We start from the raw sequence: 55167 nt of genomic DNA on the forward strand, positions 1-55167 counted from the left end.
TGCCGCAATGGTGCTCATTATTGCAGACCTCACGCGCATTGGATGTATTCAATCCACGACGGGTGAGGCGGCTCCTGACGGAACTCATTTTTTGCGCGGAAGCACAGCCCCCAACACCTGTTTGGCGGTTTGCACGACAATCCCCGCCTCGTCCGGATCCCCCTTGAGCAACGTGGTGGCGAACTTCTTCGCTTGTTCGAGCTTGATATGCGGAGGAAGCGGTGGAACGTTGGGGTCGGTCTTGAATTCGATCAGCACGGGGACATCCGAAGCCAGCGCCTGCTCCCACGCGGCGGCCACGTCGTCTTCGCGGTCGACGAATATGCCTTTCAGCCCAATGGAGATGGCGAACAGGTGATAAGGAACATCGGGAATGCTCTGCGACGCTTCGAACTTCGGATCCCCCTCCATGACCCGTTGCTCCCAAGTCACCTGATTGAGGTCTTCATTGTTGAAGACGGCGCAGATCCATTTGGGGCTTGCCCACTGCCGCCAATATTTGGCCACGGTGATCAACTCCGCCATATTGCTCATCTGCATCGCGCCATCGCCCACCAGCGCGATCACGGGACGCTCCGGGAACGCGAATTTGGCCGCAATCGCATAAGGCACAGCGGCGCCCATCGAGGCCAGGCCGCCAGACAGGGAACACTTCATGCCGCGCCGCACTTTCAGATCGCGGGCGTACCAGTTGGCGCAAGAGCCGGAATCGCTGGTGATGATCGAAAGTTCCGGCAGACGTGGCGACAGTTCGAACACCACCCGTTGCGGATTGACGGGATCGGCCTTGGCCATGGCGCGTTTTTCCAGGGTTTTCTCCCAGGAAGCACGCCAGCCTTCGACCTTTTTGCGCCATTTGCGTGACGTTTTGTGCTCAAGCAATGGCAACAGTGCAGCGAGGGTTTCCCCGGCGTCACCTACCAGATTGACCTCCATGGGGTAGCGCAAGCTAAGCATGTCGGGTTGCAAATCGATCTGCACCCCGCGTGCCTGACCTTCCTTTGGCAGAAATTCAGAATACGGAAACCCAGAGCCGATCATCAGCAAGGTGTCGCATTCGGTCATCAACTTGTAGCTGGGTTCGGTGCCCAGCAAACCGATGCTGCCCGTGACCCAGGGCAGTTCGTCCGGCAGTACCGCTTTACCGAGAAGCGCCTTGGCGACACCGGCGCCAAGCTTTTCCGCCACGGCGATGACCTGGTCGGTTGCCTGCAACGCACCGGCCCCCACCAGGATCGCCACTTTTTCGCCTGCATTCAGAACCTCGGCGGCACGTTGCAGATCCGCGTCATAAGGCACGACTTTCGGTTTGGTATAGCCCACCCCGGAATGCACAGTGCCATGGGTTCGTCCCGGAGCTTCATATTCGATGTCCTGCAAGTCGTTGGGCAGGATGATTGCCGTGACGCGCCGCTCACCGACAGCCGTGCGTACCGCCCTGTCGATCAAGTGGCGAACCTGCGCCGGGGCTGACGCCTGTTGCACGAAGGCACCGGCGACATCCTTGAACATCGACAGCAGGTCGAGCTCCTGCTGATAGTGACCACCGAGTGCCGCGCGGGCCTGTTGCCCCACAATCGCCAGCACGGGTACGTGATCCATGCGCGCGTCGTAGAGTCCCGTGATCAGATGTGAGGCACCAGGGCCTGACGTGGCGATGCATACCCCCAGCTCGCCGGTGAACTTGGCATGCGCCGAGGCCATGAACGCGGCCATCTCTTCGTGCCGCGCTTGAATGAATTCGATCTTTCCCCGCGCCCGGCTCAGTGCGCCGAAAACGCCGTTGATGCCGTCGCCCGGATACCCAAAAATCCGCGTCACGCCCCACTCGCTCAGTCGCTCGACCAGAAAATCGCCTACAGTCATTGTCATGTCGTTTTCGCCTTCACCCAGTGCATGTAAAGGACTGGACAGTCCGGCGGACGGCGAAGTTCGTGTGGATGTCGAGCCCCTCCATCAAGTGACGCATGGGCTGATTGCAATCCTGCTTGAGGTTGCTCCGGGCATCAGCAGTTATCTGTAGCTGTCACAAATTCCATTTCTGCTGACACAAAGGCGAATTTTTGCCGCCCCTTGGATATTGGCGTGAAGTCCGCTGGCTGCGCTTTCGGCGCTAGAGCACGCCATTGAGCAGCAAACTACACTTCATTCTGAATTAGTGATTTAACTAGGTAGTTACCTAACTATATAATGCCCCCCTCATTTCAACGGGACATTCAACGTGAAGCAGAGTCAACGCCTCTCGGGCATATCAACATTCATTCTGGTCGGGCTGGGCGTGATCATCGCCCTGCTCGGCCTGGCACTGGCCGCTGGCGGTATGAAATTGGTCAGCCTGGGAGGCTCTTGGTACTTCCTGGTCGGCGGTCTGGCGATGGCCGTTTCCGGTCTGCTGATCGCCCGCCGCAAGCCTGCCGGCGCCTGGCTGTTTGCGGCGTTCCTGCTGGGGACGGCGATCTGGGCAGTGATCGATGCAGGGCTGGTGTTCTGGCCGGTGTTCTCGCGTCTGTTCATGTTCAGCGCCGTGGGCCTGGTGGTCGCGCTGGTCTACCCGATGCTCAAACGCGCCGATGGCGGCGTCGCGGGTCGCGGTGCTTACGGTGTTGCGGCTGTTCTGGCGGTTGGACTGGCGGTGGCCGCGGGCAACATGTTCGTTGCGCACCCGACCGTCGCGCCTACCGGTACTGGCCCGGGCCTGACGCCAGTGGAGCCGGAAAAGGCGCAGAAAGACTGGGCGCACTACGGTAATACCGAGGGCGGCAGTCGCTTCGCTGCGCTGGACCAGATCAATCGCAGCAACGTCGACAAATTGAAAGTCGCGTGGACCTACCACACCGGCGACATCGCCGAGAGCGACGGCAACGGGGCCGAAGACCAGCTGACCCCACTGCAGATCGGCAACAAAGTCTTCATCTGCACCCCGCACAACAACTTGATCGCGCTGGATGCCGACACCGGTAAAGAACTCTGGAAAAACGCGATCAACGCTCAGTCCAAAGTCTGGCAGCGTTGCCGTGGCATGGCCTACTTCGATGCCAGCGCAGCCGTCGCCAAACCGGCCGGTTCGCCTGTCACCGAGACCCCGGCCGCTCCTGCTGCCAACTGCACCCGTCGTTTGCTGACCAACACCATCGACGCCCGCCTGATCGCAGTCGATGCCGACACCGGCGAGTTCTGCCAGGGTTTCGGCAACAACGGCCAGGTTGATCTGAAGGCCGGTCTGGGCGATGTGCCCGACAGCTACTATCAATTGTCATCCGCGCCGCTGATGGCCGGCACCACCGTGGTGGTTGGCGGTCGTGTGGCCGACAACGTGCAGACCGACATGCCGGGCGGCGTGATCCGTGGTTTCGACGTGATGACCGGTGCCATGCGCTGGGCGTTCGACCCGGGCAATCCGCAGGATAAAAAGGCACCGGCCGATGGCAAAACCTATGTTCGCAGCACGCCGAACAGCTGGGCGCCGATGTCCTATGACCCGGCAACCAACACAATCTTCCTGCCAATGGGCAGTTCGTCCACCGACATCTATGGGGTCGAGCGCAGCAAACTGGATCACACCTACGGCGCCTCGATCCTGGCGCTGGATGCCAACAGCGGCGAAGAAAAGTGGGTCTACCAGACCGTGCACAACGATCTCTGGGACTTCGACCTGCCGATGCAGCCAAGCCTGATCGACTTCACCAAGGACGGCAAAACCGTGCCCGCGGTGGTGATCGGCACCAAGGCCGGACAGATTTACGTGCTCGACCGTGCCACCGGCAAACCGCTGACCGACGTTAAAGAAGTACCGGTCAAGGCGTCGAACATTCCAAACGAACCCTACTCGCCAACCCAGCCGAAATCGGTAGGCATGCCGCAGATCGGTGCCCAGCACCTGACCGAGTCGGACATGTGGGGCGCAACCCCGTACGACCAGTTGCTGTGCCGGATCGATTTCAAGTCGATGCGCTACGACGGTCTGTACACCGCGCCAGGCACTGACAAATCCCTGAGCTTCCCGGGCTCGCTGGGCGGCATGAACTGGGGCAGCATCTCGACTGACCCGGTGCACGGCTTCATCTTCGTCAACGACATGCGCCTGGGGCTGTGGATTCAGATGATCCCGTCGCAGAACAAGGGCCAGGCAACTTCCGGTGGCGAAGCGCTGAACACCGGCATGGGCGCTGTGCCGCTGAAAGGTACGCCGTACGCGGTCAACAAGAACCGCTTCCTGTCGGTCGCCGGCATTCCTTGCCAGGCCCCGCCGTTCGGCACCCTGACCGCCATCGACATGAAAACCCAAAAAGTCGCCTGGCAAGTTCCGGTCGGTACCGTTGAAGACACCGGCCCGCTGGGCATCCGCATGCACCTGCCGATCAAGATCGGTCTGCCAACCCTCGGCGGCACCCTGTCGACCCAGGGCGGCCTGATCTTTATCGCCGGCACCCAGGACTTCTACCTGCGCGCGTACAACAGCGGCAACGGTGAAGAAATCTGGAAAGCCCGTCTGCCGGTCGGCAGCCAGGGCGGCCCGATGACGTATGTGTCGCCGAAAACCGGCAAGCAATACGTGGTCATCACCGCCGGTGGCGCTCGTCAGTCCACCGATCGCGGCGACTACGTGATGGCGTACGCCCTGCCGTAAACCGCAGCGCCCTCCTTTATTTCACTTGTGCGCGGCGCCTTCGGGTGCCGCGTCGTTTTATGTCCTTCGCTCTGGATTTGCGCAATGTCATTGGCTGTTCGCTTTTCTCACGCCGGCGTATTCACCGGCATGCTGTTCGGTCTCACCTGCGGCGCTGCCCTGCCCGCTTTCGCCGATACCGATTCGAGCGTTTTTACCCGCAACACCCTGACCGGCGACTGGGGCGGACTGCGGCACCAGTTCGACGAAGACGGCATCAAGTTCACCGGCGACTACACCGGCGAAACCGCCTACAACGCCGACGGCGGCCTGCATCGCTCGGCGCGCTACTCGCAAAACATCAAGCTCGGCGCGCAGTTCGACCTGAGCAAACTGTACGGCGTCGAAAACGCCGGCAAGATCCAGCTGAGCATCAACGACCGACGCGGCAACAGTGCCTCCGAAGATCTGGTCGGCAACCGTCTGCCCATTCAGGAAAACTACGGTGGCCTCTACACGCGCCTGACCGAACTCAGTTACGAACGCAGCCTGTTTACCTCGGCGCTGAACGTCAAACTCGGCTACATGGCCATGGGCAACGACCTCGGCGGTCTCGACAGTGGCATTCTCTGCAACTTCATGAACGCCGGTTTCTGCGGCCATCCGCTAAACATGTCCGGTGGCAGCGGCTGGACCAACTACCCCAACGCCCACCTGGGTGTGCGGGTGAAATACGACCTCTCCCCGGCCTGGCAACTGCGGGTGGCCGCGTTCAATGTCGACCCGCAAAGCAACGGCAATTCCAGCCGTGCCTGGCACCTGGGCCCGAAACACACCACCGGCACCGTGGTGCCGATCGAACTGGTCTACAAGCAGGCGGGCAAACTGCCGGGCGAGTACAAGGTCGGTTATTACTACGACAGCTCCGACGTCAAACGCATCGGCAGTGACAAGGAAGTGTCCGGACGCGGCGGCCATTACGTCCTGATCGACCAGGCCGTCTGGGCCTCGGACGCCTCCGAAGGCCGCAGCCTGCACGCTTTCGGCCAATACTCGGCGGCCAGCGAAGCCGCGTCGCCATTCAGCAAGTGGTACGGCACCGGGCTGGTTCTGTACAAACCGTTCGAAGGCCGCCCGCGTGACACCGTGGCCCTGGGCTATGGCCGCGCAGTGCCTAATCCGCGCAGCCGCGATGTGCAGCAGGACGCCGCAATCGCCAATGGCGCTGCGTTCCCCAATCTCGACAGTGCCGAGCAATTGATCGAACTCGGTTACGGCTATCAAGCCACTCCATGGCTGACGCTGCGCCCGAATGTGCAGTACATCATCGAGCCGGGCGCGTTTTCCGGGCAGGACATCGACAATGCACTGGTGTTTGGATTGCAGGTGAAAGCCGCGCTCTGATACCGACGTTTAGCGACCACAAAAAAAGCACCCGAACAGACTGTGTGAAAACGCACTGAAGGCCAGTGCAACAAACGCCCCGACTTGGTTGGGGCGTTTGTTTTCGTGCGAGCAACAGACGAAAAAGGCCGTTCAACCGATCAAAGTCATCAGTTGGCGCGCGCCGCGTGCAATTTCTTGTAGCTCTCGATCAGGCGCAGGTGCCGATCCAGCCCTTCCAGCTTCATGCTGGTCGGCGTCAGGCCGTAGAAGCGCACGCTGCCATTGACCGAGCCGATCGCCGCATCCATGCGCTCGTCGCCGAACATGCGGCGGAAGTTGGCTTCGTAGTCTTCCAGCTCCAGATCCTCGTCCAGCTCCATTTCCAGCACGACGTTGACCGCTTGATAGAACAAGCCGCGCTCGACGGTGTTGTCGTTGTATTGCAGGAAGGCTTCGACCAGATCCTTGGCCTGCTCGTACTTCTGCAAGGCGAGGTAGATCAGCAGGCGCAGTTCGAGAATGGTCAACTTGCCCCATGGCGTGTTGTCGTCGAACTCGATGCCGATCAGCGTGGTGATGTCGGTGTAATCGTCCAGCTCGCTGTGTTCCAGGCCTTTGACAAGGTTGCGCAGGCCGACCTTGCTCAAGTTGTGCAGGTTGAGGATGTCGGCACGGAATTGCAGCGCTTTGTTGGTGTTGTCCCAGATCAGGTCCTCTACCGGATAGATCTCCGAGTAGTCCGGCACCAGAATGCGGCAAGCCTTGGCGCCGATGTGCTCGTAGACCGCCATGTAGACTTCCTTGCCCATGTCTTCAAGGATGCCGAACAGCGTCGCGGCCTCTTCGGCGTTGGAGTTTTCGCCATTGCCGGAGAAGTCCCACTCGACGAATTCGAAATCGGCCTTGGCGCTGAAGAAACGCCACGACACCACGCCGCTGGAATCGATGAAGTGCTCGACGAAGTTGTTCGGTTCGGTCACGGCCTGGCCCGAGAAGGTCGGCTGCGGCAGATCGTTGAGGCCTTCAAAGCTGCGGCCCTGCAGCAATTCGGTGAGGCTGCGTTCCAGCGCCACTTCGAAGCTCGGGTGCGCGCCGAACGAGGCGAACACGCCGCCGGTGCGCGGGTTCATCAGCGTCACGCACATCACCGGGAATTCACCACCCAGCGACGCGTCCTTGACCAGCACCGGGAAGCCCTGCTCTTCCAGCGCCTTGATCCCGGCGAGGATGCCCGGATATTTCGCCAGTACCTCTTGCGGTACATCCGGCAGGGCCATTTCCCCTTCGAGGATTTCGCGCTTGACCGCTCGCTCGAAGATTTCCGACAGGCACTGCACCTGCGCTTCGGCCAGGGTGTTGCCGGCGCTCATGCCGTTGCTGAGAAACAGGTTTTCGATCAGGTTGGACGGGAAATACACGACCTCGTTGTCCGACTGACGCACGAACGGCAGCGAGCAAATACCACGCTGGGTATTGCCGGAGTTGGTGTCGTACAGGTGCGAGCCGCGCAGTTCGCCGTCGCGGTTGTAAATACCCAGGCAGTACTCGTCGAGAATTTCTGCAGGCAACTCGTCTTTCGAGCCAGGCTTGAACCAGCGCTCGTCCGGGTAATGCACGAACTCGGCATTGGCGATCTCTTCGCCCCAGAACTGATCGTTGTAGAAGAAGTTGCAATTCAGCCGCTCGATGAACTCGCCCAGCGCCGAGGCCAGCGCGCTTTCTTTGGTCGCGCCCTTGCCGTTGGTGAAGCACATCGGCGACTGCGCATCGCGGATGTGCAGCGACCAGACGTTGGGCACGATGTTGCGCCACGAAGCAATTTCGATCTTCATGCCCAGGTCGGCCAGAATCCCCGACATATTGGCGATGGTTTGCTCCAGCGGCAGGTCCTTGCCGGCAATGCGGGTGCCCGCGCCGGACGTTGCAACCGGCATCAACAAGGCCTGGGCATCGGCGTCGAGGTTCTCGACTTCCTCGATCACAAACTCTGGCCCGGCCTGCACAACCTTTTTAACCGTGCAACGGTCGATCGAGCGCAGGATGCCCTGGCGATCCTTCTCGGAGATGTCCGCCGGCAGCTCGACCTGGATCTTGAAGATCTGGTTGTAGCGGTTTTCCGGATCGACAATGTTGTTCTGCGACAGACGAATGTTTTCGGTCGGGATATTGCGGGTGCTGCAGTACAACTTTACGAAGTAAGCCGCGCACAAGGCCGACGACGCCAGGAAATAGTCGAACGGACCCGGTGCAGAGCCATCGCCCTTGTAACGGATCGGTTGATCGGCCACCACCGTGAAGTCATCGAACTTGGCTTCGAGTCGGAGGTTGTCGAGAAAATTGACCTTGATTTCCATGCGGGTTACCAGAATAGCGAGCTAAACAAATTGGCCGCCATTATCCGGTTTTTGAGCGTGAAGTCTTGTGCTTTCGGGTCAAGGACGTCCGAGCGGTCAGACACGACTGGCACAACTTCTGAACATCCCCAGGCTGAAGATGTTCTAGATTGAACAGACACCGGATCAAGGACGAGCAGATGGATATCTCCAGCCATTCGACGCCACTCCCCAACCTTCAGGGCCCTGTCACCCGGCGTCTGGCTGTGGCGGTGGGTGCTCTGTTCATTGCCGGGGTGATGGCGGCAACTGCCGCGTTGCTCGGTATTGCCACTCATCTGGATGAGGAGGACGTCGACGACGTGCGGTTCTATTCGGCGCGAGCGCTGGAAAACCGGATCACCGCATCGAAAAACTACATCAGCAGTTACGCCTACTGGACGACAGCGTATGAACGTTTGGGCGGCACAGTCGACACGAATTGGGCGTACACCGAGCAGAACATGGGCAAGACCCTGTTTACCAACGACGGCTATGACGGTCTGTTCGTGCTGGATCGGGACCGCACCAAATACACCGTCGTTCGCGGGCAATTGCTCGATGCGCAAATGCGCCAGTATCTTGAGGTTCCGGCGCTCAGCCTGGTGGAACAAGTGCAGAACCAGCCGGACCTGACCAGGCCTGTCAGTACTTATTCATTGTTCGAAGGCTGGCCGGCGCTGGTAACCGCTGCGGCGATCCTTCCCAACGATGAGCGTCCGGTGGGCGATCCACAAAAAACCTCCGTGCTGGTCTTCGTCGACAAGCTGACGCCCACCAAGTTGCGCAAGATCGGCAGCGGGTACGGGCTGAACAATCTGAAGCTGGCACCGGATGGCACCATCGACCCTGGCCAGCCCCGCGTCCCGCTGGACAGTACCGGCTACAGCCTCGTTGCTGATCTGGAGCGACCGGGCCAGCATCTGCTGTGGTCGTTGTTGCCAACCCTCGGCCCCGCTTTGATCGTGTTGATGGCCCTGACCGCGTGGTTCTTTCGCCATGCGTTGCGTTCCTCGCGCTACGTCGACGACAGTTTTGAAGCGATGCAGGCCTCGAATCAGGCACTGCTGGCGTCCAACCGCGCCCTTGAAGCCAGCGAAGAGCGCTTCCGGGCGGTGGCCGAAGCGGCTTCCGACTGGATCTGGGAAGTGGATGAAGCGTTGGCCATCACCTATCTGTCGGCCCGGTTCAGCGCAGTCACCGGCTATGAGCAGGCCCAGTGGATCGGCAAACACATCGGGCACTTGCTGGTCTGCGACACCACGCCACTGGATCTGTGGCTGAAAAAACTCGATGACGGGAGCAACGCCAGCGACCTGCGCTGCACCTACCGTGACCGCAAGGAACAACAGCGCCACTGCCGCCTCTCGGCCAGGCCCATCGTGGAGGGTGCGGCAGTCGTCGGTTATCGCGGCACGGCCAGCGACATCACCGATGAAGTCGCCGCCCATGCGCAGATCCAGCACTTGTCCCTGCATGACGCGCTGACGGGCCTGCCCAACCGCAACAAGCTGTCGCGCTATCTGGACGACGCCCTGTTACTCAAGGAGCACGCCCCGCCTTTGTCGCTGCTGATGATTGACCTGGATAACTTCAAGCCGATCAACGATTCGCTCGGGCATCCGGCAGGCGATGCTGTGTTGCAAGAAGTCGCCAGCCGCTTGCGCGAATGCACGCGCGACCACGATATCGTCGCCCGTCTGGGCGGTGACGAGTTCGTCGTGGTGCTCTGCGGCATGGACACGCATCAGGAGATCGACAAATTCTGCACACGCCTGATCGGCAGCCTGCATCAGCCCATCCTCTTCGAACAGCAACCGTTGCACATCGGCGCCAGTGTCGGAATCGCCCTGAGCCGGCGTCACGGGTACGTTGCCAGCGAGCTGATCCGTTGCGCGGACATTGCGCTGTACCAGGCCAAATCCGAAGGCAAGAACACCTGGTGCTATTTCGAAGCGCACATGAGCGATCAGATCCAGACGCGCCGGCAGATGGAGGATGAACTGCGCCGTGCCCTGACGAACAATCAGTTTGTGCTGCACTACCAGCCCCGATACACGGTCGATGGCAAGAAAATCGTCTCGGTCGAGGCATTGGTGCGCTGGCAGCACCCTGTCAAAGGGTTGCTAGGGCCGGATGTCTTCATTCCGCTGGCCGAGCAGACCGACCTGATTGTCCCCCTGGGCCGCTGGGTCCTGCGTGAGGCGTGTGAAACGGCACTGACCTGGCCGGCGGACATTCTGCTGTCGGTCAACCTGTCCCCCGCGCAGTTTGCGATCAGCGATGTGGTCGAAGATGTACGCGAGGTGCTGGTCGGCACTCGCTTGCCGGCCAGCCGACTGGAACTGGAAATCACCGAGAACGTCATGCTCAACGACACCGACGGCGCGTTGACCACCATGAACGCGCTCAAGGAACTGGGCGTGCGCCTGAACATGGATGACTTCGGCACCGGTTATTCCTCCCTTGGCTATCTGCGCGCCTACCCGTTCGACGGCATCAAGATCGACAAACGTTTCATTGCTTCCATCAGCACCGGCGCCAATGATCGGGCGGTGGTCCAGGCCATCATTGGCCTGGGTAAAGCGATGGGGCTGACCGTGACTGCCGAAGGCGTTGAAACCGAGGAACAACTGGACATCCTGGGCAAGGATCAATGCAACGAAGTGCAGGGTTATTTCATGAGTCGCCCGATCGACAAGGCGGCCTTCGCCAGTCTTCTGCAGGCATCAAGAGCCACCCCTGTCGAGCCTGCCAGACAGCGAAAAGGCCGGGTGAACTGAGGACGCTGACTCAGCACATCCGCTCAATCGCAGCACGACGGTTTGCTTCAGTATCCGGCGACTTCCCTCACGGCCGGTCACTGACACATGAAAGCTTTCATGCAACCGCGTTTTGCCCTGGCACTCTTGTATTGCGCAATGGCCGACTCGGCATTTGCCAGCGGATTTCTCGACGACGCCAAGGCCGAAGTGCTCAGCCGCAACTTCTACCTGAGCAACGACTACCGCTCGCCCTCACCCGCCGGCAAAAACTACAAACAGGAATGGGCTCAAGGGTTTATCGGCACTTTTGCATCCGGTTTCACGGACGGAACCGTCGGATTTGGCCTCGATGCTCACGCTTTTTACGGACTGAAACTCGATGGCGGTAAAGGGCACTCCGGCACGGGGCTGTTGCCGGTGGACAGTGACGGCCGTAGCGCAAGCGACTACTCCAGCGCCGGCGGTGCGCTGAAGCTCAAGGCCTCGAAGACTACCCTCGCCTTCGGTGAAATGACCGTGGAAACGCCGGTGTTCGACACCTCGGACAAACGGCTGCAACCGGAATACGCCACGGGGTTTCTGCTCGACAGCCACGAGATCGAAAACGCGCGCCTTGTCGCCGGGCGCTTCACGGCATTCAAGAACCAGGACAGCTCTTCCGGCAAAGGCGATTTTCAGGGCTACGGCGCCAGCACCCGAGGCGAAAGCATCAGTTTCGTCGGCACCGACCTGTTCAGCGACAGCCCGGTGGGTGGCGCGCTGTATGCGTCCGATCTGAGCGACACCTGGCGCCAGTACTACGCCAACCTGCATTTCAAACAGTCCGGTCTGTTGCTCGACGCCAACGTCTACCACACCCGCGATACCGGTCAGGCGCTGGCCGGCGATATCGACAACACCGCGTTCAGTTTCTCGGGCAAATACACCTTTGGCGCCCATGCGGTGATGCTCGGCTGGCAACGCATCAATGGCGACACGCCGTTCGATTTCGTCGGTGGCGACTCGATCTACCTGGCCAACTCGATCAAATACGCCGACTTCAACGGTGCCCACGAACGCTCCTGGCAAGCGCGTTACGACCTCGATCTCGGCGCCTTTGGCATTCCGGGGCTGAACTTCATGACCCGTTATGTTTCCGGCAGCCACATCGACGGCACCCACGCACCCAAGGGCGGCGCTTATAACCCGTTCGACGCGGACAGCGGGCAATACCAGCCACAGCAAGGGGACGGCGGCAAACACTGGGAGCGCGATATCGATCTGCGCTACATCGTCCAGTCCGGCGCGGCCAAGGATTTGTCAGTGCAGCTGTCCCACGTTTCACACCGGGCCAACAGCGCCCAGGCGGGTGATGACATTGACCGGATCTACGTGGTGATCCAGTACCCGCTGGGTTTTTGAAGGGAAAATGGCGGAAGGCAGCCGGAGTCGAACCTGCCCGGGAACGGATGCCGTCCCCAACCGGGTTTGAAGCCCGGCCGCGCCACCGGGCGCGATTGCCTTCCTTGAACTCAGCTGGCGCCAGAGTTGGCCAGCGCACTGTCGAAGCGGATCTGCCGGCCTTCGCCGACGCGTCGGGTCAGGCCCAGCCGATCGAAGTATTCAAGGATCTGAATACTGCGTTTGCGTCCCAAGCCTAGCGCATCACGGAATGCCGTGACTTCGATTTGCGGATTTTCTTCAGCCAGGCGCAGCAACACCGCCGCCATTTGCCGCAACGTGATGTCGGTGACAAACAGGTCGCGCACCACTTGATGCGTCACGCCAAGGCGCGCCAGTTTGCGCAGCAGCAAACGCACGGTCGCGTCTTCCTGGTCGACGACTTTCGCCATGTCGCGTACCCACGGCGGATCGAAACCGTTCTGTTCGAACAATGGCTGGAGCGCCTGCCACAGGGTTTCGTCGTCGGCACTCAGGCGTACCTGGTGGTCGGGCAAATGCAGCCACGGGCCGCTGGCGACCAGTGAACCGGCGCCGAGCAGTTCTTCCAGCAGGCTGATGAACGTTGCACGTTCGACACTCAAACCGCTGAAGCGCCGCAGACGGTCGCGATCCGGCCCCATTTGATCAGGCTCCAGCTCATGAAAGCGTGCCAGTTGCTCCAGCAAGGTGAACTTGAGCATGCCCCAGCGCTGCGCATTGAACAGCATCGGCCCTTGCCGGGTTTCGATCAGGCGGACGTTATCCGGCAATGACCAACGCTCACGCGGACGATTGAACTGACGCTCCAGGCGCTGCGGATCAAGGCCGCTTTCGCTGTATTCCAGCAACGTCGGCAAGGCCTGTTCCAGCTCGGAGTTGATCGCCAGTGCGCGCAGTTGCGCCAGCCGTTCCGGGCTGCGCCGTTGACGGGCTGGCGCGAAGGGATCGAGCACGCGTCCACCGCCGAGCGTTCGCTGGGCACTGGCGTCACGCAGGATCAGCGGGTCACCGTGGACGCCGTGCACCGGGACGTTCGTCAGCAGTTGCGCAAACATGCGCTCGCCGGGCGCCAGGCTCGAGCCTTCCAGCAAGGCGACCCGGGCGATCACGTCCTGCGTGCCCAGATGCAGGTGCACTGGCTGGAAATGCTGGAAAACCCGTTCGCCCGGCAACAACCGGAATTCGATGTCCAGCCGCTGGGTCGGTGCGTACAGCCATTCGGCGAGCAACCATTGGCCGCGATGAATCTGCCCAAGTTCCAGACGATCCGCGCTGATGTTCAGGGCTACGCGCTGGCCGGCGAATGCCTGCTCGGCGGCCTGATTCTGCGCGTGCAGTCCCCTGACCCGCACGGTTTTGCCCGCCGGGCCGAGGCTGAGTTTGTCACCCACGGCGACCGCGCCTGAAAGCGCCGTCCCCGTCACCACGATGCCGGTGCCGGCGACACTGAACGCCCGGTCGATCGCCAGACGAAATCCACCGTCGCGACTGCGTTCTTCGCTTTCTATCTGCAGCAACGTCTGGCGCAACGCGTCAACACCCTCGCCCGTCACGCTGGAAACCGTCAACAGCGGCGCCCCGGCATAGGGGCCAGACGCCAGAAGGCTTCCAACCTGTCGGCGGACTTCTTCCACCCTGCCCGCCTCGACCCGATCGCACTTGGTGATCGCCACCAGCGCCCGGGGGATGCCCAGCAGCTCGACAATCGCCAGATGCTCGCGGGTCTGCGGCATCACTCCGTCATCCGCCGCCACCACCAGCAACACCAAATCGATGCCTTGCGCGCCAGCGAGCATGTTGTGGGTGAATTTCTCGTGACCCGGTACGTCGATGAAACCCGTCAGCCCGGCGCCCGGTGCCAGTTCTGCGTACAGATAACCGAGGTCAATGGTCATCCCGCGTTCGCGTTCCTGCGGGCGGCGGTCGCCGGTTTGCCCGGTGAGCGCTTGCAGCAATGACGTCTTGCCGTGGTCGATGTGCCCTGCCGTGCCGATGATCACGTTTGCAATTGCCCGAGTTGCGCCTGCCACGCCGGTTCATCGTCGAGTTGCCGCAGATCCAGCCACAACGCGTCGTCATCGATGCGCCCGAGCACCGGGATCGGCAAGGCGCGCAACCCGGCTTCCAGGTTCAGCAGGCTACGTCCGCGCAGGCGTTTCGATACCTGCGGGCGCAGGCACAGCGCTGCGCTCGGCAGGCGTGCCACCGGTTGGCTTCCGCTGCCGATCATGCCCAGCGCAAGTTCTGCGGTGACGGTCCAGCCCTCGCCCAACAATTCGGACATGGCCGGTTGCAGGCGTTCGGCCTGGGCCAGAATCTCGGCTTGCGGGCGGGTCAGCAGGCGCAGGCTCGGTAAACGTTCGGCCAGACGATCCGGGTCGCGATAGAGACCGAGCACCGCTTCCAGTGCGGCCAGGGTCAGTTTGTCGACCCGCAACGCGCGTTTCAGCGGATTCTTCTTGATCTTCGCGATCAACTCCTTGCGCCCGACGATCACCCCCGCCTGCGGGCCGCCGAGCAATTTGTCACCGCTGAAGGTGACGATGTCGGCGCCATCGAGCAGCGCCTGGCGCACCGTCGGTTCCGCCGGCAGGCCCCAGCGAGTCAGATCCAGCAGACTGCCGCTGCCAAGATCTTCCAGCAGTGGCAGATCATGCCGATGGGCCAAAGCGGCCAGTTCGGCGGTCGGGACCCGGGCGGTGAAGCCTTCGATGCTGTAGTTGCTTGCGTGCACGCGCATGATCAGGCCGCTGCGTGGGCTGATGGCGGCTTCGTAGTCTCGGGCATGGGTGCGGTTGGTGGTGCCGACTTCGTGCAGACGCACGCCGGCGCGGCTCATGATGTCGGGGATGCGGAACGCGCCGCCGATTTCGATCAGCTCGCCCCGGGAAATGATGCCTTCCTTGCGCGCGCCGAGGCTGTTGAGGGTCAGCAGTACGGCAGCGGCATTGTTGTTGACCACGGTCACGGCTTCGGCGCCGGTCAGTTCGCGGATCAGGCCTTCGATCAGGTCATCGCGGTCGCCACGCTTGCCGCTGGCCAGGTCGAACTCCAGATTCAACGGATAGCGCGCCGCGAGTTGCACCGCGTCAATGGCTTCTTCGGGCAACAAGGCGCGCCCGAGGTTGGTGTGCAGCACGGTGCCGGTCAGGTTGAACACCCGGCGCACCTGGCTGCGCTGCTTCAACGCCAGTCGTTCGGCCACCCTTCCGGCCAGGGCTTCGGGGCTGATTTCAACGGCGGTCAATTGCCCCGCCAGCACGGCTTCGCGCAAGTCATCCAACAACTGGCGAAACCCCGTCAACAGCGCCTCGCGCCCGTAACGCTCGGCCAATGGCTGACACGCGGGATGGCGCAACAGGCTGTCGATGGAAGGTAAACGCAAGGCAAAGACACTGACGGACATCAGGCACTCCGGAAAAAACCGATGCGCCTGAGTGTAGACCCTTGCGTCATTCGTCTCCTGGCGCCAGCAGCAGATTCGGCGCCAGCCGCTGATAACCGTCCTGAGCCAGGCGCATGTCGAGCAGCAGACTGCCCAGATCTGCCGACAGCGCCTCGCCCTCCCCGTCGTTTTCCAGATACAGCAGCTTCAGATAGCTGTTGCAGCCCGGACAGACTTCAGCGCGCAACGGCGCCTGATTGGCGGCGTGGCGGTCATCCTCAAGACTCAGGTATTCAAGCCCTTTGCTCTGTTCGCAATACACGCACTTGACCCGCACCACATGCCATTCGCAGGCACACAGCGAGCACACCAGATAACGCAGTCCGTTGTGCTTGCCGCGATGGCGGATCACCCCGGCCATGGCCGGCGAACCACAGGCCGGGCACTGGCTGAGGCTGTCGCCGGGTGTCAGTTGCAGATTCGCTGCGCTGAGCAGCCAATGACTCCACGCCGCTTGCAGCGCCGCGCCGAGAAACGGCACCAGCGCCGCGGGCACCAGCGAATATTGGCCGCTGACCAGCGCCACGGCCCAGGCGCGCAACTGGCCGGGGCTGGCAAGGCGCAGCTTGGTCACGGCCTCGACCACAGCAGGTTGCTCGGGGGCGACATAACGCTGCAGCAAGGCTTCGAGATAAAGCTGCCAGGTGTCCTCGCGAATCAATGTGTCGGCGGCGAACGGCGGCATGCCGTGTTGCCGGCAGACTTCCAGCCGCTGTTCATCAAGCGACGCGGTCGAGGGCGGATCATCGAGGATCTGCTGCTGGACTTGGCACAGCCCGGCAATCAAATGCAGGTAGTCGGCCAGCGGATGACCTTCGGCCAAACGTTCAAGACGCCGGGCCCGCAACATGAACAGGTTGTGCGGTGGCAAGTGCAGAAACGGCGGCGAACTGGCCGCCGCTTCGATTTCTCCGGGTTCAAGGATGGTTGGCAACTGTCAGCCCTTTTTCGTGACCGGTCGCTCTGGCGGATCCTGGCTTTCCACCTCGCGATACCAGAGTGCATGGTGTTTCCTGGCCCAGGCGCGACTGACCCAGCCGTGCATCATCGCGTCCACCGAACCCTTGATCCAGATCCCGGCGTAGATGTGCACGATGATGCTCAGGATCAGCACAAGCCCCGCCAGTGCGTGCAGCAACATCGCCCAGCGAATTGTGGTGATGCCGAAGTAATGACTGAAATAAGCGCGCCAGATCACCAGTCCCGTGAACAGCAATGCGAGCATGCACAGCAGTAAAGTCCAGAACAGCAGTTTTTGCCCGGCGTTGTACTTGCCCACCGGCGGCACGGTTTCTTCGTCGTTGACCATTACCCGGTCAATTCGCCGCAGCCACTTCCAGTCGTTGTCGATGAAGAAGTTCGAGCGCCAGAAGCGAAACACCAGGCCGAGGAAAAACACGAACATCAGCACGCCCATGAACGGATGCAGGATCCGCGTCCAAGGCCCGCCTCCGAACAGGTGGGTCAGCCAGAACATCGACGGATGAAACAAAGCCAGCCCCGACAGTCCGGCCATGAAGAACAGAATCGCCACCAGCCAGTGATTGGTGCGCTGATTGGCGGTGTAGCGCAGGATCGTCTTGTTGCTCATGGCCGGCCCTCCCCGCGTGGGTCGAAGGTGTGCACTGCCGGATCGACGACGTGCACCGAGGTGTCGGGCGGATCGGGATGTTCATCTTCTTCGACCCGGTTCGGGCCGATCCGCACGTAATGGAAGAACCCGGCCAGCACCGCGGCGCCCATGGCCAAAAGGCCCAGCGGTTTGCTGATGCCTTTCCACAAGCCCACCAGCGGACTGATCTCGGGGTTGTCCGGCAGGCCGGCGTAGATTTTCGGCGTGTCGGCGTGGTGCAACACGTACATGACGTGGGTGCCGCCGACGCCTTCCGGGTCATACAGGCCGGCATTGTCGAAGCCACGGCTTTTCAGGTCGACGATGCGCTCGGCGGCGTGGGTCTTCATGTCGTCCTTGGTGCCGAACACGATGGCACCGGTCGGGCAGGTTTTCACACAGGCCGGCTCAAGCCCCACCGCCACCCGGTCCGAACACAGCGTGCATTTGTAGGCCTTGTGATCTTTCTGCGAAATGCGCGGGATGTTGAACGGGCAACCGGTGATGCAATAACCGCAGCCGATGCAGTGGTCCTGGTCGAAATCGACGATGCCGTTGGCGTGCTTGATGATCGCGCCGGGGCTGGGGCACGCCGCCAGGCAACCGGGCTCGGCGCAGTGCATGCAGCCGTCCTTGCGGATCAGCCATTCGAGATTGCCGGCGTCGGTTTCATGCTCGGTGAAGCGCATCAGCGTCCATGAGTCGGCGCTCAGGTCCTGCGGGTTGTCGTAGGTGCCGTGGTTGTGGCCGACCTCGTCGCGCAACTCGTTCCATTCCGAGCACGCGACCTGACAGGCCTTGCAACCGATGCATTTGGTGGTGTCGATCAGTTTGGCCACCTGTTCCTGGTCGCGTATCGACGGCGCCGGTGTGGTGGTGGCCGAGCGGGCAATGATGTCTTGGCTGGCCATCTAAAGATTCTCCATCAGAGCTTCTCCACGTTGACCAGGAATGACTTGGATTCCGGGGTCTGTGTATTGCCATCGCCGAGGAACGGCACCAGGGTGTTGGTCAGGTAACCGTGACGCGTCAGGCCGGTGAAGCCCCAGTGCAGCGGAATGCCGATCTGGTGCACCACCTGGTTGTTGACCTGCAACGGCCGGATCCTTTTGGTCACCACCGCTACCGCTTCAATGAACCCGCGCTTGCAGGTGACCTGCACCCGGTCGCCGGCAGCGATGCCTTTCTCCTTGGCCAGCACTTCGCCGATTTCCACGAACTGCTCGGGTTGGGCAATCGCGTTCAACTTGCAGTGCTTGCTCCAGAAGTGGAAATGCTCGGTCAGCCGGTAGCTGGTGGCGGCGTACGGGTAATCCTTGGCGACGCCAAGGCTGTCCCACACCGAATCGAAAATCCGTGCCGCAGGGTTGCTGATGGCTTTCTTGTTTTCCGGGTGCAGCGGGTTGATGCCGATCGGGGTTTCGAACGGCTCGTAGTGCTCGGGGAATGGCCCTTCGTTCATCTTGTCGACGGCGAAGAACCGCGCCACGCCTTCGGGGTTCATGATGAACGGGTTCATCCCGGCCTCCGGCGGCACGTCGGCCTTGTAATCCGGCACGTCGGTGCCGCCCCAGGCCTTGCCGTTCCACCACACCAGGCGTTTTTTCGGATCCCACGGTTTGCCGGCGACGTCCGCAGAAGCGCGGTTGTACAGAATCCGCCGGTTGGCCGGCCAGGCCCACGCCCAACCCTGATGCTGATGCATGCCGTAAGGGTCGTTATTGTCACGGCGGGCCATCTGATTGCCGGCTTCGGTCCAGCTCCCGCAGAAGATCCAGCAGCCGGACGCGGTGCTGCCGTCATCCTTGAGCTGGGCGAACCCGGCCAGTTGCGAATTGCCCTTGATCGTCGCGCCGGTGGCGTCGGTGAAATCCGTGGTGGCGTAGCCGTTGATCTCTTTGGCGATCTCTTCCGGCGAGGGTTCTTCGGCGATCTTGTACGGCCACGACAGCTTCAACAGCGGATCGGCGAATTTGCCGCCCTGGGCCTGATAACGCTCACGCAGGCGCAGGAACAGCGCACTCATGATCTGCACGTCAGTGCGCGCCTCGCCGGGGCCGTCGGCACCTTTCCAGTGCCATTGCAGCCAGCGGCTGCTGTTGACCAGCGAACCGTCCTCTTCAGCAAAACAGGTGGTCGGCAGACGGATCACTTCGGTCTGGATGTCGGCGCTCTTCACATCATTGAACGGCCCGACATGTTCCCAGAACTGCGAGGTTTCAGTGGCCAGCGGGTCCATGACCACCAGCCATTTCAGCTTGGCCAATGCGGCCATCACCCGGTTCTTGTCCGGCAACGCGGCAATCGGGTTGAAGCCCTGACACATGTAGCCGTTGACCTTGCCCTGCCCCATCAGGTCGAACACCTTGAGGATGTCGTAGTTGGGGATGTCGAGTTTCGGCAGGTAGTGGTAGGCCCACTGATTCTCGGCGGTGGCATTGGCGCCGTACCAGGCTTTCATCAGGCTGACGTGGAACTTGCTGTAATTCTGCCAGTAGGACAATTGCCCCGGCCGCAGCGGTACTTGCGTGCGTTTCTTGATGTAGGCGTTGTAGTCCTGCTCCATGTCGGTGGGCAGGGTCAGGTAACCCGGCAGCGCGTTGGACAGCAGGCCGAGGTCGGTCAGGCCCTGAATGTTCGAGTGCCCGCGCAACGCGTTGACCCCGCCGCCGGGCATGCCGACGTTGCCCAGCAACAGTTGCACCATGGCTGCGCTGCGGATGATCTGCGAGCCGATCGAGTGCTGGGTCCAGCCCAACGCATAGAGGATGGTCATGGTCTTGCCCGGTTGCGAGCAAGTGGCGATTTCCTCCCAGATCTTTTTCATCGCGTCGACCGGCATGCCACAGATCTGGCTCGCGAGGTCGATGTTGTAGCGGCTGTAATGCTGCTTCATCAATTGATAGACGCAGCGCGGGTCCTGCAGGGTCGGATCGACTTTGACGAAGCCGTCGTCACCCAGCTCGTAACCCCAGGTGGATTTGTCGGTGTAGCTGCGTTTGGCTGCGTCGTAACCGGTGAACAGTCCGTCTTCGAAGCCGAACCCGGCTTTGACGATGAACGACACGTCGGTGTAGTTGCGCACGTATTCGTGCTGGATCTTGTCCTCGGTCAGCAGGTAATTGATCAGCCCGCCCATGAACGCGATGTCGCTGCCGGTGCGAATCGGCGCGTAGTAATCGGCCACGGACGCGGTCCGGGTAAACCTCGGATCGACCACAATCAGCCGCGCGGCGTTGTGCGCCTTGGCTTCGGTCACCCATTTGAAGCCGCAAGGATGGGCTTCTGCTGCGTTGCCGCCCATCACCAGGATCAGATTCGCGTTGGCGATATCGGTCCAGGTGTTGGTCATGGCTCCACGGCCGTACGTCGGGGCAAGACTTGCCACCGTCGGGCCGTGTCAGACACGCGCCTGGTTATCGAACCCCAGCATGCCGAGACTGCGAATCACCTTGTGGGTGATGTAGCCCGCTTCGTTGGACGCCGCCGACGCCGCGAGGAAACCGGTAGTCAGCCAGCGATTCACCGTCTGCCCCTGGGCGTTCTGCTCGACGAAATTGGCGTCGCGGTCGGCCTTCATCAGGTCGGCGACGCGGTCGAGGGCTTCGTCCCAGGTGATCCGGGTCCATTCGCTGCTGCCGGGCTTGCGCACCTGCGGGTACTGCAGGCGGCCGGGGCTGTGAATGAAGTCCAGAAGGCCCGCGCCTTTCGGGCACAGGGTGCCGCGGTTGACCGGGTGGTCGGCGTCGCCCTCGATATGGATGATGTTTTGCGCAACGTTCTTCGCGGCATCGCCCTGGCTGTACATGATCAACCCGCAACCGACCGAGCAATACGGGCAGGTGTTGCGGGTTTCATGGGTGTGGGCAAGCTTGAAGTGGCGCACCTGCTCGGCGAAGGCCAGCGTCGGGGCCATGCCCAACGCGCCCAGGCTAGAGCCTGCAAGGCCGATACCGGCGACCTTGAAGAACTGACGACGGCTGAGATCCATCGTGCACTCCTGATCAGGTGGAACCCGGTACTGGTGCCGGGTCTGTTCTGGACAATCACGGTTGCGGCACTTGAGTGCCGACTTTTTCACTGTAGACAACGTGCGGTTGGCCAGTGTGAAAACCGACCGTCGGCCGTTTGTCGGATCACCACCTCCCTGTGGGAGCGAGCTTGCTCGCGAAAAGCGGTGTGTCATTCAACATTGATGCTGCCTGACCAGACGCATTCGCGAGCAAGCTCGCTCCCACAGGTTTTGTGTGCTCCTTCAGGAGCATGGGCTTATCATGGCGGGCACGACCCATCTCCGCCTTCAGAGACCGCGCATGACTTTCGATTTTGATCAGGTATTCGACCGCCACGACACCGGCAGCACCAAGTGGAGCCGCTATCCGGCCGACGTGTTGCCGATGTGGGTCGCTGACATGGATTTCGCTGCGCCGCCAGTGGTCATCGAGGCGCTGCAACAGCGCCTGCTGCACCCGTTGGTGGGTTACAGCGTGGCCCAGGACAACCTGCGCGAGGCCATCGTTGCCGACCTCTGGAACAAATTTGCCTGGCGGGTCAAACCGCAGGAGCTGATTTTCCTGCCGGGTGTTGAATCGGGTTTCAACATGGCGCTCAAGGCGCTGGTGCAGCCCCAGCAGAACGTCGTGGTGCAAACCCCGAACTACCCGCCACTGCGCCATGCGCCGGGCCATTGGGGCCTGAACAAGGTCGAACTGGAATTCAACGCTCTGGCCGACGGCACCTACGCCACGCCACTGGATGCCTTGCGTGAATCCCTGAAAGGTGGCGGCGCCCTGCTGCTGAGCAACCCGCACAACCCGATCGGCAAGGTCTTCGGCCGTGAAGAACTGCAAGCGGTGGCCGACATCTGCATGGCGCAGGACGCCTGGATCATCTCCGACGAGATCCACGCCGAGCTGTGCTACGACGGCCGCGTGCACATCCCGACCGCCTCCCTGAGCCCGGAGATCGCCCGTCGCACCATCACCCTGATGTCGGCGAGCAAGGCCTACAACATCGCCGGTCTCAAGACCTCGTTCATGATCATCCAGGACGCCGCCCTGTGCGAACGCGTCAACCACGCCCGTTGCGGCATGGTCGACAGCGTCAACCCGTTGGGCATGGAAGCCACCCGCGTGGCCTACAGCGAGGCCGGTCCGTGGCTGAAGGAACTCAAGCAATACCTGCAAGCCAACCGTGACTGGCTGGTAGAAGCGGTTCGCAGCCGTCTGCCCGGCGTAACGATCAACGTTCCACAAGGCACTTATCTGGCGTGGCTCGACTGCTCGGCGCTGGATCTGGACGACCCACAGAAATTCTTCCTGGAACACGCCCGTGTCGGCCTCAGCCCTGGCCTGGATTTTGGCGATCTCAGCCAACAGTTCGTGCGCCTGAACTTCGGCTGCCCGCGTTCGATGCTGGCAGAAGGGATTTCGCGGATGGAGCGAGCCTTGAAGTCCCGGTAATCACGTCAGGACAAACCCAAGCGTCAATCCGATCGAACTCACTCAAAACAGGCCGGGTCAACCGGCCTACCTGACATGAGACCCGGAGATTGACGATGACGCACTATCCAAAACCCCCATTCCCGAAACAGGCACAACCGGTTCCTGGCTCCCAGCGCAAGATGGAGCCCTACCCCGATTGCGGCGAGCAAAGCTACACCGGCTCCGGTCGGCTGGCCGGCAAGATTGCGCTGATTACCGGCGCCGACAGCGGCATCGGCCGGGCGGTGGCTATCGCCTTCGCCCGTGAAGGTGCAGATGTAGCGGTCGCCTATCTCAACGAACACGAAGATGCCAAGGAAACCGCGCGCTGGGTCGAACAGGCCGGCCGCCAGTGCCTGCTGCTGCCCGGCGACATTGCCCAGAAGGCCCAGTGCCAGGCGTTGGTGGACCAAACTGTCGAGCGCTTCGGCCGCATCGACGTGCTGGTCAACAATGCAGCCTTCCAGATGACTCATGAAACCTTCGAGGAGATTCCCGACGATGAATGGGTGATGACCTTCGACGTCAACATCACCGCGATTTTCCGTCTGTGCCAGGCCGCCATCAAACACATGGGCCCCGGCGCTTCGATCATCAACACCAGTTCGGTCAACTCGGACATGCCCAAACCCACCCTGCTCGCCTACGCCACCACCAAAGGCGCCATCGCCAATTTCACCGGTGGTCTGGCCCAGATACTCGGGCCGAGGGAGATTCGCGTGAACTGCGTCGCACCGGGGCCGATCTGGACGCCGCTGATCGTCTCGACCATGCCGGATGAAGAAGTGCAGAACTTCGGCGAGCAGACACCACTCGGCCGGCCCGGCCAGCCAGTGGAAGTCGCGCCGATTTATGTGCTGCTGGCGTCGGACGAAGCCAGCTACATCACCGGTCAGCGCTATGGCGTGACCGGTGGCAAACCCATGCTCTGATCCGCCCGCCGAAAAAAAGTGAACCGCTGGACAAGGCGACCTCTCCATACCTTCATGGCCCGTTCGGGTTGCAAGAGATCAGGAGGTCGTCATGTCCGCACCTATCGTCAAACTCTTCACCCAGCCGAACTTCGCCTGGACCGATATCCGCCGCGAAGAAGAAGCGCATCCGCGTCATTACCTCGCCCATCTGCTGTTACTGGCACTTGTTCCGGCGGTGTGCCTGTTCATCGGCACGACTTATGTCGGCTGGAGCCTGGCGGCGGGTGAAACCGTCAGGCTCAGCAGTGCCAGTGCTTTGCAACTGAGTGTCATGCTCTACCTCACCATCGTCGTCGGTGTGGCAATCATCGGCGGTTTCATCCGCTGGATGTCGCGCACCTTCGATGCGCGGCCGACGCTCAATCAGTGCATAGGGTTCGCGGCGTACACCGTCAGCCCGTTTTTCCTCGCCGGGATCGCCGGCCTGTACCCGAGCCGCTGGCTGGCGGTACTGGTGCTGGGTGCGGCGTCGATTTATTCGACGTTTCTGCTGTTCGTTGGCCTGCCGACCTTCATGCACGAGCGCAAGGAACAGGGCTTGCTGTATTCGGCGAGCGTCTGGGGCGTTGCGCTGCTGGTGCTGGTGACGTTGCTGGTATCGATGATTCTGCTGTGGTTCAACGTGCTGACGCCGGAATACCTGCGCACGACCGCGGGTTAGGTCGGGCATGTTGCGGCGACATCGAATCGGCGCGGCGGGCCTCCCGTCGTGAGCTTCATCGTTTGGGTCGCGGTGCTCGGCGCCGTGCTGCTCATGCTTGCACTGACGTCCTCCTATCTGCGATGGATGCCGGTGACGACATCCGCGGTATGCCTGCTGTTGGGCGTCGGCATCGGGCCGGTCGGGCTTGATTTGCTGAAATTGCCGCTGGACGAAGCCTCTTTGTGGATGGAGCACCTGACCGAAGTCGCGGTGCTGTTTTCTCTGTTTGTCTGCGGTTTGAAACTGCGATTGCCGCTGCGCGACAAACGTTGGCGGATCGCATTCGGCCTGGCAGGTCCGGTGATGGTGCTGACGATCATTGGGGTCTGCCTGCTGCTGCATTTCGGCCTGAACCTGAATTGGGGCCCTTCGTTGCTGATCGGGGCGATTCTGGCGCCGACCGATCCGGTACTCGCTGCGCTGGTACAGGTCAACGATGCACGGGACGTCGACAGCGTGCGGTTCGGCCTTTCCGGCGAGGCCGGGCTTAATGACGGGATTGCCTTTCCTTTCGTGATCCTCGGGCTGTTGCTGCTGCACGGTGAAGGTTTTGCCGCCGAGTGGCCCGACTGGGTGCTACGCAGCGTGCTCTGGGCCGTGCCCGCCGGCTTGCTTTGCGGTTACTGGATGGGCCGTGGCATCGGCCGCCTGACTTTGTCACTGCGTATCCGCAACGATGACAGCACCCTCAGCCCCAACGACTATCTGGCGCTGGCATTGATCGCACTGGCTTACGTGGCGGCGGAATCCATTGGTGGCTACGGCTTTCTGTCAGTGTTTGCCGCCGGCCTGGGGTTGCGGCAGGAGGAAGTCAAATTCACCGGTGCCCATCAACCACCCGCCGAGCATCTGGTGCAACCGGTGGTCGGCCATCAGAACGTCGAACCGCAGCAGGCGGTCCATGGCGATACCGAACGACTGGAAGACAGCCAGGTGGCCGCCGGCATCATGATGGGCGACATGCTGTCTTTCGGAGGTCTGGTCGAGCGGGCGATGGAAGTGTTTCTGGTGACCCTGCTGGGCGTGGTGCTGGTCAGTCACTGGGACTGGCGGGCGTTGCTGGTCGGCGGCGTACTGTTTTGTGTGATTCGCCCCGTTTGCGTGGCGTTGATGCCATGGGGATCGCTACTCGCGGGGCGCCAACGGTTGTTGATCGGCTGGTTCGGCATTCGAGGCATCGGCAGTCTGTTCTACCTTTTCTATGCGCTGAACCATGGACTGGACAGCAGCGTGGGCACGCTGTGTACCGACCTGACCCTGTCGGTGGTGGCGCTGAGCATTCTGCTGCACGGCGTCAGCACCCAGCCGATCCTCGCCCGCTACGAGCAGCGTAAACAACCGGACAAGTCGACAGGCCGCCCTTGAGCGCGGTGCCGCTTCAGCTTCCCGGGTTGGTCACCTGAATGTAGATGGCATACGTGCCGAGCAACATCCAGAACGTGGCAAAGATCCACGGCGTTCGAATGGAAAACAGCAGTGACTTGCGATAGCCCTTGTGGCTCGATTCCATCTCGCTGAACAAAGGCGATTCGTCATAAGCCAGCCCCATCAGGGGTTCGCTGCGCAGCAATTCACTCTGTTTGAAATGCCAATGATCGATGATGTCGTAAGCGGCACGAATCCCCGGCCAGGCATTGAGCGAACTGAGCATGCCAAGCAAGGCCAGAAACGGTGGCACCACCAGCGTGAACAACTTGCCCCACTCGGGGTTGAGGTTGGCCATGCAGGACGCGAAGGCAATCACCAGAAACGATTGCGCCGCCAGGTAGGCGTCGGTTCGATTAGCCAGGATGCTGGTTTCGTACTGGATCTCCCGTCGGTAGAAATCCAGCCGCTCCTTGGGTGAGCCGAACATTTTGGCGTTATGTTCGTTCAGGGTTTCTTCGGCGGTCGGCTCGGTCAATATGCGTGGCACGGTAGAGCGCTCCAGGACAAAGCGTTTGGAGGCGCCACGTCCCGGACAAGTTCAGCTCGATTGCCCCGATTCACTTCATCGACCGGGCAATGATCTCCATCAGATTCAGTTGATTGAACGGTTTCGACAGTCGTGGCAACCCGGCTGCAAAGCCTTCGAGGCGCTCGGCATAACCGGTGGCGAGGATGATCGGCAGATCCGGCTTGAGCATGCGCACGGCGTGAGCCAGTTGTGCGCCGCTCATCTGTGGCATGGCCATGTCGGTGATCATCAGGTCGATCACCTGGCCCTGATCGAACAGTTCCAGCGCCTCGGCGCCGGAAGTGGCGCCGATTACCCGATGGCCAAGGTCTTCCAGCAACAGGACGGTGCTGGTGAGCACCAGACTGTCATCATCCACTACCAGCACGCTGAGGCGTGGCACCGTGTCGGTGGACAAAACCGGGGCATGCGGTGTGGCGGCGACGCTGTCGATCGCCACCGGCAACCACAGCTCAGCGGTCGTACCCTGCCCCTTGGTACTTTTCAGAATGAATCGCCCGCCCAGTTGTTCGATGAAGCCGTGGACCATCGACAACCCAAGCCCGGTGCCTTTGCCCAGGCCTTTGGTGGTGAAAAACGGATCGGTCGCCGATGCCAGCGTGTCAGCGTCCATGCCTTCACCGGTATCGATCACCCTCAGGCAGACGTAACGCCCGGCCGTCATGGTCGAGTCGTTTTGTTCGAGCACCACTTCTGGCTCGGCACGGATGATGACGCTTCCGCCATCGGGCATGGCGTCGCGGGCGTTGGTCGCCAGGTTGAGCACCGCCAGTTCGAGCTGGTTGCTGTCAGCCAACACGGCTTGCAGATCATCGGGGAATTGCGTTTCGATGCGGATCCCCGGCCCCAGCGAACTGCGCAACAGCCCGGTGATGCCCTGCACCAGTTTCGGGATTTCGATCGGTTCGGTCTTGAGCTCCTGACGCCGGGCGAAAGCCAGCATGCGTTGGGTCAGCGAAACGCCGCGCAATGCGCCCTGCGTGGCGTTTTCCAGCAGACGGCTGACTTTAGGGTCGTCGCCCAGGCGTTTGCGCACGATTTCCAGGTTGCCGAGAATCACCGTCAGCAAATTGTTGAAGTCATGGGCAATGCCGCCGCTGAGTTGGCCGATGGCCTGCATTTTCTGCGCCTGGAACAGCGCTTCACGGGTTTTCTCCAGGGCCTGCTGCGCTTCGGTAGCTTCGGTGACGTCGCGGGTAATCTTGGCAAAGCCGAGCAAGGTGCCAGTGTCGCCGCGAATCGCATCGACCACCACATGCGCCAGAAACCGCGTGCCGTCCTTGCGCAGGCGCCAGCTCCTGTTCTCGAAACGGCCTTCGCTTACCGCGGTTTCCAGGGCGCGCTGGGGTTCACCCGCCTCACGGTCTTGCGGGGTGTAGAACATCGAGAAATGCTTGCCGATCACTTCATCCGGCTTGTATCCCTTGATTCGCTGGGCACCGGGGTTCCAGTTGGTCACCCGGCCTTCGGGGCTGAGCATGTAGATCGCATAGTCGGTGACGCCCTGCACCAACAGGCGGAACTGTTGTTCGCTCTGCTTGAGGGTTTCTTCGGCCATCTTGCGGTCGGTCAGGTCGCGGGTGATCTTGGCGAACCCGAGCAGTTGCCCGCCCGGGCTGAAAATCGGATCGATCACTACGTGGCACCAGAAGTGCGTGCCATCCTTGCGGACCCGCCAGCCTTCACCCTCGAACCGGCCTTCGCGGATCGCCGTGTCCAGCGCTCGCTGCGGCAAACCTTTTGCGCGGTCTTCATCGGTGTAGAAACGGGAAAAGTGTTCGCCGAGGATTTCCGATTCTTCGTATCCCTTGAAGCGTTTGGCGCCGGAGTTCCAGCTGGTGATGATGCCATCGGGGTCGATCATGTAGATCGCATAATCGACCACCGCATCGATCAGCAAACGAAAGCGCATGTCTTCAATTGCAGCGGACTTCTTGTTCTCGCTCATCAGGCTTGGCTCAAAACAGTTTTTCAATCACCGGAGTATGCGGCAAACCGGCGGATTGGAAAGGTGCTTCTGCGAGATCGAGGTGCCACCAGCGTGGCAGCAATTGGCGGATGCGACTTTCGGCAAAGCGATCATCGATCAGCATCACCACGCCGCGATCCTGCTGGGTACGGATCACCCGCCCGGCGGCCTGCACCACTTTCTGCACGCCGGGGAACAGGTAGGTGTAGTCGTAACCGGCACCGAAGATCGCGGCCATGCGCCGCTTCATCTGTTCATTGACCGGATTGAGCTGGGCCAGTCCGAGGGTGGCGATGAACGCGCCGATCAGCCGTGCGCCGGGCAGATCGATGCCTTCACCGAACGCGCCGCCGAGCACGGCAAAACCGACGCCTTGGCTGTCGGCGGTGAATTGATCGAGAAAGTCCTGCCGCGCGCCTTCGGTCATGCCCCGGGATTGCTGCCAGCGGGTGATGTGCGGGTGCCGCTCGGCGAGCAACTGCGCGACCTGCTGCAGGTAATCGAAACTGCTGAAGAACGCCAGGTAGTTGCCCGGACGCTCACTGAACTGGCGGGCGATCAGCTCGACAATCGGCTCCAGCGATGCCTGACGGTGCGTGAAACGGGTGGAAATCCGGCTGACGATCTGCACCTGCAATTGTTCGGCGCTGAACGGCGACTCGACATCGATCCAGACCGTGTCGGCCGGCGTGCCGAGCAAGTCGGCGTAATAGTGGCGCGGGCTGAGGGTTGCGGAAAACAGCACGCTGCTGCGCGCTGCACTCAGGCGCGGGCCGATGAACGCCGCCGGCACCACGTTGCGCAGGCACAGCTGCGATAACGGTCTCTTGCGCTCGAGGTCGCGCTTGCTGATGTCGAACAGGTAATGCGCGTCGAACAGCTCTGCCACCCGGCCGAACTGCAGCATCTCGAAATAGAAGTTCTGCAACGCGCTGTCGAGCCCTTGCGGGTGATCGTTGAGGTAGTCGCCGATACTCGCCGTGCAGGAAGAAAGCGCCTGCAGCAGTTTTTCCGGCGCCTTGTCGTAGGCCTGATACGGCGCCAACTGGTCGTTGTGCAGGGCGTTCCATTCACGGTTGACCCGCTGCAGCGACTTCTTCAAGGCCTCGGGCGCGGTTTTGCGCACGCTGCCCAGTGTCGCCTGATCGAGAGTGGCGCTGTACATCTGCCGACCGCGTTCGACCAGGTTGTGCGACTCGTCCACCAGCACGGCGACGTTCCATTGATTGAACTGGGCCAGGCCGAACAGCAGCGCGCTGAAGTCAAAGTAGTAGTTGTAGTCGGCCACCACCACGTCGGCCCAGCGGGCCATTTCCTGGCTCAGGTAGTAAGGACACACCGCGTGCTGCGCGGCGACGTCCCGCAGTGCAGCCTGATCCAGCAGGCGCAATTGGCTGGCGGCTTCGCGGGCAGCGGGCAAACGGTCGTAAAAACCCTGGGCCAACGGGCAGGATTCGCCGTGGCAAGCCTTGTCCGGGTGTTCGCAGGCCTTGTCCCGGGCGACCATTTCCAGCACCCGCAGGGGCAGGGTTGCGCTGTGATCGAACAGCACTTGCGCCGCATCCAGCGCCAGTTTGCGTCCGGGTGTCTTGGCGGTGAGGAAGTAAACCTTGTCCAGTTGCCGCGGCGCCAACGCCTTGAGCATCGGAAACAGGGTACCGAGTGTCTTGCCGATCCCGGTCGGCGCCTGAGCCATCAGACAGCGGCCGGTGCTGACAGCCTTGAACACCGATTCGGCGAGGTGACGCTGGCCGGGGCGAAAGGCGGCATGGGGAAAACCCAACTGCTGCGCCGCATGGTTGCGCGCTTCGCGGTGGGCCATTTCCTGTTCGGCCCACGCCAGAAACAAACCGCACTGTCGTTCGAAGAACTGCCGCAGCGCTTCGGCGCTGAACGCCTCGACCAGACAGGTTTCCTTTTCCGTGACGATGTCGAAATACACCAGCGCCAGATTGATCTGCTCAAGCTGCAATCGACAGCACATCAACCAGCCATAGATTTTCGCCTGGGCCCAATGCAGTGAACGATGATTGGCCGGTTGTTTACTCAAGTCGCCGCGATAGGTTTTGACTTCTTCCAGGCAGTTCTGCGTCGGGTCGTAGCCGTCCGCCCTGCCCTTGACCTTCAATGGCCCGAATGCGCCCTCCAGCGCCACTTCGCTCTGGTAGGCGTCGTTGCGCCGGGACGCCACCGTACGATGCCCGGCAATCCCCTCCAGCGCGGTCGGTGACGGGGTGAAGCGCAAGTCGAGGTCACCGGTTTTGGCGGTGAATTCGCACAACGCCCGCACCGCGATGCTGTAGCTCAAGCGCCCTGCTCCGCCCATTGCACGTAACACACGGCGACCGGCATCCGGTGCGTATGGCAGAACTCCAGCCAGCGCAATTGGTTGTCCTGCAAGCGATCGCCCGGGCCTTTGACTTCAATCATCCGGTAGGTCTTGTGCTGCGGCCAGAACTGGATCAGGTCGGGCATGCCGGCGCGATTGGCCTTGATGTCCAGCAGCAGACGGCTGAACCAGTGCTTGAGGTGTTCGGCCGGCAGACAGGCCAGCGCCTGCTCCAGCAGCTCTTCATTGAGCGCGCCCCAGAATACGAACGGCGACTGCACGCCCCATTTGGCGGCGAACCGCGCGCGGATGGTGTCGGCATAGCGGCCATCGTCGAGTTCGGCCAGACAGGCCTGAAACAGCTGCGCACGACGCAGCTGGAAGTCCTCGTTGAGCAGATCCACCGGCCCGCGCTGAAACGGGTGAAAGAACGCGCCCGGCAATGGCGCGAAGATCGCCGGCCAGCACAGTAGGCCGAACAATGAATTGATCAGGCTGTTTTCCACGTAATGCACCGGGCCCGTTTCTTCGTGCAGGTGCGCCTGAACGTGATATTCCACCGACAACGCCGGATCCAGACGCGGCAGGTGCAGATCCAGCCGTTCCACCAGACCGGGCGCTGTGCGTTTGATCGGTGGCCCGCCGAGCTTGCGCCGCAAGCGCGGCAACAGCCGTTGCAGGCCCTGCTGTTCGGTAGCGGTTTCCGGCGCCTGCTCGGCAATCACCGCCAGTTCCAGCGCCAACGCATATTCGGCGCTGCGCTCCAGCACGCGGATCATCCGCAATCGGGCGCCGGGATAGGCGCAATCACGATAGATCTTCAGGGCCAGGGCGAATTCGCCGATGCGCTCGCAGTATTGGCCGATCTGGAACAACAGCTTGCCGCGTCGGCGTTGCAGCCACGGGTTGTCGAAATGCAGTGCCAGGACCTGTTCGACGATCGGCTCCAGCGGCTCGCCGGCCTCGAAATACAACTGGCAGTCATGCAGAAACAGACAGGCATCGACGTCGGCACGACTACGCAGGCCCCGGGAGTCGGCGCTGAATTCAACTTTTTCGTAGGTGAAGATGCCAAGGTCGGCGAGCACGAACTCCGACCAGTCCTGATACAGGTTGCCGAAAAACATCAGGCGAAAACGGTCGCACAGCTGCATCAGCGTCAGGCTGAACAGCCGATCCGCCAGCGTCGGGCACCACTGCTTGAAACTGCGGGGTTCGGGGAATTGTTCGTGCAGCAGCGGCAGCCAGTCGACTTTCTTGCCTCGTGGCTGGTCGATGGCCGGGCCGAAGGCTTGCAGGATCTCGGCCTTGAGCAACACCTCGAACAGATCCGCCATCGCCAACGGCGCCTGCTCATCGAGCCAGCCATGCTCCAGCAGCGGTTGCGCCGCCTCGGCGATGTCGCCTATTTCCGGATAATTCAGCTTGCCGGCGCGAAAATGCACGCCCTTGCGCATGACCATCCGCACCAGCAACCCCTGGGATCCGCGCGGCAGTGCCTTGAAGTCGTGGATGAAGGCGTGCTCGGCTTCGTTCATGACGTCGGCGTAGCGAAGCTCAAGCCAATCAAGCACCTGGCGGAAGTTGTTGAGGTAATAGAACGGGTCGTCGAGGGGATTGGCAGTCACGGTGAATTCAGGGCCATGGCAAGCGAGTACTGGTTATGCGTACAGATACCAGCCAGCCCTCGCAGGTGCAAACGGAAAAAGATCAGTGGCACCTTCGGTGTGGTTTTTTTCAGGTGGCCATCGAACTTTTCCGGGCGCAATGGCACCAACCGCGTTAGAGGCCGACATTGGTCGAAATGAACAGGAATGCTGCTTATGAAAATCAAGACTCTCGGGATCCCCTTGGCTGTTGCGGCGCTGTTGGCACTGGCCGGCTGCTCTACCCAGACGGTGGTTACCTTGCAGAACGGCACCCAATACCTGACCGAAGACATGCCCGACACCAAAACCGAGGATGGCTTCTATGAGTTCAAGGATATTTCCGGCGCCAAGGTGCGTGTACGTGCAGACGAAGTAGCCACGGTGCGCAAGGAAGACTGACCGCGACCCCATCAAAAAAGGCTGCGTTCCTGTTGGAGCGCAGCCTTTTTTGCATTTGTCAGCGGGGTAACGCCATGCCCGGGATGGAGCCATCGCAGTTCAACGCTCGCTCGCCGCGCCGGACCATTTCTTCCTGCAAGCGCTGGCAACGTTGGCGTTCCTGCTGCGCCATGCGGTCGATGCTCAGGTTACCGGTCATTTCCGGTTCATGGTCTTCGCCGATGCGAATCGTCACGAACGGTTGTTCGGGCTGGATGTAAAAGCGGCTTTTCTCTTCAACGGGTTTGACGTCGTCACTGTCGGCCGGTTTTGGCAGTTGATCGGTGGTGACGCCATAGCGGCTCAGAATCGAGCTGTGAGGCAGATCGGCCCAGGCATTGGCCGACAGCAGCGCCAGTCCCGTCATACCGATAAACCTCTTGAAACCTTTCACGTGTGAATCTCCTGTACTCGTTGGCGGCCTTTGGATGACGAACGTTGCCGTCATGACTTTAGGCCGCATTTCCTGTTGGTGCAGGGATTGGAGTCAGGGAATGGCGGGTGAGTCACTTTCGATATAGGAAGGTTTGATGGGGAGAGAGCTTGCTCCCTCCCCACGCTTGCCGTCAGGCGATCACAATCCCGTCGGCACTCAAGCTGTTCAATGCAACCCCGACCAGCGTCACCGAATCAGCGCCGAATTTCAGCACCGTATCCTGTCCCACCGCCGTGGCATGGGCGCGGAAGTCGTCGCCCGGCAGCACCCCCTGCACGCCGAGGAACACCAGTTTGTCATTGGCGGTGTAACCCAACACGCGATCCTGACCGAACGCGCCGCTGAACAGGAAGGTATCCGCCCCGCCGCCCGACTCCATCAGGTCATTGCCGGCGCCGCCGACGAACACGTCGTTGCCCGCTCCGCCAATCAAGTGATCGTTGCCGTCAAGGCCGAACAGCCAGTCACCGCTGGCCTTGGCCTTGAGGGTGTCGGCGCCGCCGGTGCCTTTCACGCTCGACTCGTACTGAGTGACATTGTTGCCGACCTTCAAACCGGTCGCGGTGACGCTGTGGGTCACGTCATCCTTGAACAGGCCCCAGAGAAAACCCGGCTCCTTGGTGACGATGCTGCCGATATCGCGGGTGATGCTGATGCCGCCGTTGGCATCGCGGATGTACAGGTTGCCGACGCCGTCGTTGGCGAAGTCGTAGGTATTGACCGACTTCTGCAACTCCAGAGTGTTGTTGCCCGAGCCGCCGAGCAGAATGTTGTAGCCCCCGCCATCGCGGAACGTGTCGTTGCCGGCGCGGCCTTCCAGATAATCGTTGCCGCTGCCGCCCTGGATCAGGTCGTTGCCGTCGCTGCCGATGATGAACGTGCTGCCCTTGTGGGTTTCGGCGTTGCGGTTCAGGTCCTGTACCCAAGTGCTGGCCCGCGCCGGGTCCGACAGGTTGGCGACGATGATCGTCGAGTCCTTGCTGGTCAGGTCGTAGAACTTCGACTCGATCACCCGGTTCATGCCATCCCCATAAGCGGTCGGCAGGTGCGAGATCCAGGTCGGAATGTTGATGATCGAGAACGGCAGCACGTTCCACGCCGCCGAGGCGTAGTGGTCGTTGAAGCTGACGATGTTATCGGTCGCCGACTCCTTGGGCGCGTCGTGCACGCCGAGGGATGCACCGGTGAAGGTCGAGCCGTCGAGGGCGCGGAACACCGGGTCGTTTTCGTAGCCGACGTTGAGCACCTTGTCGGTGCTGCTTTGGGTCGGCGAGGCGTAGGCGATGTAGTTGGAATCCTGGAAGAACCCGCCCCATTTGCTGGTGCTCAAATCCGCCATGCTGTTGACCGCCAGCCCGCCCAGGCTGTGACCGCTGACCAGCACGTCCTTGCCGGTCAGGCCATGGGCCTTGGCGAACGCCACCACATCGTTCATCAGGTTGCCGAAAGCTTCGCCGACGTAGTTTCTGGCGTAATCCTTGGGCCCGAATGCGGCGAGCAAGTCGTTGATCACGTCACCGATCGAGTCACCGATCAGGATTTCCCGTGGGCCGCTGGTGCCGCGAAAGGCGATGCCGATCTCGGTGAGATGGCCCTGAGCGTCGTATTTGCCGAGGATTTCCACTTGGGCGCTGGTGTAGCCGGCCTTTTCGCCGAAGAAGGTGCCGCGGGCATCGGTCTTGCCCTCGTAACCCAGTTGCGAGGCGGTGATCGGGGTCCAACCGGCTTTTTTCACCGCATCAAGCGCGGCTTTTTCCGAGTCGGGGTTCCACGGAATGCCAGGGATCACCCCCTGGGAATCCGTACCGCCGATCAGCGCGGTCACCAGCGTGGCCGGCAAACCGAGGCCGAAGCCGTTGTGCTGATAACCGACGGCAAAGCCGTTATCGAGGTTGTGGTAGGAATACAGCGTGATGGCCATGGCGTCGCTGAACAGCGCCTTGGAGTCCGCCGTACCGAAATTCTTGTAGTCATACACACCCATTGCTGTTGCCTCTCTTTTTGTTGGAATTGTTCAGAGATAGCTCACAACCAGAACGCCCCTCCCGAGGCGCCCCGGAGCATTTACTACACAGTCACAATGTGGGAGCGACGGTGCGACGATTCGACTTGCTCGCGATCGCAGTCTGTCAGTTACCGGTTGGGTGACTGACACGCCCTCTTCGCTCCCACAAGGTTTGTCAGGCGAAGACGAAACTCGAATCCGACAGATTAGCCACACCGACCCCGACCAGCGTCACGGCAAAATCGCCAATCTTCAGCACGGTATCGCTTCCGGACTGCGACGCGTGTTGCTTGTAGTCGTAGCCCTGCCCTGCGCCTTCGACGCCCATGAACACCAGTTTGTCGCTGCCCTGGTAGCCATTGATCGCGTCGAAGCCAAACGCGCCGCTGAACAGGAAGGTATTGTTGCCACCCACCGCGCTCATCACGTCATTGCCGGCGCCGCCGACGAAGGTCACGTGGGCCTTGTCGCTTTGCAGGTGATCGTTGCCGCCCAAGCCGAACAGCCAGTCGCCGTCAGCGGTGGCTTTGAGGGTGTCGCCCATCGCGCCGCCGCTGAGCGAGTGGTTGTACTGAGTCAGTTCGGCACCGTTGGCCAGGCCTTTGGCAGTGACGGTCCAGGTGATGTCCTTGCTGCCCCACCACGCCCCCGACTCCTTGCTCACCAGCGCGCCGATGTCGCGGGTCATGCTGATGCCGCCGTAGGCGTCACGCACGTACAGCGTGCCGTCGCCGTCGTTGGCGAAGCTGAAGTTCTGCAACGGCTTTTGCAGTTCGAAGGTGTTGTGACCCTGACCACCGAGAAGGATGTTGAAACCGCCATCGTCACGGAAACGGTCATCGCCACCCCGGCCTTCCAGAAAGTCGTTGCCCGCCCCGCCCTTTAGCCAGTCGCCGCTGTCGGTGCCGATGATGAAGGTACTGCCGGTGTGCGGCTCGCCGCTGCGGCCCAGATCCTCGACCCAGGTCTTGCCCCGCGACGCTTCCTCAAGGTTGGAGACGATGATCGTCGAATCCTTGTGCGTCAGGCCGTAGAACTTCGACGCGATCACCCGATTCAGGCCGTCGGCATACCCCAGCGAGCTGTGGGCCGACCAGTTCAGCGGATTGGCGATGCTGAACGGCACCAGGTTCTGCGCGGTGGACGCGTAGTTGTCATTGAAGTTGACGATGTTGTCGGTGGTCGAATCGTGCGGTTTGTCGTGCTTGCCCATCGACGCGGTACTGAACGTGGTGCCGTCGAGCACGCGGAACACCGGATCATTCTCATAACCGATGTTCAGCACATTGGTGCCGGTGCTGCTCTGGGTCGGCGAGGCGAACGAAATGAAGTTGGCGTCCTTGAAGAACCCGCCCCAGTGACTGGCGCTCAACTCCGCCACGCTGTTGACCCCGAGACCGCCGAGGCTGTGGCCGCTGATCAACACGTCCCTGGCCGCGATGCCATGGGCGACGGCGAAAGCAGCCACCGATTTGAGCAGATTGTCGAAGGCGTTTTTCGCGTACTGGGTGGCGTAATCCGTCGGGCCGATGGCGGCCAGCAGATTGTTTTTCATGTCGCCAAAAGTGTCGCTGTAACCCAGCCCGCCGGTGCCCCGGAAGGCCACACCGATGCCGATCAGCTTGCCCGCGGCGTCGTACTTGCCGAGCACTTCGGCTTCGGCACTGGTGAAGCCGTCCTTCTCGCCGAAGAACGTGCCCTGCGCCCCGACCTTGCCCTGATAGCCCAGCGCCGTGGCGCCGATCGGCTTCCAGCCGGTGCCGGGCAAAGCCTGCCCGGTCGGCGTGTAGGCATACAGCGTCAGGGCGATGGCATCGCTGTACAGCGCTTTGCCGTCGGCATTTTTGTAATTGAACAGTCCCATGTTGTGCTCTCTCTTCCTTTCAAAAACGGCAGTTCTCTGAAGAACTGCCGTTACACCCTAGAACTGCCAGTCCAGCGTCAGGCCCACACCGTGATCCTTTTCGTTGGAGCCGATCAGCCCGTTGTAGTCCAGGTTGACCCGGACATCGCGATTGAGCGCCAGCCCGGCGCGCACCCCGACCACCGCTGCATCCCGATCCATCGACACACTTTGCACGGTGAACGCACTGTTGCCATTGACGAAAGCCAAGTGACTGTCGGAATCCACGCTGCTCAAGTTGTGCTGCCAGCCCAGGCTTGCGCCCAGTTCCAGCTGGTGTTTCTCCGACAGGGCAAAGGTACGTTTGGCCCGCACACCGAGGGTCGACAACACCACGTCGCGGTTGTCTTCACCGCCTTTCAGTGCGGCGGCATCACCCTTCTCGGTGAAGCTGTCGCTGTTGAGGTGCACGTAGGCCAGATTGGCGAACGGCTCCAGGTTCATCGGTTGCAGGCCCAGGTCGTAGGCCGCTTCGGTGAACACTTGCGCGGTGGTCGCATCGCGCTTGGTTTTCTGTTTGCCGCTGACGCCGCCGAACTGCAGGTCACGTTTGACGTCAATGCGATGCCAGCTGTAGGCCGCACCGGCGGTCAGACGCAGCGCATCGATCTGATGTCCCAGGTATGCACCCAAGTAATAGCTATCGACCGACGCGGACGAATGCGTCCCCTCGCCCATGCTCAACGAGCTGTCGCTATAACCGGTAACGAAACCCAGACGGGTATCTTCAGCGATCAAGCCGTCGACGCCGGCCAGCAGGCCGCCGATGGAGCTGGTGGAATCGGCGTATTTCGATCCGCCATCGCTCTTGCCCCATGAACCCAGCACTTTGACCCAGGCATTGCTGCGGTCATCGGTCGGTGCATTGGCATCAAACACATCCCGCTCACGCAAACGTTCGCCCACGGCATCGCGCAGGTAGCGGCTGTCGTTGATCAGCAGCGTGCCGATGGCCGGATGAATCTCGCCGGACAGTTGCTGGAAGGCATCCTGCGCAGCGGCCGCCGACGGCGACAGCAACAGGGTTTCAAACAACGCATTGCCTGCGCCGAGGCGCTCGGCGGCAGCACCGACCGCGCGCTGGTTCGGGGTCAGGCCAACGCTGGCGAACGAGGCGCCGTTACGTCCGACGTCCAGTTGCACACCGCTCGCCGAGTAAGCCAGGGTGCCGCCAAGGAACGCGTAGTCGGGCAACACTTGTCCGAACTGCCCTTCAATCCCGCCCGCTGCCTGCAAGATGTTGAACCGGGTGCCGAGCAGGCTTTTCACTTCGCCCGTGGTCAACAGCGTCGGGCTGTTTTCCAGCGACATGGTCACGGTTGCGCCTTCGATCACAGCTTTGCCGCCGGCGACGATGCGGTCGCTGCTGGTCGGCGACACTTCCACCGCATAGGTCGAACCCGGCGCGAAGGTCACATCACCGGCCACGTTCAGGGTGCCGATGGAATTGCCCGGCGCCACGGTGCCGCCGCGGTTGGCGGTCAGCGCGGCGATCCGGCCGTTACCGCCGAGAATACCGCCGTCATTGACCGTCACCGCCGATTGCAGCGAGCCATTGATTGCCAGTCGACCCTGATTGACCAGAGTCGGGCCGCTGTAGGTGTTGTTGCCGGTCAGCACCAGAGTGCCGATGCCTTGCTTGGTCAGACCGCCATGGCCGGAGATGTCGTTGCGCCAGGTGTCGAGCCCGCAGGTGATGTCGTTGCACACGCGCTCGGTGGGCTTGCCCGCATCGATGATCGCGCCGATGCCCGGCAGATCGGCCACGAACTGGCCGGAACCGTAAGCGCCCTGGATGCGGAACTCTTCGGGAATGTCCTGCTCGGTGACGAACATCGCCGGGCCGTCGATGCCCTTGCGCAAGTTGATCATGCCCCAGCCATACAGGGCGTCGATGCCCGGTGCGCCGAGGTCGGTCGCAGTGGTGCGCAATACGCTGGCGACCTGATCGCCGGACATGTACGGGAAGCGCTCCATCAGCACGGCGATGGAGCCGGCTACGTGCGGCGCGGCCATCGAGGTGCCGTTGTAGTTCTTGTAGCCGGTGGTCAGGTTATCGGCGTTGGTGCCTTCGATGATCGAGCTGAAGATTTTCGTACCCGGTGCCGAGACGCAGAAACTCGCGGTGTAGCCGCAGCGCGAAGAGAACGTACTCATGATGTACGGATTGGCACTGGCCAGATCCGGGTTCTTTTGCAGGGCGGCGACGGTGATCCAGTTCGGCGCGATATCCGGCACGAAGTAGCCGAGGCCGGCAATGGCGTCCGGGTTGTTCAGGTTGTAGTCGTTGCCCGCTGCGAAAATCGTCACGATTCCGCTGCGTGCGGCAGCGATTGCGCCGTCGTAGGCGCCGCCGGGTCTGGTGCCCAGCAGTGTGCGGATTTCGTTGAACTGCACTTGCGCGTCGTTGACGGTGAAATGCGGATACGCCGGATCACGGCCGCCGAGGTCGAAGCGGTCGGTGATGCCGATGCCCCAGCTGTTGTTGATGATCCGTGCGCCGCTGGCGATCAGCGCATCCCAGCCGGCCTTGTACACCGCGCCGTCATTGCCGCGCACGATGCCGTCTTCCGGGCCCGGGTCGCCGTTGTCGGCGCTGATGATCTGCGCGCCGAACGCCACGCCATGCATCGGCCCGCCGTCACGGCTGCCGGCGGCAATACCGCCGACGTGGGTGCCGTGGGCGCCAAGCTTGCCGTCGGAACCGACCGAGGGCGAACCGTCATAGCGGAACGCGTCCCCGGCTTTGACCGGGATGTACGGGTCGGTGTATTCGCGGATCCCCGAGGTGACCAGGGTGATGACCTTGTTGCTGCCGGAAAACTCCGGGTGCGCGGCGTAGACCGGCTGGTCGAAAATTCCCAGTTTCACGCCTTTGCCGGTGTAGCCGGCGGCGTAGGCGAAATCCGCACCGATGGCGCCCAGGCCCCAGTCGGCCTGGAATTCGGCGCTGCGCCAACTGCCCGGATCCCCTGCCCGGCCGTTTTCCACGTAGGGCGCGGCGTGTGCGCTGCCCCAGGTGGCCAGCGCGCAGAGCAAAGCGAAATTGAGAGTTTTCAGGCGAAAGCATCCACCCGATTGCGCGGGTGTGTTGTTGTTTTTCATCCAGCGACCTTCCTTAGTGATGTTGCGAAAAATCCGTCTATTGAAGTGATCGTTGATCGTTCTCACGCTCCCGCGTGGGAATGCAGCCCGTGACGCTCCGCGTCACTGGACGCAGAGCGTCCCTAGAGGCATTCCCACGCAGAGCGTGGGAACGATCAATCAGTCACGATCAGTTGCGATCAGTCAGAACTGCCAGTTCAGGCTCAGGCCCACACCGTGCTGCTTCTCGCGGCTGGCCAGTTGTCCGGTGTAATCAAGGTTGATCCGCACGTCGCGGGTCAGCGCCAGGCTGGCCTGCACGCCGACCTGCGCAGCGTCGCGCACCAGTGGCGAGCTTTCGACCGTGTACGGCGTACTGCCGCTGGCGAAGCGCAGATGCTGTTCGGAGTCGATGTCGGTCAGGCTGTGCTGCCAGCCCAGATGGCCGCTCACTTCCAGTTTCTGCGCAGACGTCAGGTCAAAGGTCTTGATCACCCGCACGCCGAGTGTGCTCAACACTGCGTCGCGCTGATCGTCGCCGCTGTGCAGCGCGGCAGCGTCGCCCTTCTCGGTGAAGCCGTCGGTGTCGAGGTGTATGTAGGCCAGGTTGGCGAACGGCTCCAGGGCCAGCGGTTGCAGGTTCAGCCGATAAGCTGCCTCGCCGAACACTTGAGTAGTGGCGGCATCGACCTTGGCTTTCTGCCTGGCGCTGAAGTCGCCGTACTGCAAATCACGTTTCACATCGGCGCGATGCCAGCTGTAAGCGGCGCCGGTGCTCAGACGCCAGGCACCGATGTCGTGTCCGGCGTAGGCGCCGAGGTGGTAGCTGTCGATCTTGGCCGAGGAATGCGTGCCCGAGCCCATGCTCAGCGAACTGTCGCTGTAACCGGTGACCAGACCGATGCGTGTTTGCTCGTCCAGCGCGCCGTCGACACCGGCCAGCAAGCCACCAATGGAGGTGCTGTAACTGGCGGTGTCCTGGCGCGAATCGGTGCTGCCCCACGCGCCCAACGCCTTGATCCAGCCGTTGTTTTGCGTGGCTTGGGCATCGTGCAGGCGTTCGCCGATGGCGTCGCGCAGTTGCCGACTGTCGTTGATCAGCACCGAGCCAAGGGCCGGGTAGATTTCACCGCTCAACTGTTGAAAGGCTTGTTGGGCGTCACTGGCGGTGGCCGACAAAAGAAGGCTTTCGTACACGGAATTGCCCGCCCCCATGCCTTCCACGGCGGCGCCCACGGCGCGCTGATTCGGGGTCTGGCCGACACTGGCAAAGGATGTCCCGTTGCGCTCGATATTCAAGCCAATACCGTTGTCGCTGTAGGCCAGGCGGCCACCGATAAACAGGTAATCCGGCAGCACCGCACCGAACCGACCCTGAATGCCGCCGGCTGCTTGCAGAATGTCGTACTGCTGGCCGAGCAGGCTTCTGGCCTCGGTGGTGCTGAGCAAGGTCGGGCTGTTTTCCAGCGATAGGCTCACGGTGGCGCCGTTGATGGACGCGGTGCCGCCGGCGACGATGCGGTCGCTGCCGGTGGGAGACAACTCCACGGCGTAGGTCGAACCCGGCGCAAAGCTCACGTCACCGGCCACGTTCAACGTGCCGATGGAATTGCCCGGCGCCACGCGGCCGCCACTGTTGGCGGTCAACGCGCCGATTCGCCCGGAACCACCGAGGGCGCCGCCGTCATTGACGGTCACGGCCGAGGTCAGCGAACCGTTCACCGTCAGCAGGCCGCCATTGACCGTGGTCGGCCCGCGATAGCTGTTGTTACCGGTCAGAATCAGTCGCCCGTCGCCGGACTTGATCAAACTGCCTTGATAAACCCGAGTGGAAGCCGCTGCATCACGGGCCATGCCCACGGCGTAATCGGTCTGATCCTGCTGAGTGGCCCCTGCCGGCAGGCCGTTCTGCCAGCCTTTGCTTTGCAGTGTCTGCTGCCAGGCACTGTGCTCGGCGAGGTCTTCGCTCTGGCGCTGGATCAGTGCTTTGTCGCTGATGTCGTTGCTCCAGACATCGCTCTGCCCGGCCGCCAGATTAGCGTCGAACGCCCCAAGCAACTGCCCTGGCCCGCGCATCGCCCGGTACAGGTTGGCCACGCCCCAGCCGACTCGCTCGGTGGGCGCGTCGGTCACCGAACCGTCGAGTTGGGTGGCGGTAGTCAGCAGCACTTCGAGCGCCTGCTGATTGTTCATGTACGGATAACGTTCCATCACCAGCGCCAGCGCCCCGGTGGCATGCGGCGCGGCCATCGACGTGCCGGACTTGATCGCATAACCGCCGTCGGGAATGGTGCTGTCGATTTTCGCCCCCGGCGTGGTGATGCACCAATACTTGGCGATCCCGCACTGGTTGTACTTCTGCTGATTGCTTTGATCGAGCCCCGAGACTGCCAGCCAGTGGCCTTCCAGATCCGGCTGAAAGTACGGCAGCGCCGAACGGACGCTGGCGTTCGGATAGCCACTGTTGCCGGCGCTGAACACGTTGATCACGCCGCGACGGGAAACGTCCGCCGCCGCATCGAGCCAGGTGCCTTTGTTCCAGTGCTGGGCGTACGCGGCGTGCAGGTCCGCGAGGGTTCGGTAGCTGACATCCGGCGGCTGGCTGCCCCAACTGTTGTTGATCGCCCGCACGCCGGCATCGGCCAGGGCGTCGTACACCGCTTTGAAGTAGCGCGGATCAGGATTGGGGCCGAACAGAAAACTGTCGTTCTTGTTGGTGTTGCCGACGTAGATTTGCGCGTTGTACGCCACGCCATGCATGCCGGTGCCATCGCGGGACGCGCCCATGGTGCCGACCACGTGGGTGCCGTGGGAGTCGTTGTTCGGGTTGAGGGTGCCGTTGACGTTGAACAGCGAGCCGTCAAGGTAGCTGCCGCTGGCCAGCACCGGGTGATAACGGTCGCTGGCGAATTCGGGATGGGCGGCGTCGAAACCGGAGTCCAGCGCGCCGATCTTCACGCCCTTGCCGGTAATGCCGACGGCGTAGGCCTGATCGGCCTGCATCCGGCCCAGGCCCCAGTCACGCAGAAATTCGGCGCTGCGCCAACTGGCGGGATCGCCGGGCTTGCCGGCGTCGAGGTATTGAGCCTGGGCCGGGTTTGCAGAAATCACAAGCAGCAGGGTGCCGACCGAAATCGGCTTGATGCGTACGTCCATGTTCACCACTCTTTTTGTTGTTTTGGGTTGAAGCTTTTGCGTAAACGCTACAGCGTCATTGTGTTCGTGGGCCCTGTCCGAAGGCCTCATCCACCCGCGCCAGATCCTGTTCGCTCAAGGTGCCCGCGTAGTAATGCAATTTGGTCCAGGCCATGAGGTAGTCATAGCGTGCCTGGGCCAGGTCGCGGCGGGTGGTAAACAGTTGTTGCTCGGCGTTCAGCGCGTCGAGGTTGGTCCGCTCGCCGCCGAGAATGCTTTGCCTGGTCGACACCACCAGCGCTTCGGCCGAGGTCAGGGCCTTTTGATAGGCGCGCAATTTGCTGACTCCGGAAAGGCAGGCACTGAACTGGCGGCGCAATTCGATCAGCGTCTCGCGGGTCTTGCCGTCCAGTTCGTACTCGGCCTGCTCCATGGTGCGGCTGGCCTGACGGGTCGAGGCTGATACCCCGCCGCCGGCATACAACGGCACGCTGACTTCGAAACCGATGGTGTTGGTTTCGTAACGCTGGTTATAGGTGTTGCCGCTTTCCGACTCGTTCTGGCGCATCGTGGCGTAGGCACTGACTTTCGGCAGATGCCCGGCGCGATTGCGCTCGACTTCGTAACGCGCCACTTCCACGGCCTGACGCTGGGACGCAAGGTTCGGGTTGTTGCTGATCGCCAGTTCGTGCCAGGTGTCGTAGTTGGCCGGCATCAGGGCGAAGGTCTGGAAGTTCTGATCCAGCGGCGCCAGATCACTGATGTCCACCGCCGGCACCCCGACGAGTGCGCCCAGTTCCCGCAACGCAGCGTCCTGCTCGTTGCGCGCCTCGATTTCCTCGGCGGTCGCCAGTTCGTAACGCGACTCGGCTTCGAGGATGTCGGTGCGGGTGCCCTCGCCCTGCTTGAACATGTGCTCGTTTTGCTGGAACTGCTGCTCGTACGCCTTCTTCTTGGCCTGCGCGATGTCGATCTGATCCTGGGCAAACAAGGCCTTGGTGTAGTTATCCAGTACGCGAACCAGCAGTTCCTGGCTCTTGCCGCGAAAGTTCTCATCGGCAAACAGCGACTGGGCCACGCCCTTGCGATACGCCGCGTAGGCTTCGTAGTCGAGCAACGGCTGCTGCAGGGTCAGGCTCGAGCCGTAACTGCTGTAGTTGCGGTCATCGGTGCGGTTGCGCGCGCGTTCGTCAAGGGACGTGGCCTTGGACGAGTTGCGACCCTTGTTGTAGTTGTAACCCAGTTTCGGCAACAGGCCGGCGCGGCCGATGGCACGGTTTTCGAGGCCTGCGTCGCGTTCCTTGATCGCCCCGAGGAACACCGGGTCATTGCGCAACGCCTGTTCGTAGATTTCGAACGGCCCCATGGCCGCCACTGCGCTGTTGCCCGCGAGCAGCGCGAACGCTGCCGCCAGCATGGAAAGCTTATTCATACAGCCGAACATCCTTATTCTTCGGTCAACGCGGAACCGGCGCGGTCGAGCAGCGGCTTGAACAGGTAGTTGAGGAGTGAACGTTCGCCAGTGCGCACGAACATTTCCGCCGGCATGCCGGGTTTGATCACCAGACCGTTGAGTTTCTCCATGGCCTGATCGCTGACGCTGCTGCGCAACACGTAGTACGGCACACCGGTTTTCTCGTCGACCATCTGGTCGGCGGAAATCAGGCTGACTTCGCCGGGCACTCGTGGCGTCTTGCTCTGGTTGAACGCGGTGAACAGGATGTCGACCGGCAGGTGGGTGCCGACCTTGTCGATCAGGTTGATCGGCAGGTGCCCCTCGACTTCCAGGCGTGTACCTTGCGGGACGATTTCCAGCAGGGTCTCGCCCTGACGCACCACGGCGCCTTCGGTGTGCACGCCGAGGTTGACCGCCACGCCGTCGGCGGTGGCGAGGATTTCGCTGTGTTGCAGGTCGAAACCGGCGGAGGTCAGTTGCTCGGACAGCGTGACGCTTTTCAGTTGCGCGTCGGCCAGTTGGGTGCGGACTTCCTTCTGGTATTCCTCGCCGTGCTGTTGCAGTTTCAATCGTGATTCAAGGATGCCCTGCTCCACCCGGCCACTTTCGCCAGTGTTCTCGGCCAGTTGCTGCTGCACCTGCGACAGTTGGCGCTGGTATTCCATCAAGCGGTTACGCGGGATGTAGCCGTTGTCGGCCAGCGGTTGCAGGTTGCTCAACTGTTGTTGCAGCGAGTCGGCCTGGGCGTTGAGATCAGTACGGGCGCGGCGCATGCCCGCCAGTTGTGCAGTGGCGCCTTCAATACTGGCGCGTAGAGCGGCCTGCTCACGGGCGAACGCTTCGCGACGGCTGCTGAACAGTTGCCGTTGACCTTCGAGCACCAGTGCCAGGCGCGGATCGGCGTTGTCGCTCAGTTCTGCCGGAAAGGTCACTTGCTTGAGGTTGTCACGCTCGGCCTGCCAGCGCGCCAGGCTGGCCCAGGCCATGCGGTATTGCGCCTGCAACGACTGCACGTCGGCGGCGACCTGGGTCTGGTCGAGGCGAAACAGCGGCTGGCCCTGCTTCACGATCTCGCCTTCGCGTACCAGAATCCGGCTGACCACGCCGCTGCTCATCGACTGCACTGCTTTGCGCTTGCCCGACACCACCACGGTGCCTTGCACCGGAATGCCTTGATCCAGTGGCGCCAACGCCGCCCAGGTAAAGAAACTGCCGGCGCCGACCAGTGCCAGAATCCAGCCCATGCGGGCGAAGAACTTCGCATCGCGCTCCGGCCGCTCGGTGATGTACGCGTGCTCCATCGTCGCTTCGTTTTGCGTGTTCATGTTCGCGCTGCTCATACACCCGAATTCCTTGTCGTCGGCTGATACTGTCGGCTCATGCTGAGCCCGGCCGGTGCCTGTGCAGGTTTTTCGCTTTGTTGTGGCGAGTTGCCGGGCGGATTGCCGGACAACGCTTTGAGCACATCGTGGCTCGGGCCGAAGGCTTGCAGGCGACCGTCGTTGAGCACCAACAGCTTGTCGGCCTGGGCCAGTACCGAAGAACGGTGAGTCACCAGCACCACGGTGGTGCCTTGGGCCTTGAGTTGCACGATCGCGCTGGACAATGCGGCTTCGCCGACGGTGTCGAGGTTGGAGTTCGGCTCGTCCAGCACCACCAGGCTCGGGTTGCCGTATAGCGCACGGGCCAGTGCCACGCGCTGTTTCTGGCCGCCGGACAAACCGCTGCCGTCCTCGCCCAGTTGCGTGTCGTAGCCTTGCGGCATGCGCAGGATCAGTTCGTGTACGCCGGCCTGTTGCGCGGCCGCCACGACCTTTTGCGGATCAGCTTCACTGAAGCGGGCGATGTTCTCGGCGATGCTGCCGCTGAACAATTCGATGTCTTGCGGCAGATAGCCGATATATGGGCCGAGCTGATCGCGGTTCCAGCGATGGATATCGGCGCCGTCCAGGCGCACTGTGCCGCCGAGGGCCGGCCATACGCCGACCAGCACCCGTGCCAGGGTCGATTTGCCTGAGCCGGAGGCACCGAGCACGCCCAGCACTTCACCGGCCACCAGGTTGAAATTGACCATGTGCAGGGTCGCGGCACGCTGTCCCGGAGGACCGGCGCTGACTTGTTCGAAGGTGATCTGGCCTTTCGGTGCCGGCAGCGCCATGGCGTCATCGCTCGGCGGGAAGGCTTGCAGCAGCGCATCGAGGCGGCGGTAAGCCAGCTTCGCCCCGCTCCACTGTTTCCATACGGCGATCAACTGGTCGATCGGGCTCAGTACCCGGCCCATCAGGATGGAGCCGGCGATCATCATGCCGGCGGTCATGTCGCCCTTGATCACCAGCAATGCGCCGAGGCCCAGCACCAGCGATTGCAGGCACAGACGCAAGGTCTTGCTCAACGAGCTGATGACTGCGCCAGTGTCGCTGGCCTGGTTTTGCAGGCCAAGGAAGCGCGAATGCACCTGGAACCAACGCTTGCGCAAGGCGCCGAGCATGCCCATGGCTTGAATGGTTTCAGCGTTGTGCAGATGGCTGGTGGCCAACTGGCTGGATTTCTGCGAGTAACCGGCAGCTTCGCCCAGCGGCTTTTTGGTCATGTATTCGTTCAGGCACGCCAGCGCGATCAGCAGCAGCGCCCCCGCCGTGGCCAGCACGCCGAGCCAGACGTTGAACAGGTAAATCACGAACAGATAGACCGGAAACCACGGCGCATCGAAGAACGCGAACAGCGCGGGCCCGGTGACGAATTGGCGAATGTGGGTGAGGTCGCCCAGCGACTGCCCGGCGTTGCCCTCGCCCTTGAACAGGTTGCGCTCGAACGCCGCCTGATAGACCCGTAGATTGAAACGGCGCTCCAACTGGCTGCCGATGCGGATCACGATAAAGCTGCGCACCACTTCCAGCAGCCCGATGAAGGCAAAGAAACCCACGACCATCAGCGACAGCATCGCCAGAGTAGTCTCGTTTTGCGAAGACAACACCCGGTCATAGACCTGCAGCATATATATGGAGGGCATCAGCATCAGCACGTTAATCAGTGCGGTAAAGCATCCGACGCTGATCAGAATGCTTTTATAGTCACCCAATGCCTTGAATAAGGGAGCGGTGGCTGGGGCCTTCGCCATCTTCATTGATCATTCCTGAAATGATTGAGCTCGCTCAATAATGGCGAGCGCTCAATTGTTATATCGCTTACCTGCGAGAAATGACTTGCAAGTACCCGCTTACACTTTCAAAACAACTTTTCGAATACTTATAACTTTCGGGTACTTCTTTATATTCGCTTCGTTCATTAACGGCAGCGTTATTGCTCGATACGCTTGAGCGTCACGATCAGACCTGACTTCAAAGTGCTGGAATAAAGTCCGTCATGTTGTCGGCCGAAGAACTTGATTCTTGAGCCTTCCTTGCCGGTGATGGACAGACCGTCCGGATCGGGAAACCAGCCGATGGCGTTTTCTTGCAGCCATGCGCTCAGGCAATCAGCCCCATGGCCCAGCGTCTGGTTCGGCTCAAGATCGATTACGCAGGTATTGGAGGGTTTGTCTTGCAGCGCCTGCGCTTCTGGAGCGTCATGGGCGGCGGTCAGCGTGGCTTGCCAGTGTCCGGCAAATACCGATGGATCTTCGAGTCTGAGGCTGCTTGCCATGGTTGTTTCTCCAGAAATCATCATCAGCATCGGCATGAAACAGGTGACTGCCATGCGGGAAAAGAGGTTTTGAATCATAGGAAATTTCACTCCGGCATGTAGCCTTGCGCACGTAGCGAGACGAAGCAAGCGAAGAAAGCGGCGCATCAAGCGCCGCTTTCCCTTGTCACATTACGCCACGATGTCGCTGATAGCTGCCTGGCCAACGGTGCTGACCTGGAAATCAGCCACGCCGTGACCGGAGAAGTCCACCGACAACAGGCTGTTGCCACCCGAAGACGTCAGCACTGCATCACCCGCCGCACCGGTGAAGGCGCTGACGAAGTGCAGGCCGGCGCCTTTGGTGATACCGGTCAGGTCGATTTTGTCCAGGCCGCTGACGAAATCGAGGATCTGATCGATCGCACCCGGCTTGGAGTCAGAGCTGGCCGCGAACACAAAAGTGTCCGAACCCGCGCCGCCCCACAGCTTGTCGGCACCACCGGCTCCGTAGAGGATGTCGTTGCCGGCACCGCCCTTGAGCTCGTTGGCCACACTGTTGCCGATCAGCAGATCGTTGCCGGAGCCGCCGATCGCGTTCTCGATGGTGACGCCTTTGGCGATGGACACGTTGCCCACCAGGCCGCCAACGTCGGAGAACGAGGCTTCATTAAGGTTGATCTTCTGGTTCTGGGTGAAACCCGAGAAGTCGAAGGTGTCCTTGCCGCCTGCATCCCACACCGAGAACACCAGCTTGTCGGCCGACGACGAAGCGCTGAGGAAATCGCGACCGGCGTTGGAGTTGAAGCCGTAGGTGGTGTCACCGGTACGGGTGGTCATGTTGGCGCCGTAGAGTTTCTGGATCGCGGCAATGTCATCCATCAGCGGGCCGGAGGAATAGGCTTCCACGCCGCCCTTGCTGAAGTTCTGGCTGGTATTGCTTTCGCTCCAGTAACTCATGACGCTGTAGCCGCGGGTGTCTTGGCCGTAGGTCGCGTCGTTGTAGGTCGGGTTGCCGTTGCCGGCGTTGTAGTCGCCCGGGTGCGCCAGGCCAAGGGTATGGCCGATTTCGTGAGTCAGGGTCTGACGACCGTAGTTGTTCAGATCCGGGTTTTTGTTTTGCGTATAGCCACTGTTGATCAGGTACCACGACGTGCCGTCGTAACCGGCGCCGGTGCCTGGCAGATAAGCGAACGCCGCAGCGCCATCCTGGCCGCTGCTGTAGTTACCGAAGGTCATGTGGCCGTCACCGCCCGAGGCTTTCTCGGTGAAGGTCACGTTGGCCACATCGGCCCAGGATTGCATGGCGAGCACGGCCTGGGCTTTTTGTTGAGCGCTGAACTGGCTGAACCCACTGATCCCGTGCTTGTTCATCGTGCTGGACGATGCCGAAGTCAGGAACGTGTAGGTGAGTTCGATTTTGCCGCTGCCGTCCTTGTCCTGGTAGGCAGCGCCGTCACGCAGCAACTGGGTTGCGGCCTGGTCGACGGAAAAGGAGGGTTTGCCATTGACCGTGAGGTTGCCGCCACGATCGTACTGATGGCTGAAGCTATTGATCTGGTTATACGCCGTGCTGGTCGCTGCCAGAGGTTGCGGCGCCGCGCCCAGCTGGAAAGCCTGTTCGGCGGTATCAATAGCGTTAGCTTTTACTTTCGACATAAACACACTTCCTTGTATAGCAATGGAACAGTTTTTGTCCGATAGCGACAACCTCTGGCGAGATTGTCCTATCACTCGCCCAATGAAGGCGTAAGAAACCTGACACAATTTGAAATCTAACGTCTAGCGTTTTTTTGAGATCAAATTGAACTGTTCCGGGAAACTCCCGTAAACAAAGCGCGTGCGCCAGAAAGAAGTTTGCAAGTGCAGTGAGCCTGCCTAATTGTCTGACGATTTATTATTTAAATATTAAATATCGGTAAGTTGTTTTTTGTTAGCAGCGTCTCACTTTGCTGCACTTTATCAGTGCAACGCCAGTGTATTGATATCAAGTTGTCCCAACAGCACCTGTTCAGGCGAGGGCGGTACCGCCCTCGCCTGTTTTCTTCAGCTGCCGGTGCGAATCTTGTTCCACACCCGCGTGCGGATCCGGTCGATGTTCAGTGGCATCGCCTCCAGTGCGAACAGTTTGCCCATCATTTCCGGGCTCGGATAAATCTTGGTGTCATTTTTGATCGCCGGATCGATCAGGCTGTCAGCCTGTTCGTTGCCATTAGCGTAATGCACGTAGTTGCTGATGCCGGCCATCACGTCGGGCTGCAGCAGGTAGTTCATGAACGCGTAGCCGGCCTTCTCGTCCGGCGCATCGGCGGGCATGGCGACCATGTCGAACCAGATCGCGGCGCCTTCCTTAGGAATCTCGTAGCCGATTTCGATGCCGTTCTTCGCCTCTTTGGCACGATTTTCCGCTTGCAGGATGTCGCCGGAGAAACCGACGGCCACGCAAATGTCGCCATTGGCCAGGTCGCTGGTGTACTTCGAAGAATGGAAATAGCTGACGTACGGCCGCACTTTCATCAGCAGCGCTTCAGCTTTCTTGTAGTCCTCGGGGTTCTTGCTGTGATGCGGCAAACCCAGGTAGTTGAGCGCTGCCGGCAGCAGTTCCGGGCCGTTGTCGAGGATCGCGACACCACACTTCTGCAGCTTTTCCATGTATTCGGGTTTGAAGATCAAGTCCCAGGAGTCCACCGGCGCGTTATCACCCAGCACGGCCTTGACCTTGGCGATGTTGTAGCCGATGCCTGTGCTGCCCCACAGGTACGGAAAGCCGTGTTCGTTGCCCGGATCGTTGGTCTGCAAGGCCTTGAGCAACACCGGGTTGAGGTTCTTCCAGTTCGGCAACTGGCTCTTGTCGAGCTTCTTCAGCGCCCCGCCCTCGATCTGCCGCGCCATGAAGTGGTTGGACGGAAACACCACGTCGTAACCGGATTTGCCGGTCATCAGCTTGCCATCGAGGGTTTCGTTGCTGTCGTAGACGTCATAGGTAACGCCAATGCCACTGGCCTTTTCGAAGTTCTTGGCGGTGTCCGGCGCGATGTAGTCGGACCAGTTGTAAACCTTGACCGTATCCGCCGCCTGAGCGAGGGAGACGGCCAGCATCAAGGGTGCGAGTGCGAGGGTCTTTCGGATCATGGATCGATTCCTGTGTTGGCTATTGTTGTTGGCAGGCAATCAAAAGGATCAAAGCGTCAGAAAATCAGGACATAGGTCTTGCGTACGGTTTCCTCGATGTCCCAGATCCCGAGCGTATTGGCCGGCAACATCAGCGCGTCGCCACCTTGTATGTGCAGGGTTTCGCCGCCGTCGTCCGGGGTGAACGTGCAGCGACCGGAAATGAAATGGCAGAACTCCTGAGCGGTGATCTGCCGCCGCCAGCGACCGGGCGTGCATTCCCAGACGCCGGTTTCAACGCCGTCATCGCGCTCGACGCTGGTGGTGGAGGCAATCGCCACCGGCGTGCCGAGCGGCACGGCCACCGGGTTGGACTCATCCAGTTGCAACGTGGCGGTGTTCTTGAATTGGGTGATGCTCATGGCGTTACCTGTCTCTTAGTAAACAACGTTCAGTGCATGAAACCTTCCATGAACCCCGCCACCCGGCTGGCAAGCTTGCGCCGCCAGGGCGCGGTCGCCGGGTTGGCCAGGGTCTGATCTTCGTGGACAAAGCTTTTGATGATCGCGTTGTAGCCGAGCCAGCGGCACGGCTCCGGCTCCCAGGCTCGCAGTGCGTGGATCCCGCCGTCGGGCAGCACCCACGGTTGATGTGTCAGCTCGGTGTCGCGCTCGAGAATCAGATCCGCAAGCGTCCGCCCGCCCAGGTTGGAAGCGCCGACACCCTCCCCGCCATAGCCGCCGGACAGCGCGATGCCGTTGGCCCGATCACAGAGCATGTGCGGTTTGAAATGCCGGGACATACCGAGATTGCCGCCCCAGGCGTGGGTGATCTGCACGTTTTTCAGTTGAGGGAACAGCTCGCCGAACAGGTAGCGGCGCAGCTCGACTTCATCGCGGGTCAGGTCGAAGTTGTGGCGCAGCTTGCCGGCGAATTGATAGCCGCCACGGGCGCCGAAGATCAGCCGGTTATCAGCGCTGCGCTGGCCGTAAGTGACCTGACGGCTGAACTCGCTGAAAGCCTGGCCCCGACTGAGGCCGATCGCGTCCCAGGTCGCGGCGGACAACGGCTCGGTGGCGACGATCAGGCTCTGTACCGGTAATTGATAACGGCCCAGCGGTGGCAGCGTGACCGAATACCCTTCGATCGCCGGGACAATCCAGCGGCTGCGCACGCTGGCCTTGTCGGTGCGCAGGCTGCCGGCCTGCCAATGGGTCACCGGGCTGTTTTCGTAAATCTTCACCCCCATGCTTTCGACGGCTCGCGCCAGGCCCCGCACCAGTTTTGCCGGGTGAATGGTCGCCACATGTGGCGCGAAGATGCCGCCGTAAGGTTTGGCGAGGCGCAGCTGCTGCGCCAGCTGTTCGGGGCTGAGCCAGCGGTAATCGTCGTCGGTCAGTCCCTGGGCGTGGAGTTTTTTCAGGTAATCGCGAAGACTGACTTCCTGCTCGGGATAGCGCGCGGCGCAGTACAGCACCCCGCCTTTGCGGTAATCGCAGTCGATGCCTTCGCGTTCGAGGACAGTCGCCACCTCATCCGGAATGCCGTGCAGCAAGTCGTAAGAAGCGCGGCGTTGTTGCGGCGACAGCCCTGACAGCAGGCGATCTTCCCCCAGCAGATTGCCCATCAACCAGCCGCCATTGCGACCGGATGCACCGAAGCCTGCAGTTTGTGCCTCGATGATGGCGATGTTCAGGCTCGGCGCCTGTTGTTTCAGGTAGTACGCAGTCCACAACCCGGTGTAACCGGCGCCGATGATCGCCACGTCGACGTCCAGGTCCTGCGCAAGCGACGCACGCGCGGTCAGCGGCTCGTCGAGTTGGTCCATCCACAAACTGATAGTGCGCCACGCCGGCATGCAAGACTCCGCCAATCCAGGTTTCGATGGCGTCGATCCTAGAGGCAGAACTCAGGAATTGTCTTGCGCGCGTGTCCGCAAAGAAATTTGCTTCGCGTAGGCCTTGGGCGACTGGCCGGTGTGCTGGCGAAAGCAGCTATAGAACGCCGACAGCGAATTGAAACCGGCGGCGAAGGCCAGTTCGTCGATGCGCAGCGGCGCAGCGGCGTTGTCCAGCGACCGCAATAGATGTTGCAGCCGCGCCTGATTGACGTAGCGGTAGAAGCTTTGCCCCAGCACCTGATTCAGCAAATAGGAAATCTGGTTGCGGCTGTACCCGCACTCCTTCGCCACCCGTTGCAGGTCGAGTTCGGGGTCGAGATAAGGCTGCTGACTTTGAAAATACTGCTGCAAGTCATCGGCCATGAAGCTCAACTGGCGCGGCGACAAACCCAGGCGACTCACGGCCGGGCGCTGGCTGCTTGCCGTCGGGCTGTCGGCCTGTTCGCGCACCAGCGAGGCATATTCGTTGACCCGCCAGATCTGCCCGTCCTTGACCGTGATCGCTTCGCTGGACCGAAACGACACCAGCCCGTTACCGCCGCGCAACGTCACTTCGTATTGAATGAATGCGGTGTTGCCGTCGATGCGGATGCGGTCGCAATGCTCCAGCGCTTCGTCGGATTCACGCGGCATGCTGACCCGGACGTACTCGCGCAACTCGTCGAGGCCAAGCACGCGGTTCTGGAAGAAATCGTTGTACTGGATGTCCGGGTGGTACAGCGCCATCACGCCATCCAGGTCCCGGTGTTTCCAGCACAGGTGATAGCGCATGACCGTTTCGGCCGTGGCCCGGGTCTGTTCCGGGCCGTCATCATCGGCGTGCATAAGGGACTCTTGGAAAAAGAACCGAGCTTGCCCAACTTCTGGCGCTGCATCAATAACCCGACCGCGATGGCATTTTGGCGACGATTGGAGTGAACCGTGACTTACATCAAAAAAGTCCGCGCAATCGCTAAATGAACTGAAAATTCTCACAGGAAATTCACATTCAGATGCTACTTTTAAGGCAATCACCGGTTGGGCCAATGAAGGCTCTTCCCACCTACCATGAGCAAACGGAAGCGCTCGATGAAGAAGGCGGGCAACACATGAATAAAGGGTCAAGCAAGGTCACGTTCCCCAATGCGTGCCAGCTGATGCGCTGGCATTTTCATCCAATGGGTTTCGAGGCGACCATGGATGCGCCCGGCAGCCTGGTCGCCCGCCTGTTCGATCGGGCCAGCGGCGAAACCCTGATCGCGATCGCCGGCATTCCCTGTGCCACGGTGATGAATGCGGCGGATGTGGAGCGAATAATCGAAGCTGTGGAGGATGAGCTGGAGGCTTTCATTCCTCCTGAGTCTCTCAAGAGTTACGCATAACTTGCTGATTTAAAATAAAAAAGCCCGCTTATGCGGGCTTTTTTA

36 protein-coding genes and 1 tRNA gene are annotated in these 55167 nt (G+C 61.3%); 10 read left to right on the forward strand and 27 right to left on the reverse strand.

Features of this window, described 5'->3' with window-relative positions:
• Positions 1–84: 84 nt before the first annotated feature.
• Positions 85–1872, reverse strand: coding sequence for a thiamine pyrophosphate-requiring protein (locus tag AC1MDC_RS27205; protein ID WP_480394081.1), 1788 nt, complete (start codon positions 1870–1872; stop codon positions 85–87).
• 349 nt (positions 1873–2221) lie between these two features.
• Here AC1MDC_RS27205 and AC1MDC_RS27210 point away from each other — a divergent pair, with 349 nt between their 5' ends.
• Positions 2222–4627, forward strand: a complete 2406-nt coding sequence (locus AC1MDC_RS27210) for a glucose/quinate/shikimate family membrane-bound PQQ-dependent dehydrogenase (RefSeq protein ID WP_480394082.1) — start codon at positions 2222–2224, stop codon at positions 4625–4627.
• A gap of 84 nt (positions 4628–4711) precedes the next feature.
• A complete protein-coding gene (locus AC1MDC_RS27215; protein ID WP_480394083.1) occupies positions 4712–6010 on the forward strand; it encodes a carbohydrate porin in 1299 nt (432 codons plus the stop codon).
• Positions 6011–6159: 149 nt separating this feature from the next.
• On the opposite strand, the gene AC1MDC_RS27220 is transcribed toward AC1MDC_RS27215, so the two are convergent.
• On the reverse strand, positions 6160–8346 hold the full coding sequence (locus AC1MDC_RS27220; protein WP_480394084.1) for an OsmC domain/YcaO domain-containing protein: 2187 nt from the start codon (positions 8344–8346) through the stop codon (positions 6160–6162).
• 179 nt (positions 8347–8525) lie between these two features.
• On the opposite strand from AC1MDC_RS27220, the gene AC1MDC_RS27225 reads away from it, so the two are divergent.
• Positions 8526–11147, forward strand: coding sequence for a bifunctional diguanylate cyclase/phosphodiesterase (locus tag AC1MDC_RS27225; RefSeq protein ID WP_480394099.1), 2622 nt, complete (start codon positions 8526–8528; stop codon positions 11145–11147).
• Between the two features lie 99 nt (positions 11148–11246).
• Complete coding sequence (locus AC1MDC_RS27230; RefSeq protein ID WP_480394085.1) at positions 11247–12530, forward strand: OprD family porin; 1284 nt, start codon at positions 11247–11249, stop codon at positions 12528–12530.
• Between the two features lie 8 nt (positions 12531–12538).
• Here the strand turns inward: AC1MDC_RS27230 and AC1MDC_RS27235 are convergent.
• The 7 genes from AC1MDC_RS27235 to fdnG form a co-directional block, all read right to left on the reverse strand.
• Positions 12539–12634: transfer RNA gene (locus AC1MDC_RS27235), tRNA-Sec, on the reverse strand.
• Positions 12635–12640: 6 nt separating this feature from the next.
• Entirely contained in the window at positions 12641–14551 is a 1911-nt protein-coding gene (selB, locus tag AC1MDC_RS27240; RefSeq protein ID WP_480394100.1) for a selenocysteine-specific translation elongation factor, read from the reverse strand.
• Positions 14548–15957: an L-seryl-tRNA(Sec) selenium transferase gene (selA, locus tag AC1MDC_RS27245; protein ID WP_085702987.1), complete on the reverse strand. Its 1410-nt coding sequence runs from the start codon at positions 15955–15957 to the stop codon at positions 14548–14550. The genes selB and selA overlap by 4 nt, the downstream gene beginning before the upstream one ends.
• A gap of 46 nt (positions 15958–16003) precedes the next feature.
• Positions 16004–16930, reverse strand: coding sequence for a formate dehydrogenase accessory protein FdhE (gene fdhE, locus AC1MDC_RS27250; RefSeq protein ID WP_480394086.1), 927 nt, complete (start codon positions 16928–16930; stop codon positions 16004–16006).
• Positions 16931–16933: 3 nt separating this feature from the next.
• Complete coding sequence (locus tag AC1MDC_RS27255) at positions 16934–17587, reverse strand: formate dehydrogenase subunit gamma (RefSeq protein WP_480394087.1); 654 nt, start codon at positions 17585–17587, stop codon at positions 16934–16936.
• Positions 17584–18519 carry a formate dehydrogenase subunit beta gene (gene fdxH / locus AC1MDC_RS27260; protein ID WP_085696185.1) on the reverse strand — a complete coding sequence of 312 codons (936 nt, stop codon included), beginning with the start codon at positions 18517–18519 and terminating at the stop codon, positions 17584–17586. The genes AC1MDC_RS27255 and fdxH overlap by 4 nt, the downstream gene beginning before the upstream one ends.
• Before the next feature lie 14 nt (positions 18520–18533).
• On the reverse strand, positions 18534–21599 hold the full coding sequence (gene fdnG, locus AC1MDC_RS27265; RefSeq protein ID WP_480394088.1) for a formate dehydrogenase-N subunit alpha: 3066 nt from the start codon (positions 21597–21599) through the stop codon (positions 18534–18536).
• A gap of 322 nt (positions 21600–21921) precedes the next feature.
• On the opposite strand from fdnG, the gene AC1MDC_RS27270 reads away from it, so the two are divergent.
• The 4 genes from AC1MDC_RS27270 (at position 21922) to AC1MDC_RS27285 (ending at position 26133) form a co-directional block, all read left to right on the forward strand.
• Positions 21922–23070 (forward strand): MalY/PatB family protein, encoded by a 1149-nt coding sequence (locus AC1MDC_RS27270; protein WP_480394089.1) that lies wholly within the window; start codon positions 21922–21924, stop codon positions 23068–23070.
• 95 nt (positions 23071–23165) lie between these two features.
• The gene (locus tag AC1MDC_RS27275) at positions 23166–24023 is read left to right on the forward strand and encodes a glucose 1-dehydrogenase (protein WP_085696189.1); all 858 of its coding nucleotides are present in this window, start codon (positions 23166–23168) and stop codon (positions 24021–24023) included.
• A 91-nt stretch (positions 24024–24114) separates the two neighbouring features.
• Positions 24115–24726 (forward strand): Yip1 family protein, encoded by a 612-nt coding sequence (locus AC1MDC_RS27280; protein WP_480394090.1) that lies wholly within the window; start codon positions 24115–24117, stop codon positions 24724–24726.
• A 48-nt stretch (positions 24727–24774) separates the two neighbouring features.
• Positions 24775–26133, forward strand: a complete 1359-nt coding sequence (locus AC1MDC_RS27285; protein WP_085702992.1) for a cation:proton antiporter — start codon at positions 24775–24777, stop codon at positions 26131–26133.
• Positions 26134–26146: 13 nt separating this feature from the next.
• Here AC1MDC_RS27285 and AC1MDC_RS27290 read toward each other — a convergent pair whose 3' ends face one another.
• The 4 genes from AC1MDC_RS27290 to AC1MDC_RS27305 form a co-directional block, all read right to left on the reverse strand.
• Positions 26147–26683 (reverse strand): hypothetical protein, encoded by a 537-nt coding sequence (locus AC1MDC_RS27290; RefSeq protein ID WP_085696192.1) that lies wholly within the window; start codon positions 26681–26683, stop codon positions 26147–26149.
• Positions 26684–26753: 70 nt separating this feature from the next.
• Positions 26754–28673 carry a hybrid sensor histidine kinase/response regulator gene (locus AC1MDC_RS27295; RefSeq protein WP_480394091.1) on the reverse strand — a complete coding sequence of 640 codons (1920 nt, stop codon included), beginning with the start codon at positions 28671–28673 and terminating at the stop codon, positions 26754–26756.
• A gap of 10 nt (positions 28674–28683) precedes the next feature.
• Positions 28684–31002 carry an ATP-dependent DNA helicase gene (locus tag AC1MDC_RS27300; RefSeq protein WP_234205219.1) on the reverse strand — a complete coding sequence of 773 codons (2319 nt, stop codon included), beginning with the start codon at positions 31000–31002 and terminating at the stop codon, positions 28684–28686.
• Positions 30999–32651, reverse strand: coding sequence for a VRR-NUC domain-containing protein (locus AC1MDC_RS27305; RefSeq protein WP_480394092.1), 1653 nt, complete (start codon positions 32649–32651; stop codon positions 30999–31001). The genes AC1MDC_RS27300 and AC1MDC_RS27305 overlap by 4 nt, the downstream gene beginning before the upstream one ends.
• Before the next feature lie 195 nt (positions 32652–32846).
• Between AC1MDC_RS27305 and AC1MDC_RS27310 the strand changes: the two genes are divergently transcribed.
• Entirely contained in the window at positions 32847–33071 is a 225-nt protein-coding gene (locus AC1MDC_RS27310) for a YgdI/YgdR family lipoprotein (RefSeq protein WP_085696196.1), read from the forward strand.
• 58 nt (positions 33072–33129) lie between these two features.
• Here AC1MDC_RS27310 and AC1MDC_RS27315 read toward each other — a convergent pair whose 3' ends face one another.
• The 14 genes from AC1MDC_RS27315 to AC1MDC_RS27380 all read right to left on the reverse strand — a co-directional run bounded on the left by AC1MDC_RS27315 (position 33130) and on the right by AC1MDC_RS27380 (position 54586).
• Positions 33130–33504, reverse strand: a complete 375-nt coding sequence (locus tag AC1MDC_RS27315) for a hypothetical protein (protein ID WP_085702996.1) — start codon at positions 33502–33504, stop codon at positions 33130–33132.
• Between the two features lie 172 nt (positions 33505–33676).
• Positions 33677–35530: a polyurethane esterase gene (locus tag AC1MDC_RS27320; protein ID WP_227235521.1), complete on the reverse strand. Its 1854-nt coding sequence runs from the start codon at positions 35528–35530 to the stop codon at positions 33677–33679.
• 196 nt (positions 35531–35726) lie between these two features.
• Complete coding sequence (locus AC1MDC_RS27325) at positions 35727–37415, reverse strand: polyurethane esterase (RefSeq protein ID WP_480394093.1); 1689 nt, start codon at positions 37413–37415, stop codon at positions 35727–35729.
• 57 nt (positions 37416–37472) lie between these two features.
• Complete coding sequence (locus tag AC1MDC_RS27330; RefSeq protein WP_480394094.1) at positions 37473–40559, reverse strand: autotransporter domain-containing protein; 3087 nt, start codon at positions 40557–40559, stop codon at positions 37473–37475.
• 183 nt (positions 40560–40742) lie between these two features.
• A complete protein-coding gene (gene eprS, locus AC1MDC_RS27335; protein WP_480394095.1) occupies positions 40743–43694 on the reverse strand; it encodes an autotransporter serine peptidase EprS in 2952 nt (983 codons plus the stop codon).
• 55 nt (positions 43695–43749) lie between these two features.
• On the reverse strand, positions 43750–45117 hold the full coding sequence (locus tag AC1MDC_RS27340) for a TolC family outer membrane protein (protein ID WP_085696202.1): 1368 nt from the start codon (positions 45115–45117) through the stop codon (positions 43750–43752).
• Between the two features lie 2 nt (positions 45118–45119).
• The gene (locus AC1MDC_RS27345; protein WP_085703001.1) at positions 45120–46469 is read right to left on the reverse strand and encodes an HlyD family type I secretion periplasmic adaptor subunit; all 1350 of its coding nucleotides are present in this window, start codon (positions 46467–46469) and stop codon (positions 45120–45122) included.
• Positions 46466–48253, reverse strand: a complete 1788-nt coding sequence (locus AC1MDC_RS27350; RefSeq protein ID WP_480394096.1) for a type I secretion system permease/ATPase — start codon at positions 48251–48253, stop codon at positions 46466–46468. Before AC1MDC_RS27350 ends, AC1MDC_RS27345 begins: the two co-directional genes overlap by 4 nt.
• Positions 48254–48426: 173 nt before the next feature.
• Positions 48427–48849, reverse strand: coding sequence for an AprI/Inh family metalloprotease inhibitor (locus tag AC1MDC_RS27355; protein WP_170929683.1), 423 nt, complete (start codon positions 48847–48849; stop codon positions 48427–48429).
• A 93-nt stretch (positions 48850–48942) separates the two neighbouring features.
• Positions 48943–50409, reverse strand: coding sequence for a serralysin family metalloprotease (locus AC1MDC_RS27360; protein ID WP_480394097.1), 1467 nt, complete (start codon positions 50407–50409; stop codon positions 48943–48945).
• A gap of 387 nt (positions 50410–50796) precedes the next feature.
• Positions 50797–51882, reverse strand: a complete 1086-nt coding sequence (locus AC1MDC_RS27365) for a polyamine ABC transporter substrate-binding protein (RefSeq protein WP_227235514.1) — start codon at positions 51880–51882, stop codon at positions 50797–50799.
• Between the two features lie 56 nt (positions 51883–51938).
• Positions 51939–52283 (reverse strand): cupin domain-containing protein, encoded by a 345-nt coding sequence (locus tag AC1MDC_RS27370; protein ID WP_011334089.1) that lies wholly within the window; start codon positions 52281–52283, stop codon positions 51939–51941.
• 29 nt (positions 52284–52312) lie between these two features.
• Positions 52313–53719 (reverse strand): NAD(P)/FAD-dependent oxidoreductase, encoded by a 1407-nt coding sequence (locus tag AC1MDC_RS27375; protein WP_480394098.1) that lies wholly within the window; start codon positions 53717–53719, stop codon positions 52313–52315.
• Positions 53720–53770: 51 nt separating this feature from the next.
• The gene (locus AC1MDC_RS27380; protein ID WP_085696208.1) at positions 53771–54586 is read right to left on the reverse strand and encodes a helix-turn-helix domain-containing protein; all 816 of its coding nucleotides are present in this window, start codon (positions 54584–54586) and stop codon (positions 53771–53773) included.
• A 263-nt stretch (positions 54587–54849) separates the two neighbouring features.
• Between AC1MDC_RS27380 and AC1MDC_RS27385 the strand changes: the two genes are divergently transcribed.
• Complete coding sequence (locus AC1MDC_RS27385) at positions 54850–55122, forward strand: DUF1652 domain-containing protein (RefSeq protein WP_011334086.1); 273 nt, start codon at positions 54850–54852, stop codon at positions 55120–55122.
• Positions 55123–55167 lie beyond the last annotated feature (45 nt).

It is taken from the genome of Pseudomonas sp. 1 (assembly GCF_056626735.1).

What these genes read in the sequence shown, in the direction of transcription:
- AC1MDC_RS27205 (WP_480394081.1), bottom strand. Translation starts at nt 1,872, where the DNA reads ATGACAATGACTGTAGGCGATTTTCTGGTCGAGCGACTGAGCGAGTGG.
- AC1MDC_RS27215 (WP_480394083.1), top strand. Translation starts at nt 4,712, where the DNA reads ATGTCATTGGCTGTTCGCTTTTCTCACGCCGGCGTATTCACCGGCATG.
- AC1MDC_RS27220 (WP_480394084.1), bottom strand. Translation starts at nt 8,346, where the DNA reads ATGGAAATCAAGGTCAATTTTCTCGACAACCTCCGACTCGAAGCCAAG.
- AC1MDC_RS27225 (WP_480394099.1), top strand. Translation starts at nt 8,526, where the DNA reads ATGGATATCTCCAGCCATTCGACGCCACTCCCCAACCTTCAGGGCCCT.
- AC1MDC_RS27230 (WP_480394085.1), top strand. Translation starts at nt 11,247, where the DNA reads ATGCAACCGCGTTTTGCCCTGGCACTCTTGTATTGCGCAATGGCCGAC.
- selA (WP_085702987.1), bottom strand. Translation starts at nt 15,957, where the DNA reads ATGTCCGTCAGTGTCTTTGCCTTGCGTTTACCTTCCATCGACAGCCTG.
- AC1MDC_RS27255 (WP_480394087.1), bottom strand. Translation starts at nt 17,587, where the DNA reads ATGAGCAACAAGACGATCCTGCGCTACACCGCCAATCAGCGCACCAAT.
- fdxH (WP_085696185.1), bottom strand. Translation starts at nt 18,519, where the DNA reads ATGGCCAGCCAAGACATCATTGCCCGCTCGGCCACCACCACACCGGCG.
- AC1MDC_RS27270 (WP_480394089.1), top strand. Translation starts at nt 21,922, where the DNA reads ATGACTTTCGATTTTGATCAGGTATTCGACCGCCACGACACCGGCAGC.
- AC1MDC_RS27275 (WP_085696189.1), top strand. Translation starts at nt 23,166, where the DNA reads ATGACGCACTATCCAAAACCCCCATTCCCGAAACAGGCACAACCGGTT.
- AC1MDC_RS27280 (WP_480394090.1), top strand. Translation starts at nt 24,115, where the DNA reads ATGTCCGCACCTATCGTCAAACTCTTCACCCAGCCGAACTTCGCCTGG.
- AC1MDC_RS27295 (WP_480394091.1), bottom strand. Translation starts at nt 28,673, where the DNA reads ATGAGCGAGAACAAGAAGTCCGCTGCAATTGAAGACATGCGCTTTCGT.
- AC1MDC_RS27310 (WP_085696196.1), top strand. Translation starts at nt 32,847, where the DNA reads ATGAAAATCAAGACTCTCGGGATCCCCTTGGCTGTTGCGGCGCTGTTG.
- AC1MDC_RS27320 (WP_227235521.1), bottom strand. Translation starts at nt 35,530, where the DNA reads ATGGGTGTGTATGACTACAAGAATTTCGGTACGGCGGACTCCAAGGCG.
- AC1MDC_RS27325 (WP_480394093.1), bottom strand. Translation starts at nt 37,415, where the DNA reads ATGGGACTGTTCAATTACAAAAATGCCGACGGCAAAGCGCTGTACAGC.
- AC1MDC_RS27330 (WP_480394094.1), bottom strand. Translation starts at nt 40,559, where the DNA reads ATGAAAAACAACAACACACCCGCGCAATCGGGTGGATGCTTTCGCCTG.
- eprS (WP_480394095.1), bottom strand. Translation starts at nt 43,694, where the DNA reads ATGGACGTACGCATCAAGCCGATTTCGGTCGGCACCCTGCTGCTTGTG.
- AC1MDC_RS27340 (WP_085696202.1), bottom strand. Translation starts at nt 45,117, where the DNA reads ATGTTCGGCTGTATGAATAAGCTTTCCATGCTGGCGGCAGCGTTCGCG.
- AC1MDC_RS27345 (WP_085703001.1), bottom strand. Translation starts at nt 46,469, where the DNA reads ATGAGCAGCGCGAACATGAACACGCAAAACGAAGCGACGATGGAGCAC.
- AC1MDC_RS27350 (WP_480394096.1), bottom strand. Translation starts at nt 48,253, where the DNA reads ATGAAGATGGCGAAGGCCCCAGCCACCGCTCCCTTATTCAAGGCATTG.
- AC1MDC_RS27355 (WP_170929683.1), bottom strand. Translation starts at nt 48,849, where the DNA reads ATGATTCAAAACCTCTTTTCCCGCATGGCAGTCACCTGTTTCATGCCG.
- AC1MDC_RS27360 (WP_480394097.1), bottom strand. Translation starts at nt 50,409, where the DNA reads ATGTCGAAAGTAAAAGCTAACGCTATTGATACCGCCGAACAGGCTTTC.
- AC1MDC_RS27365 (WP_227235514.1), bottom strand. Translation starts at nt 51,882, where the DNA reads ATGATCCGAAAGACCCTCGCACTCGCACCCTTGATGCTGGCCGTCTCC.
- AC1MDC_RS27370 (WP_011334089.1), bottom strand. Translation starts at nt 52,283, where the DNA reads ATGAGCATCACCCAATTCAAGAACACCGCCACGTTGCAACTGGATGAG.
- AC1MDC_RS27375 (WP_480394098.1), bottom strand. Translation starts at nt 53,719, where the DNA reads ATGCCGGCGTGGCGCACTATCAGTTTGTGGATGGACCAACTCGACGAG.
- AC1MDC_RS27380 (WP_085696208.1), bottom strand. Translation starts at nt 54,586, where the DNA reads ATGCACGCCGATGATGACGGCCCGGAACAGACCCGGGCCACGGCCGAA.
- AC1MDC_RS27385 (WP_011334086.1), top strand. Translation starts at nt 54,850, where the DNA reads ATGAATAAAGGGTCAAGCAAGGTCACGTTCCCCAATGCGTGCCAGCTG.